Origin of the sequence: Pseudomonas borbori (genome assembly GCF_900115555.1) — a bacterium.
Lineage (GTDB): Bacteria > Pseudomonadota > Gammaproteobacteria > Pseudomonadales > Pseudomonadaceae > Aquipseudomonas > Aquipseudomonas borbori.
In genome coordinates, this window is the sequence record NZ_FOWX01000032.1 from 1 (window position 1) to 57055 (window position 57055).

Here is a 57055-nt window from a genome sequence, read left to right on the forward strand (position 1 = left end):
CGCGCCATCGCCGACAAGGTCGGTGCCCTGCTGTTCGTCGACATGGCCCACGTCGCCGGCCTGGTCGCCGCCGGCCTGTACCCCAACCCGATTCCGTTCGCCGACGTGGTCACCACCACCACCCACAAGACCCTGCGCGGCCCGCGCGGCGGCCTGATCCTGGCCAAGGCCAACCCGGAGATCGAGAAGAAGCTCAATGCCGCGGTGTTCCCCGGTGCCCAGGGCGGTCCGCTGATGCACGTGATCGCGGCCAAGGCGGTGTGCTTCAAGGAAGCGCTGGAGCCTGGCTTCAAGGAGTATCAAGCGCAGGTGATCAAGAACGCCCAGGCCATGGCCAAGGTGTTTATCGAGCGCGGTTTCGACGTGGTTTCCGGTGGCACCGATAACCACCTGTTCCTGGTCAGCCTGATCCGTCAGGGCCTGACCGGCAAGGACGCCGACGCCGCCCTCGGGCGTGCCGGCATCACGGTGAACAAGAACTCCGTGCCCAACGACCCGCAGTCGCCGTTCGTCACCTCGGGCCTGCGCATCGGCACCCCGGCGATCACCACTCGCGGCTTCAAGGAGCAACAGAGCATCGAGTTGGCCGGCTGGATCTGCGACATCCTCGATCACCTCGGCGATGCCGATGTCGAGGCCCGGGTGGCCGAGTTGGCCGCCGGGCTGTGTGCCGATTATCCGGTGTATCGCTGAACTCAGGCGCCATACCCGCGCCCCGTAGGGTGGGCCTTGGCTCACCGCAGCCGGTAACGCCGATGGTGGGTCAAGGCCCACCCTACAAAGGCCGAACAGGCAATCCACGGTTAAGTTTTTACGTATCAGGAGTACCCACTGATGCAACGTTATTCCGGCTTCGGCCTGTTCAAACACTCGTTCAGCCACCATGAGAACTGGCAGCGCATGTGGCGCAACCCGACGCCCAAGCCGGTGTACGACGTGATCATCGTCGGCGGCGGCGGCCACGGCCTGGCCACCGCCTATTACCTGGCGAAAGAGTTCGGCGTGAAGAACGTCGCGGTGATCGAGAAGGGCTGGCTGGGCGGTGGCAACACCGCGCGCAACACCACCATCGTGCGTTCCAACTACCTGTGGGACGAGTCGGCGCAGCTCTACGAGCACGCCATGAAGCTGTGGGAAGGCCTGTCCCAGGACCTCAACTACAACGTCATGTTCTCCCAGCGCGGGGTGTTCAACCTCGGCCACACCCTGCAGGACATGCGCGACATCGAGCGCCGGGTCAGCGCCAACCGGCTCAACGGCATCGATGGCGAAGTGCTGAATGCCAAGCAGGTCGAGGAGCTGATTCCCTACCTCGACTGCAGCAAGAACACCCGCTACCCGGTGATGGGCGCGTCCCTGCAGCGGCGCGGCGGCGTGGCCCGTCACGATGCCGTGGCCTGGGGCTATGCACGCGCCGCCGATGCCCTCGGCGTGGACCTGATCCAGCAGACCGAAGTGATCGGTTTCCGCAAGGAAAACGGCGTGTGCATCGGCGTGGAAACCAACAAGGGCTTTATCGGCGGCAAGCGCGTCGGCGTGGTCACCGCCGGTAACTCCGGGCACATGGCCAAGCTCGCCGGTTTCCGCCTGCCGCTGGAATCGCACCCGCTGCAGGCGCTGGTGTCCGAGCCGATCAAGCCGATCATCGACAGCGTGATCATGTCCAACCAGGTGCATGGCTACATCAGCCAGTCGGACAAGGGTGACCTGGTCATCGGTGCCGGCATCGACGGCTACAACGGTTATGGCCAACGTGGCTCCTACCCGACCATCGAGCACACCCTGCAGGCCATCGTCGAGATGTTCCCGGTGCTCTCGCGGGTACGCATGAACCGCCAGTGGGGCGGCATCGTCGACACCACGCCGGACGCCTGCCCAATCATCGCCAAGACCCCGGTGCCGAACCTGTTCTTCAACTGCGGCTGGGGCACCGGCGGCTTCAAGGCCACCCCGGGTTCCGGCCATGTGTTCGCCGCCAGCCTGGCCAAGGGCGAGATGCACCCGCTGGCCAAGGCGTTCTCGATCGAGCGCTTCCACAACGGCGCGCTGATCGACGAACACGGCGCGGCCGGGGTCGCACACTGATTTTGGCCCCCTCTCCCGGCGGGAGAGGGAGGATGGTTTTCTGGAGGTTCCGACCATGCTGCATATTTTCTGCCCTCACTGCGGTGAGCTGCGCTCCGAAGAGGAATTCCACGCCGCCGGTCAGGCTCATATCCCGCGCCCGCTGGATCCGAACGCCTGCACCGACGAGGAGTGGGGCGAGTACATCTTCTTCCGCGACAACCCACGCGGTATCCACCATGAGCTGTGGATTCACGCCGCGGGCTGCCGCCAGTACTTCAACGTCACCCGCCACACGGTGACCTACGAAATTCTCGAAACCTACAAGATCGGCGAAAAACCCGGCGTGACTGAAGCCAGCCTCGCCGCGAAGAAGGCCGTCGCCCAAGGAGTAACGGCATGAGCCAGATCAATCGCCTTTCCCAGGGCGGCCGCATCGACCGCAGCCAGCCGCTGAGCTTCAGCTTCAACGGCCAAAATTATCAGGGCTATGCCGGCGACACCCTGGCCGCCGCCCTGCTGGCCAACGGCGTCGACGTGGTCGGCCGCAGCTTCAAGTACTCGCGCCCGCGCGGCATCGTCGCCGCCGGTGCCGAAGAGCCGAATGCCGTGCTGCAGATCGGCAGCACCGAAGCGGCGCAGATCCCCAACGTGCGTGCCACCCAGCAGGCGCTGTACGCCGGCCTGGTGGCCAGCAGCGTGAACGGCTGGCCGAGCGTCAACACCGACCTGATGGGCATCCTCGGCAAGGTCGGCGGCGGCATGATGCCGCCCGGGTTCTACTACAAGACCTTCATGTACCCGCAGAACCTCTGGCTGACCTACGAGAAGTACATCCGCAAGGCCGCAGGGTTGGGTCGCGCGCCCAAGGAAAACGATCCGGACAGCTACGACTACATGAACCAGCACTGCGACGTGCTGGTGGTCGGCGGCGGCGCCGCCGGTCTGGCCGCGGCACTGGCCGCCGGGCGTAGCGGTGCGCGGGTGATCCTCGCCGACGAGCAGGAAGAGTTCGGCGGCAGCCTGCTCAGCACCCGCGAGACCCTCGACGGCAAGCCGGCCAGCGACTGGGCCGCCAAGGCTATCGCCGAACTGGAGAAGATGACGGAAGTCACCCTGCTGCCGCGCGCCACGGTGAACGGCTACCACGACCACAACTTCCTGACCATCCACCAGCGCCTCACCGATCACCTCGGCGAAGTCGCGCCCATGGGTCAGGTGCGCCAGCGCATGCACCGTGTGCGCGCCAAGCGTGTGGTGCTGGCCACCGGCGCCCACGAGCGGCCGCTGGTGTATGCCAACAACGACGTGCCGGGCAACATGCTGGCCGATGCCGTGTCCACCTACGTACGTCGTTACGGCGTGGCGCCGGGCCGCCAGCTGGTGCTGTCGACCACCAACGACTATGCCTACCGCGTGGTCCTCGACTGGCTCGATGCCGGCCAGCAGGTGGTCGCGGTCGCCGATGCGCGGAGCAATCCGCGTGGCGCCTGGGTCGAGGAAGCACGCAAGCGTGGCGTGCGCATCCTCACCGGCAGTGCGGTGGTCGAGGCGCGTGGCAGCAAGCGGGTCAACGCGGCGCGGATCTGCGCCATCGACCTGAAAAACCATACGGTCGCCAGCCCCGGCGAAGTGCTCGACTGCGACCTGATCGTCAGCTCCGGCGGCTACAGCCCGGTGGTGCACCTGGCCTCGCACCTCGGCGGCAAGCCGACCTGGCAGGAAGACATCCTCGCCTTCGTCCCCGGTGAAGGCCTGCAGAAGCGCCTGTGCGCCGGTGCGGTAAACGGCATCTTCGCCCTCGGCGCCAGCCTCGCCGACGGTTTCGAGGCCGGCGCGACAGCCGCCGCCGAAGCCGGCTTCAAGCAGGTCGCCGGCAGCCTGCCGAAGGTCGAGAAGCGCCACGAGGAGCCGGCCGTCGCGCTGTTCCAGGTGCCCCACGACAAATCCACGGCGCGTGCGCCCAAGCAGTTCGTCGACCTGCAGAACGACGTCACCGCCGCCGGTATCGAGCTGGCCACCCGCGAGGGCTTCGAGTCGGTCGAGCACGTCAAACGTTACACCGCCCTGGGCTTCGGTACCGACCAGGGCAAGCTGGGCAACATCAACGGCCTGGCCATCGCCGCCCGTTCGCTGGGCATCAGCATCCCCGAGATGGGCACCACCATGTTCCGCCCGAACTACACCCCGGTGACCTTCGGCGCCCTCGCCGGGCGCAACTGCGGGCCGCTGTTCGAGGCCAAGCGCTACACCGCCATGCAAGCCTGGCACCTGCAGAACGGCGCCGAGTTCGAGGACGTCGGCCAGTGGAAGCGCCCCTGGTACTTCCCGAAAGCCGGTGAAGACCTGCACGCCGCCGTGGCTCGCGAGTGCCTGGCGGTGCGCAACGCGGTGGGCATCCTCGACGCCTCGACCCTGGGCAAGATCGACATCCAGGGCCCGGACGCGCGCGAGTTCCTCAACCGCGTCTACACCAACGCCTGGACCAAGCTGGACGTGGGCAAGGCGCGCTACGGCCTGATGTGCAAGGAAGACGGCATGGTCTTCGACGACGGCGTGACCGCCTGTCTGGCCGACAACCACTTCCTCATGACCACCACCACCGGCGGCGCCGCGCGGGTGCTGGAATGGCTGGAAATCTACCACCAGACCGAATGGCCGGAGCTCAAGGTGTACTTCACCTCGGTCACCGACCACTGGGCGACCATGACCCTGTCCGGCCCCAACAGCCGCAAGCTGCTGGCCGAGGTCACCGACATCGACCTGGACAAGGACGCCTTCCCCTTCATGACCTGGAAGGAAGGCAAGGTCGGCGGCGTGCCGGCGCGGGTGTTCCGCATCTCCTTCACCGGCGAGCTGAGCTATGAAGTCAACATCCAGGCCGACTACGCCCTGGCGGTGTGGGAAAAGATCATCGCCGCCGGCAAGAAGCACGGCCTGACCCCCTACGGCACCGAGACCATGCACGTGCTGCGCGCCGAGAAGGGTTTCATCATCGTCGGCCAGGATACCGACGGTTCGGTGACCCCGGACGACCTCGGCATGGGCTGGTGCGTCGGTCGCAGCAAACCCTTCTCCTGGATCGGCTGGCGCGGCATGAACCGTGAGGACTGCCTCAAGGAAAACCGCAAGCAGCTGGTCGGCCTCAAGCCCGTGGACCCGAACAAGGTACTGCCGGAAGGCGCGCAACTGGTGTTCGACCCGAAACAGTCGATTCCGATGACCATGGTCGGCCACGTCACCTCCAGCTACATGAGTTCGGCGCTGAACTATTCGCTCGCCATGGCCCTGGTCAAGGGCGGTCTCAAGCGCATCGGCGAGCGGGTGTTCGCCCCGCTGGTGGATGGCAGCGTGATCGAAGCCGAAATCGTCAGTCCCGTGTTCTATGACCCGAAAGGGGATCGCCAGAATGTCTAACGTCAACGTTTACCAGCAACGCCCCGACGCCGGCCATGCCGAGTCGCCACTGTTTCACGCCGGCCTCGACGAGCTGGCGCGCAAGGGCAAGAGCAGCGCCGGGGTGCGCCTGCGCGAGAAAAAACTGCTCGGCCACCTGACCCTGCGTGGCGACGCCAGCGACCCGGATTTCGCCGGTGGCGTGCACAAGGCCCTGGGCCTTGAGCTGCCGGTGGCCCTGACCCTGGTGGCCAATGGCGCCACCTCGCTGCAGTGGCTGGGCCCGGACGAGTGGCTGCTGATCGTGCCCGGCGGCAGCGAGTTCGCCGTCGAGCAGAAACTGCGCGCCGCCCTGGACGGTCAGCACATCGCGGTGGTGAATGTCAGCGGCGGCCAGACCCTGGTCGAACTGAAGGGGCCGAAAGTCCGCGAGATGCTGATGAAATCGAGCATCTACGACGTCCACCCGAGCAACTTCCCGGTGGGCAAGGCGGTCGGCACCATGTTCGCCAAGTCGCAACTGGTGATCCGCCACACCGGCGAAGACACCTGGGAACTGGTGGTTCGCCGCAGCTTCGCCGACTACATCTGGCTGTGGCTGCAGGATGCCAGCGCCGAGTATGGCCTGGCGATCGAGGCGTAGGTTGGGTGGAGGAGCGCAGCGACGATACCCAACGCTGCGTTCCCGGAATCCGCTGAAAGGGCTGTTGGGTATCGCTTCGCTCAACACCAACCTACGGTCACTCCGCATTGGAGATCGATATGAGCCGCACCCCCGACACCTGGATTCTCACCGCCCACTGCCCGAGCGTGCTCGGCACCGTGGACGCGGTGACGCGCTTCCTGTTCGAGCAACGCTGCTATGTCACCGAGCACCATTCGTTCGATGACCGGCTGTCCTCGCGCTTCTTCATCCGCGTCGAGTTCCGTCAGCCCGACGGCTTCGACGAGCAGGCCTTCCGCACCGGCCTGGACGAGCGCCTGACGCCCTTCCAGATGCACACCGAACTGACCCCGCCGGGCTACCGGGCCAAGGTGGTGCTGATGGTGAGCAAGGCCGATCATTGCCTGAATGACCTGCTCTACCGCCAGCGCATCGGTCACCTGGCCATGGATGTGGTGGCGGTGGTGTCCAATCACCCGGATCTGGAACCGCTGGCGCGCTGGCACGATATTCCCTACCACCACTTCCCCCTCGACCCCAACGACAAGCCGGCGCAGGAGCGCCAGGTGCTGCAGGTGATCGAGGACACAGGCGCCGAACTGGTGGTGCTCGCCCGCTACATGCAGGTGCTGTCGCCGGAGCTGTGCCGCAAGCTGGATGGCTGGGCGATCAATATCCACCACTCGCTGCTGCCCGGTTTCAAGGGCGCCAAGCCCTACCACCAGGCGTACCAGAAGGGCGTCAAGCTGGTCGGTGCCACCGCCCACTACATCAACAACGACCTCGACGAGGGGCCGATCATCGCCCAGGGCGTGGAGGCGGTGGATCACGCCCACTACCCCGAAGACCTGGTCGACAAGGGGCGCGACATCGAGTGCCAGACCCTGGCCAAGGCCATTGCCTACCACCTCGAGCGGCGGGTGTTCCTCAACGCCAACCGCACCGTGGTGCTGCACGCGTAGTTCGGCGGATGGGTTAGCCGCTCAGCGCGCCTAATCCATCGCCAACACAAAGCCGGAGAGGTTTTACCGCACTCACTGCCTTGCTGCGGTCTCTCCAGCAACAGATCCAAGCTCCAGTGCAAGGCCGCGTGGCCGCAGGTCGCGCCTTTGTATCCACAACAACAAAGGAGACATCCAATGTCAGGTAATCGTGGCGTCGTCTATCTCGGCGCAGGCAAGGTCGAAGTCCAGAAAATCGACTATCCGAAAATGCAGGATCCGCGCGGCAAGAAGATCGAGCACGGGGTGATCCTGCGCGTGGTTTCCACCAACATCTGCGGCTCCGACCAGCACATGGTGCGCGGCCGCACCACCGCGCAAACCGGCCTGGTACTGGGCCATGAAATCACCGGCGAAGTGATCGAAAAGGGTCGCGACGTCGAGAACCTGCAGATCGGCGACCTGGTCTCGGTGCCGTTCAACGTCGCCTGCGGCCGCTGCCGCTCGTGCAAGGAACAACACACCGGGGTCTGCCTGTCGGTTAACCCGGCCCGTCCCGGCGGCGCCTACGGCTACGTCGACATGGGCGACTGGACCGGCGGCCAGGCCGAATACGCCATGGTGCCCTACGCCGACTTCAACCTGCTCAAGCTGCCGGACCGCGACCGGGCGATGGAGAAGATCCGTGACCTGACCTGCCTGTCCGACATCCTGCCGACCGGCTACCACGGCGCGGTCACCGCCGGCGTCGGCCCGGGCAGCAGCGTGTACATCGCCGGTGCCGGTCCAGTCGGTCTGGCGGCAGCCGCCTCGGCGCGCCTGCTCGGCGCGGCGGTGGTGATCGTCGGCGACGTCAACCCGGTGCGTCTGGTGCATGCCAAGGCCCAGGGCTTCGAAATCGCCGACCTGTCGCTGGACATCCCGCTGCACGAACAGATCGCCGCCCTGCTCGGCGAGCCGGAAGTCGACTGCGCCATCGACGCGGTGGGCTTCGAGGCCCGCGGTCACGGTCATGACGGTGTGCAGCACGAGGCTCCGGCCACCGTGCTCAACTCGCTGATGGGTGTGGTCCGGGTCGCCGGCAAGATCGGCATCCCCGGCCTGTACGTCACCGACGATCCAGGCGCGGTCGATGCCGCCGCCAAGAAGGGCGCCCTGAGCATCCGCTTCGGCCTCGGCTGGGCCAAGTCGCACAGCTTCCACACCGGCCAGACCCCGGTGATGAAGTACAACCGCCAGCTGATGCAGGCGATCATGTGGGATCGGATCAACATCGCCGAAGTGGTGGGCGTACAGGTGATCAGCCTGGACGACGCACCCAATGGCTACCACGAGTTCGACGCCGGCGTGCCGAAGAAATTCGTCATCGACCCGCACAAGCTGTTCAGCGCCGCCTGAAACCAATGCCTAACCTGGGCCGCCCCCGCGTGTGGGCGGCGCCAGTCTTTCGGGAGCCTTGCGGCTCCCTTTTTTATGCGCGCGATTTAACGGTCGTGGCGGGCAGGCCAATGATCCGGCCGACATGGACGGGCCGCGGCAGATCGCGGTGCGCCTCGTAGAGTGCCTGCACGGCTGCCAGCACCGCGTCGTCGAACGGCGCCGAGCGCGCGCCCAGGCTGTCGACGTTCATCAGCATCTGCTCGCTGGCCGCCAGCAGCTGCCCGCCGCCCGGATAATAGAGGCCGTGATGGATATGCAGACGCTTGCGGTCATGCGCCAACAGCTGGGTACGCACCTCGACCTCGACGCCGAGCTTGACCTCGGCCAGGTAGTTGAGGTGGCACTCCAGGGTGTACAGGCTGTGACCCGTGCGTGCGCGCCCGGCCTCGTCGAGGCCGAGCCGGTCCATCAGCGCGTCGGTGGCATAGCTGAAGATCAGCAGGTAGAAGGCGTCGCGCAGGTGGCCGTTGTAGTCGACCCACTCGGGCAGGATGGCGGTGCGGTAGGGGGTGAGCATGGCGGTGATGATCCTCGACGTTGTACGAAACCCGTAGGGCGGACTCAGGAGCGTAGCGAACAGTCCGCCAGCGAGCGGCGTACTGTTGCGCGAGCGGACCGTCGTAGGAGCGGGCCATGCCCGCGATTGGATTTTTCGCGGGCATGGAACTAGGCGCTCCCCCCGCTCCTACGGGTTCTGCGCCGCGACAGGGTTATTCGGCGAAGGCGAAACCGTGCTGCGCCTTGGTCTGTTTGATCGCGCCGAGCACGGCGAGCAGGCAGTCGTCGCGGTAGCGCTCCAGCTCGGCGATGCTGCGCTCGCCCTGCTGGGCGCTGGTGCCTTCGACCACCTGGTCGATCAGCGTCGCGGTCAGCTCCGGCGCCTGCAGGTAGGTCCAGGGCAGTTGCAGCGCCGGGCCGAACTGGGCCATGAAGTGGCGCATGCCGGCATCGCCGCCGGCCAGAGTGTAGGTCAGGAAGCTGCCCATGAACGACCAGCGCAGGCCGGCGCCGAAGCGAATCGCGTCGTCGATCTCGCCGGTGCTCGCCACACCGTCGTTGACCAGGTGCAGCGCCTCGCGCCACAAGGCCTCGAGCAGGCGGTCGGCGATAAACCCCGGTACTTCCTTGCGCACATGCAGCGGGCGCATGCCCAGGCTGGTATAGACCTGAATGGCGGCCTGTACCGCCGCCGGCGCGGTCTTGGCGCCGCCGACCACTTCCACCAGCGGCAGCAGGTAGACCGGGTTGAACGGGTGGCCGACCAGGCAGCGTTCGGGGTGCACGGCGTCGGCATAGAACTCGCTGGGCAGCAGGCCCGAGGTGCTGGAACCGATCAGCACATCGGGACGCGCGGCGGCACTGATTCTGGCGTGCAGCTCACACTTGAGCTCGAGGCGCTCCGGCGCGCTTTCCTGGATGAAGTCGGCGTTGTTCACGCATTCCTCGATGCTGGCGACGAAGCGCAGCCGCTCGGGTGCGGCGCCGGGGGCCAGGCCTTGCCGCTGCAGAGCCGGCCAGGCATTGGCGATGCGCTGGCGCAGCGCCGCCTCGGCGCCGGGCGCCGGATCCCAGGCGATCACGTCGAGGCCGTGGGCCAGGGCGCGGGCGATCCAGCCGGCGCCGATCACGCCGGTGCCGAGGGCGGCGAAGGTTTTGATGTCGGTGACAAAGGGCATGGTGGCTCCTGGCAATGGAATGAGGTGAATGCTGTACGTAGGAGCGGGCCATGCCCGCGAACCGTTGTGGACCGCGGGCATGGGCTAGGCGCCCCACCGCTCTTACAAGGGCAAAGGGTTCAACCGCGGCGCTTGAGCTTCATCTTTTCGCGGCCCTCGGCCGGGGTCAGGACGCGGCCGCCGAGGCGCTGGATGATCTCCACCGCGCGCTCGACCAGTTGCGCGTTAGTGGCATACAGGCCGCGATCCAGCCAGATGTTGTCTTCCAGGCCGACCCGCACGTTGCCGCCGAGGAGCATGGCCTGGGCGACCATCGGCATCTGCATGCGGCCGATGCCGAAGCCGGCCCAGGTGGCGCCGGCCGGCAGGTTGTCGGCCATGGCCTTCATGCTGGTGGTGTCGGCTGGCGCGCCCCAGGGGATGCCCAGGCAGATCTGGAACAGCGGATCCTCGAGCAGGCCTTCCTTGAGCAGCTGCTTGGCGAACCACAGATGACCGGTGTCGAATATCTCCAGCTCGGCCTTGACCCCCAGCTCGGTGATGCGCCTGGCGCCGGCACGCAGTTGCGCCGGGGTGGAGACGTAGATGAAGTCGCCGTCGCCGAAGTTCAGGGTGCCGCAGTCCAGGGTGCAGATTTCCGGCAGCAGCTCTTCGACATGCGCCAGCCGCTCCAGCGGGCCGACCAGGTCGGTGCCGGCGCCGAACTCCAGGGGTTGCTCGCCGCGGCCGATCTCCAGGTCGCCGCCCATGCCGGCGGTGAGGTTGATGATCACGTCGGTGTCGCTCTCGCGGATCCGCTCGACCAGCTCGCGGTACAGCGCCACGTCGCGGCTCGGCTTGCCGGTGTGCGGGTCGCGCACATGGCAGTGGGCCACGGTGGCGCCGGCCTTGGCCGCCTCGATGGCGGCGGCGGCGATCTGTTTCGGGGTGACCGGGATGGCCGGGTGCTTGCCGACGGTATCGCCGGCGCCGGTGACGGCACAGGTGACTATGACTTCGTAATTCACGGTTGTTTCATCCTTCTACGAGGCGATCAGAGACCGTGCGCGGCGTAGCGCGCACGGGATGGGTCGCTTAATTACTTACCGACGGTGGCGCTTACTTGAGCGAGGCAAAGACGCTGTCGGCGCCACTCTTGCCGTCGAAGCTGGTGACCCCGGCCAGCCAGCGCTGAACCACCTCGGGGTTGGCCTTGAGCCAGGCGCGGGCGACCTGGTCCGGCGCCTCGCGGGCCATGATCGGCTGCATCAGCTCGGCTTCCTGGGCGCTGGTGAAGCGCAGACCGCTGAGCAGGCGCTCGGCGTTCGGGCAGCGCTGGGCATAATCCGGCGCGGTGACGGTGGACACGGTGGCGGCGCCGTCGTTGGGACCGAACACATCCTCGCTGCCGGTCAGGTAAGTGATCGGCATCTGGATATTCATCGGGTGCGGCTTCCAGCCGAAGAACAGCACCGGCTTGTTGTTCTTCACCGCACGGCTGACCGCGGTGAGCATGGCCGCCTCGCTGGACTCGATCAGCTTGAAGCCGCCGAGGCCGAACTGATTGCTGTCGATCATCTTCTGGATCGCGGTATTGGCCCCGGAGCCGGCTTCGATGCCGTAGATCTTGCCGTCCAGCTGCTCCTTGAAGCGGGCGATGTCGGCGAATGTCTTCAGCCCCGCTTCGGCGCTGTAGCTCGGCACCGCGAGCACCGCGATGGCATCGTTCAGCGAGGGCTCTGGCGCCACCCGCACCGCGCCCCTGGCCAGGAAAGGCTTGATGTTGTCGTCCATGATCGGCTTCCAGTAGCCGAGGAACACATCGATCTGCTGCTTCTGGATACCGGCGAAGATGATCTGCTGCGACGCCTGAGTCTGGCTGGTCGAATAGCCCAGGCCTTCGAGCAGCTCGGCGGCGACCGCGGTGGTGGCGACCACGTCGGTCCAGCCGACCACGCCGATACGGACCTTCTGGCAACTGGCGTCTTCGCCGGCCAGCAGGGTGGAACTGCACAGGGTGAGTAAACAGCCAGCGGCGAGTGCGTTGAGACGGTTCATGGATGCTCCCGGCCTTACGGTTGATTTGCTTATTCTGACGGAGCCTGGCGGCTCCCTCCGTATTCGGGCTTCACAGCGCCCGATGTGGCCAGATTACGCAGCGCTGTTGGGCAAAAAACGAACTATAACGACTAGCTGTTGAACAGAAGCGACCAGTTGGCTTGCACCGGCGCCCGTCCTGCCTTGTAGTAAGGCGCTGCAGCACCGTAGTCCGGATGCAATCCGGGAACCCACCGCCCCGGATTGCATCCGGGCTACCGGCCACCACTGCACCGGCGGAATGACCTGCATGCCCCAGATTTTGTGCTTTCTCCTGCTGCCCGGCTTCTCCATGATGGGCCTGATGGCGGCCATCGAGCCGTTGCGCGTGGCCAACCGCTTTCGCGCCGAGCTGTACCGCTGGCGTTTGCTCAGCCTGGATGGCGCCGCAGTGGCGGCGAGCAACGGCATGTCGCTGAACGTCGACGCCGCACTGGAGTCGCCGGGCGCCGGCAGCAGCCTGTTCGTGGTCGCCGGCTTCGAGCCGCTGGCCCTCTTCGATCACCGCCTGGGGCACTGCCTGCACCAGGCCGAACGTGAAGGCGCGACCCTCGGCGGCATCGACACCGGCAGCTTCGTCCTCGCCGAAGCGGGGCTGTTCGGCCAGCAGCGCCTGACCCTGCACTGGGAAGCCATCGAGGCCTTCCGGGAGCGCTACCCGCGTCTGGCGGTGACCCAGGAACTGTTCGAGATCGACGGCAAGCGCATCACCAGCGCCGGCGGCACCGCCAGTCTCGACCTGATGCTGACCCTGATCGGCCGCGATCACGGCGAGGAACTGGCGCTGGCGGTGTCCGAGCAGTTCGTCCTCGGCCGCATCCGCTCGCGCCAGGACCATCAGCGCATGCAGATCGCCAGCCGCTACGACGTGCACAACAAGAAGCTGGTGCAGGTGATCGGCGAGATGCAGCGCCACAGCGAGCAGCCGCTCGGCTCCCGGCGACTGGCCGAGCTGATCAGCGTCACCCCGCGCCAGCTGGAACGCCTGTTCCGCCAGCACCTGGGCGAGACCCCGTCGAACTTCTACCTGGGCCTGCGCCTGGACAAGGCGCGCCAGCTGCTGCGCCAGACCGACATGAGCGTGCTGGAAGTCGGCCTGGCCTGCGGCTTCGAGTCCTCCTCGTATTTCTCGCGCTGCTACCGCGCCCGCTTCGCCAGCTGCCCCAGCCAGGACCGCCACGAGCATCCGGCCGCCACAGCCTGAGTGGGAGGGGCTTCAGCCGCGGCTGAAGGCTAGGCGCCCCCGCTCTCCCACAAAAGCCCTCACCTGCGGCGCCTGGCTAGCCTCGCCCAGCCGACGGCTTATCCGTTCGCGACCTGCTCTTGACGCTTTCGGCAATACCCCGGTCGTTTTTGCACCGGGGTGTCCTGCCCCCCAGGGATATGCTCCCCACAAAGCGCCAGCATCGGGATTGGCGACAGCAGACAAAGGGGACAGCCTGATGAGCCCAGCAGAAGTACACGCCGACAGCATCGTCATCGACGGCCTGATCATCGCCAAGTGGAACCGCGAACTGTTCGAGGACATGCGCAAGGGCGGCCTGACCGCGGCCAACTGCACCGTCTCGGTGTGGGAAGGCTTCCAGGCCACGGTTAACAACATCGCCGCCAGCCAGAAGCTGATCCGCGACAACAGCGACCTGGTAATGCCGGTGCGCACCACCGCCGACATCCGCAAGGCCAAGGAGCTGGGCAAGACCGGCATCCTCTTCGGCTTCCAGAACGCCCACGCGTTCGAGGACCAGATCGGCTACGTCGAGGTGTTCAAGCAGCTCGGCGTAGGCATCGTGCAGATGTGCTACAACACCCAGAACTTGGTCGGCACCGGCTGCTACGAGCGCGATGGCGGCCTGTCCGGCTTCGGCCGCGAGATCGTCGCCGAGATGAACCGGGTCGGCATCATGTGCGACCTGTCCCACGTCGGCAGCAAGACCAGCGAGGAAGTCATCCTCGAATCGCAGAAGCCGGTGTGCTACTCGCACTGCCTGCCGTCGGGCCTCAAGGAGCACCCGCGCAACAAGTCCGACGAGGAACTGAAGTTCATCGCCGACCACGGCGGCTTCGTCGGCGTGACCATGTTCGCGCCCTTCCTGGCCAAGGGCATAGACTCGACCATCGACGACTACGCCGAGGCCATCGAGTACGTGATGAACCTGGTCGGTGAAGACGCCATCGGCATCGGCACCGACTTCACCCAGGGCCACGGCCAGGACTTCTTCGAATACCTGACCCACGACAAGGGCTACGCCCGCCGCCTGACCAGCTTCGGCAAGATCGTCAACCCGCTGGGCATCCGCACCGTCGGCGAATTCCCCAACCTGACCGAGACCCTGCTCAAGCGCGGCATGCCCGAGCGCGTGGTGCGCAAGGTGATGGGCGAGAACTGGGTAAGGGTCCTGAAGGACGTCTGGGGCGAATGATGAATACCTGCGGAGCCTACTGCGCACACCGATAGCCGCGTCGCGTCCTCGCGACAAGCTCGCCGTACATGCGTACTGCTCTCGCTTGTCGTTGCGGGTCTCCTTGCTCTCGGCGCGCTCGCTACGGCTCCACAGGCATTCATGGCAACTTTTTCATCCAGCCGGGCGCCGCCCGGCCAAACGCAAAACACGAATTCCGGAGTACCGAACAGATGACCACCCACGCCCCCGAAATGCCCATCCAGGTCGACGACGAAACCGGCGTCTGGACCACCGACGCCCTGCCGATGCTCTACGTACCGCGGCATTTCTTCGTCAACAACCATATCGGCATCGAGGAAGTGCTGGGCGCCGACGCCTATGCCGAGATCCTCTACAAGGCCGGTTACAAGTCCGCCTGGCACTGGTGCGAGAAGGAAGCCGAATGCCACGGCCTGTCCGGCGTGGCGGTGTTCGAGCACTACATGAAGCGCCTGTCGCAACGCGGCTGGGGCCTGTTCAAGACGCTGTCGATCGACCTCGACAAGGGCACCTGCGAGGTACGCCTGGAGCATTCCGCCTTCGTCTACGTCTACGGCAAGTGCGGGCGTGCGGTGGACTACATGTTCACCGGCTGGTTCGCCGGCGCCATGGACCAGATCCTCCAGGCCCAGGGCAGCAGCATCCGCACCCGTGCCGAACAGGTCTATGGCGCTTCGCAAGAAGGCCACGACCATGGTCTTTTCGTCGTCAAGCCGCTCTAAGTCGAGGAACGAGTCATGGCCTTTGAAGCAATGTTCCAGCCGATCCAGATCGGCAAACTGACCATCCGTAACCGTATCGTGTCCACCGCGCACGCCGAGGTCATGGCTACCGACGGCGGCATGACCACCGAGCGTTACGTCAAGTACTACGAAGAGAAGGCCAAGGGCGGCGTCGGCCTGGCCATCTGCGGCGGCTCCTCGGTGGTCTCCATCGACAGCCCGCATGGCTGGTGGAGCTCGGTGAACCTGTCCACCGACCGCATCATCCCGCACTTCCAGAACCTGGCCGATGCCATGCACAAGCATGGCGCCAAGATCATGATCCAGATTACCCACATGGGTCGTCGCTCGCGCTGGGATGGCTTCGACTGGCCGACCCTGATGTCGCCGTCCGGCATCCGCGAACCGGTACACCGCGCCACCTGCAAGACCATCGAGCCGGAAGAAATGTGGCGCATCATCGGCGACTTCGCCAAGGCGGCGGCCCGGGCCAAAGCCGGTGGTCTGGACGGCGTCGAGCTGTCGGCCGTGCACCAGCACATGATCGACCAGTTCTGGTCGCCACGGGTCAACAAGCGTACCGACGAATGGGGCGGCACCTTCGAGGGTCGCATGAAGTTCGGCCTGGAAGTGCTCAAGGCCGTGCGCAAGGAGGTCGGTGACGACTTCTGCGTGGGCCTGCGTATCTCCGGCGACGAGTTCCACCCGGACGGCTTGTCCCACGAGGACATGAAGCAGATCGCCAAGTACTACGACGACACCGGCCTGCTCGATTTCATCGGCGTGGTCGGTTCTGGCGCCGATACCCACAACACCCTGGCCAACGTCATCCCCAACATGAGCTTCCCGCCTGAGCCCTTCCTGCATCTGGCGGCCGGCATCAAGGAAGTGGTCAAGGTACCGGTGCTGCACGCGCAGAACATCAAGGACCCGAACCAGGCCACGCGTATTCTCGAGGGCGGCTACGTCGACATGGTCGGCATGACCCGCGCCTTCATCGCCGACCCGCACCTGATCGCCAAGGTCAAGATGGGCCAGGTCGACCAGATCAAGCAGTGCGTCGGTGCCAACTACTGCATCGACCGCCAGTACCAGGGCCTGGACGTGCTGTGCATCCAGAACGCCGCAACCTCGCGTGAATACATGGGCTTGCCGCACATCATCGAGAAGACCACCGGCGTCAAGCGCAAGGTAGTGGTGGTTGGCGGCGGACCGGCCGGCATGGAGGCGGCGCGCGTCGCCGCCGAACGTGGCCACGACGTCACCCTGTTCGAGAAGAAGGACCAGCTTGGCGGGCAGATCACCACCGCCGCCAAGGCGCCACAACGTGACCAGATCGCCGGCATCACCCGCTGGTACCAGCTGGAACTGGCGCGACTGAAAATCGACCTGCGTCTGGGCACCGGTGCAGATCCCGCGAGCATCATGGACCTGCGTCCGGATATCGTGGTGCTGGCCAACGGCGGTCATCCGTTCCTCGAGCAGAACGAGCACTGGGGCGCGGCCGAAGGCCTGGTGGTGAGCAGCTGGGATGTGCTCGACGGCAAGGTCGCACCGGGCAAGAACGTGCTGGTGTACGACACCATCTGCGAATTCACCGGCATGTCGGTCGCCGACTTCATCGCCGACAAGGGCAGTCAGGTCGAGATCGTCACCGACGACATCAAGCCGGGTGTCGGCATGGGCGGCACCTCGTTCCCCACGGCCTACCGCAGCATGTACCCGAAGGGCGTGATCATGACCAGCGACATGATGCTGGAAAAGGTCTATCGCGAGGGCGACAAGCTGGTGGCGGTGCTGGAGAACGAATACACCGGCGCCCTGGAAGAGCGGGTGGTCGACCAGGTGGTGGTGGAGAACGGCGTACGCCCGGACGAAACGCTGTACTACGCACTCAAGGAAGGTTCGCGCAACAAGGGCCAGGTCGACGTCGAAGCGCTGTTCGCGATCAAGCCGCAGCCTTGCCTCAGTGAAGCCGGCGACGGCTACCTGCTGTTCCGCATCGGCGACTGCGTGGCCCAGCGCAACACCCATGCCGCGATCTACGACGCCCTGCGTCTGTGCAAGGACTTTTAAGCTTGCCTCCCCTCTCCCTGCGGGAGAGGGGCCGGGGGTGAGGGATGGTTGGCGCAACTGGATTGCCAGTCGCCGGACATTCCCCTCACCCCAGCCCTCTCCCGGAGGGAGAGGGAGCTGACCGTACCGCCTTTAGGTCCCCCTAAGGAGACCAACGAATGTTAAACACCCTACTCCCCATCCTGCTGTTCGCCGCACTTGGCCTGGCCGTGCTCGGCGCGGGCAAGCGTTTCCTGATGTGGCGCCGCGGACGACCGGCCAAGGTCGATTGGCTCGGTGGCCTGCTGGCCATGCCGCGCCGTTACCTGGTCGATCTGCACCATGTGGTCGAGCGCGACAAGTACATGTCCAGGACCCACGTGGCCACTGCCGGCGGCTTCGTCCTGGCTGCATTGCTGGCGATAGTCGTGCACGGCTTCGGCCTGCACAACCGGATCCTCGGCTTCGCCCTGCTGGGCGCCTGTGTGCTGATGTTCGTCGGTGCGCTGTTCGTCGCCAAGCGCCGGCGCAACCCGCCGGCGCGGCTGTCGAAAGGCCCGTGGAATCGCCTGCCGAAGAGCCTGCTGATGTTCTCGGTAAGCTTCTTTATTGCCACCCTGCCGGTGGCCGGCGTCCTGCCGGCCGACTTCGGCGGCTGGATGCTTGCCGCGGTGCTCGCCGTCGGCGTGGCCTGGGGCGTGTCCGAGCTGTTCTTCGGCATGACCTGGGGCGGGCCGATGAAGCACGCCTTCGCCGGCGCCCTGCACCTGGCCTGGCACCGCCGCAGCGAGCGCTTCGGTGGCGGTCGCTCGACCGGTCTCAAGGCGCTCGACCTGGACGACCGTCAGGCGCCGCTGGGTGTGGAGAAGCCCACGGATTTCACCTGGAACCAGTTGCTCGGCTTCGACGCCTGCGTGCAGTGCGGCAAGTGCGAGGCGGCCTGCCCGGCCTTCGCCGCCGGCCAGCCGCTGAATCCGAAGAAGCTGATCCAGGACATGGTGGTCGGCCTGGCCGGCGGTAGCGATGCCAAGTTCGCCGGCAGTCCCTACCCTGGCAAAGCCATCGGCGAACACAGCGGCGGTCCGCATCTGCCGATCGTCAACCTGGGCGGCAAGGCCCTGGTCGATGCCGAGACCCTGTGGTCCTGCACCACCTGCCGCGCCTGCGTCGAGGAATGCCCGATGATGATCGAGCACGTCGACGCCATCGTCGACATGCGCCGTCACCTGACCCTGGAAAAAGGCGCCACACCGAACAAGGGCGCCGAAGTGCTGGACAACCTGATCGCCACCGACAACCCTGGCGGGTTTGCTCCCGGCGGCCGTTTGAACTGGGCGGCGGATCTCGACCTGCCATTGATGAGCGAGAAGAAGTCGGTCGACGTGTTGTTCTGGGTTGGCGACGGCGCCTTCGACATGCGCAACCAGCGCACCCTGCGCGCCTTCGTCAAGGTGCTGAAAGCGGCCAATGTCGACTTTGCCGTACTCGGCCTGGAAGAACGTGACAGCGGCGACGTGGCCCGACGCCTGGGCGACGAGGCGACCTTCCAGGCCCTGGCCAAGCGCAACATCGCCAGCATGAGCCAGTACCGCTTCAACAAGATCGTCAGCTGCGACCCGCACAGCTTCCACGTACTCAAGAACGAGTACGGCGAACTGGGCGGCCACTATCAGGTGCTGCACCACAGCACCTATATGGACGAGCTGATCGGCGCCGAGAAACTCAATCTCGGTCAACACAAGGGCGGCAGCGTCACCTACCACGACCCCTGCTACCTGGGCCGCTACAACGGTGAATATGAAGCCCCGCGCGCGGTGCTCAAGGCCATTGGCATCGAGGTCAAGGAGATGGAGCGTTCCGGCTTCCGTTCGCGCTGCTGCGGCGGTGGTGGCGGCGCGCCGATCACCGACATTCCCGGCAAGCAGCGAATTCCCGACATGCGCATGGTCGACATCCAGCAGACCGGTGCCGAACTGGTCGCCGTGGGCTGCCCGCAGTGCACCGCGATGCTCGAAGGTGTGGTCGAACCACGGCCACAGATCAAGGACATCGCCGAACTGGTGGCAGACGTATTGCTCGAGGCGCCCGCACCGGCAAAAAAGCCCGTGCCGGCCAAGCCTGAAGCCCTGGAGGTGCACTGATGAGCGACATCATCCGCCGTGACCCGCGGGCCGAATGGATCGCCCGCAACCGCCTGCACCCGCTGCACGCGGCCATGCAGAAGGCTGAGACCAGCTGGATGGGGCCTAACGGCATCGTCCGCAAGAACCCCCACGCGGTCGGCTTCATCGGCCCCAACGGGATCAAGCGCATCGACCGCAGCGGCGCCCAGCAGGGCGGCAGCGGCAAGCGCACAACCGCCAGTGCCGTGGTGCAACTGCCGCTGCATGTGATCGAGCAACCGGCCTTTTATATCGCCGTGGTGCCGGACATGATCGGCGGCCGCCTGAGCGCCCACGACAAGGACCTGCTCGGCCTGGCCAACAAGCTGGCCGGCAGCGACGGCGCGGTGGTCGCGGTGGTGTTCGGCGAGTACAAGGAAAACGCCTTCGACACGGCCGGCGTCGACCGCTTGCTGCACCTCGACGGCGAGCTGTTCGATGGCTACGCCCCCGAACAGCGGATACTGGCCCTCGGCGCCGTGGAAAGCCAACTGGCACCGCGCCACTGGCTGCTGCCGGACAGCCGCACCGGCGGCGGCGAACTCGGTCGCCGACTGGCCGCCAAACTCGGCGAGCGCCCGGCCACGCGGGTCTGGCAGGTCGCCGAGGGCCAGTGCATCGGCCGCGCCGGGGCCGGCCGCGAAGACCTGGTGCGCCGCGCACCACGGCTGATCCTGGCCGCCGTCGAGTGCGCCGAGCCGGTTAGCGACAGCCGCCATGAAGTGCGTCCGCTGGAACTGCAGGGCAAGATCGCGCGCAACCTGCCGCGCATCGAGGACCTCGGCGCCGTGGCCGTCGACCCGGCGCTGATCCCCATGGCCGAGGCCGAATTCATCCTCTCCGGCGGCAACGGGGTCAAGGACTGGACCCTGTTCCATCGCGCCGCCGTCGCCCTCGGCGCCACCGAAGGCGCATCGCGGGTGGCGGTGGACGACGGCTTCATGCCGCGCAACCGTCAGGTCGGCGCCACCGGCACCTGGGTCACCGCGCGGGTCTATATGGCGGTCGGCATCTCCGGGGCGATCCAGCACCTGCAGGGCATCGGTGCCTGCGACAAGGTGGTGGCGGTGAACATGGATCCCGGCTGCGACATGATCAAACGCGCCGATCTCTCGGTGATCGGCGATTCGGCGGCGATCCTCGCCGCGCTGATCGAGCGGGTCGCAGCCTACCGCCAGGCGGGAGAACGCGATGCGGCTTGAGACTCCTGTACCCCGGATGCACTCCGGGCTCCTCAACACCGATTCCCGGATTAGATCCGGGCTACGGGTGAACCATGACTGATCTGAACATCATCACCCTGGTCTCGGTCGGCGCTCATCCGACCTCCGGCCGCGCGCGGCGCGCCGAGCAGGACGCGCGTGCGGTCGAACTGGGCCTGCGCCTGGCCGGCGAGCGGCTACAACTGCTGCACGCCGGCGACCCGCGGGAAGAGACGCTGCGCGCCTACCTGGGCATGGGCCTGGGCGAGATGGCGGTGCTCGAACAGCCGCCTGGCGCCGATGCCCTGCCGGTACTCGCGGATTATCTGCGCCATGCCGGCGCCCAGCTGGTGCTCACCGGCAGCCAGGCGGAAACCGGCGAAGGCTCGGGCATGCTGCCTTTTCTCCTCGCCGAGCAGCTCGGCTGGCCCCTGGTGGTCGGTCTGGCTGAGGTGGAGAAGATCGAGAAAGGCCAGGCCCAGGTGCTGCAAGCCCTGCCCCGCGGCCAGCGGCGCCGGCTCAAGGTGCGCCTGCCGTTTATCGCCAGCGTCGACAACGCCGCACCGGCCGCCCGCCAGAGCGCGTTCGGCCCGGCCCGGCGTGGCCAGTTGCAGGCTAGCGAGGTGGCCATCGTCGACGACAGCCTGCTCGCCGAAGCCCAGTTGCAGGCGGCGCGGCCGCGACCGAAACGGCTCAAGGTGATCAAGGCCAAGACCGGTGCCGAACGCATGAAGGCGGCCACCGCCAAGGCGTCCGGCGGTGGCGGCCAGGTGCTCAAGGATGTCTCGGCGCAGGCTGGCGCCGAGGCCATCTTTAAGTTATTGGTCGAGGAAGGTGTGCTGCGCTAGTCGCGGCGCCATAAATAGAGGATACGACAATGATGCATGCCGATCTGATCGACCAGGAAGACTTCCGCGAGCGCCTGGTTGCCCTGGGTTTCCCCATCCCGCCCGGCGCCAGCGCCGAGCAGGCCTGCGAACAGGCGGTGAGCGGCCTCAGTCCGGAGCGGGCGCTGGCCCTGCGCCGATTGGTCGAGCAGCTGCTGGGCGGCAGCGCCACCCTGCTGCCGACCGTGCGTGAGGCGATTTCGCGCACCCTGCTGCCGGCGCTGGTGCCGCGCTGACAAGGATCGCGCCGCGCTGACGCGGCGCACGCCTCACAGCGCCAACCCGACCAGCACCACGCACTCCACCAGTTCCTGCAGGGCGCCCGCGGTATCGCCGGTGGTGCCCTGCAGCCGGCGCATCAGCGCATGGCGCACGCCGAACAGGGTCACCCCGGCCAGCAGCAACGCCAGCAGGCCGGTGCTGCCGAACAACAGCAGGCAACCGGCCGCCACCGCCAACAGCACCGCCTTGGCCGCCGGCCGCGGCAGGTGCGTGGCCAGTAGCTGGGCGATGCCCCCCGGACGCACGTAGGGCGTGCCGATGAACAGCGCCAGCACGGCGCTGCGCCCCAGCAGGGGCGCCAGCAACAGCGGCGCCAGCGCTCCATCCTCGAGCAGCGCCAGCAGCGCCGTGCACTTGAGCAGCAGCACCAGCAGCAGCGCCACCACCCCCATCGGCCCGCAGCAGGGGTCCTTCATCAGCGCCAGGGTGCGCTCGCGGTCGCCCATCCCGCCGACCCAGGCGTCGGCGCTGTCGGCCAGGCCGTCCAGGTGCAGCGCGCCGCTCAACGCCACCCAGGCGCTCAGCAGCAGCGCCGCCTGGAGCAGCGGCGCGGCACCGGCCAACCAGTGCTGCAACAGCCACAGCAGGCCGCCGAGCAGCAGGCCGACCAGCGGATAGTAGAGCAGCGAGCGGCCCTGCTGCTCGGCCGTCGGCACGCCCGCCAGGCGGATCGGGATGCGGGTGAGAAACTGCAGGGCGATCCACAGCGGTTGCAGGGCGGACATGGCTCAGTTTTTCCCGTTCAGGGCGCGCTCGTGCAGCGCGGCGGGTACGGCGCCGAGGTTGAGGCCGTGCAGCGAGGCATGCGCGACCTCCACCGCCAGCAGTTGGTTGCGCTGCAAGCCGCGGGCGCGCGCCAGCAGCAGGCGGATCACTCCGCCGTGGCCGATCAGCAGTACGCGGCGGCCGTCATGGTTCTGTCGCAGGCGCTGCAGGGCGGCATCGATGCGCGCCTCGAAACACTGCATCGGCTCGCCGTCCGGCGGGGTGAAGGCATAGGGATCGGCCCAGAAGCGGCCCAGCTCGGCGGCCTGGTCATGCATCAGCTCGGCCGTGCTGCGGCCCTCCCAGGTGCCGAAATGCAACTCGCGCAGATCCGCCTCCAGCTGCAGCGGCAGACCCAGGCGGGCCGCCAGTTCTTCGGCGAAGGCGGCGCAGCGGCGCAGCGGCGAACTGACCAGCGCCTGCCAGGGTCCGCCCAGCGCCACCGCGGCGCGCATCTGCGCCCAGCCCTCGGCCGTCAGCTCGTCGTCCAGGCTGCCGCGCAGGCCGCCGCCGCGTTCGGTCATGCCATGGCGCAGCAGGTCCAGTTGCACGCTCATCCGCGGCCTTCCTCGACCTGCGCCTCGGCGAAGGTCGCCATGCCGCCGTGCAGCTCGCAGGCCAGGCGCACCAGCGGCAGCGCCAGCGCCGCGCCACTGCCCTCGCCCAGGCGCAGGCCCAGGCCGATCAGCGGCGTGGCCTGCAACAGCTCGAGCAAGGCGGCATGGCCGCTCTCGGCGCTGGCATGGGCGAACAGCAACCAGGGCCGGCAGGCGGGGTTCAGGTGCACCGCACAGAGCGCCGCGGCGCTGCAGATGAAGCCATCGACCAGCGCCGGAATGCCCAACTGGGCGCAGGCCAGGTAGCTGCCGGTGAGTGCCGCCAGCTCCAGCCCGCCGACCCGGCGCAACGCCTCGAAGGGATCGTCCAGCGCCGCGCCATGCAGCGCCAGGCTGCGCTCCAGCACGGCCTGCTTGCGCGCCACCCCGGCGTGATCCAGGCCGGTGCCGCGGCCGACCAGGCGGGCCGGCGGCAGGCCGCTCAAGGCGCAGGCCAGGGCGCTGGCGGCGGTGGTGTTGCCGATGCCCATCTCGCCGGCGAGAAACAGGTCGCAGCCGCGCCGGCTGGCACGCTGCAGCACCTCGCGACCGGCCTGCAGGGCGGCCTGGCATTGCTCGGCGGTCATCGCCGCGGTGCGGCTGAAATTGGCGGTGCCGGGGGCAATGCGCAGGTGGCGCACCCCCGGCAGATTGAGGCTGAGGTCGACCGTGCCCAGGTCGACCAGCTCGAACGGCAGGCCCTGCACCCTGGCCAGCACGCTGATGGCCGCGCCGCCGGCGACGAAGGTGTGCAGCATCTGCGCGGTGACCGACTGCGGGAACAGCGAGATGTTTTCCTCGACCACGCCGTGGTCGCCGGCGAACAGGCACAGGCGCGGGCGGTCGATCCACGGGCATTCGCGGCCCTGCAGGCTGGCCAGGCGGATCGCCAGTTCCTCCAGCTGGCCGAGTGCGCCGGCCGGTTTGGTCAGCTGCGCCTGGCGGGCGCGGGCGGCGGCCTCGCTGGCCGCGTCGGGTTGACGGCAGGGTTCCTGCCACCAGCGTGCATCGCTCATAAGGGTGCTCCCTTCAACAGCATGGGTAAGCCAGCCAGGGTGAAGATCACCCGCTGGCAGCGTTCGGCCAGGGCCTGGTGCAGCCAGCCGGCCTGGTCGACGTAACGTCGGCTCAGCTCGCCCAGCGGCACCACGCCCAGGCCGGTCTCGTTGCTGACCAGGATGATCCGTCCCGGCAGCCCGGCCAGACAGGCCAGCAGCGCAGCGCACTCGCGCTCCAGGCGCGCCTGGTCGTCCTGCAGCAGCAGGTTGCTCAGCCACAGGGTCAGGCAGTCGACCAGCAGGCACCTGTCCGGCGCCGCCTGTTCGCGCAGCACCCGGGCCAGTTCCAGCGGCTCTTCCAGCAGCGCCCAATGCGCCGGGCGGCGCTGGCGGTGCTGCTCGATGCGCGCGCTCATCTCGTCGTCCAGCGCCTGGCTGGTGGCGATGTAGCTGACCGCCAGGCCGGACTCAAGCGCCAGCTTTTCGGCCAGGCGGCTCTTGCCGGAACGGGCGCCGCCGAGGATCAGTTCAAGCATTGTTTCTCCCGTAGGGTGCGCCGTGCGCACCATTCGCATGTCCATTGGTGCGCGCGGCCTACGCCAGCCCGCATAGCTGGCGCAGCCGCGCGGTATCCAGATGCGCCTCGACCAGGTCGGCCAGGCGCTCGATGTCGCGTTCGCGCAGGGCCTGGTAGTCCACCGTCTGCACCTCGCGCAGCCCGGCCCAGCGCAGCAACGCGCTGCAGGCTTGGCTGGACTCGAACAGGCCATGCAGGTAGGTGCCGAGCACCTGGCCGTCGGCGCTGAGGGCGCCGTCGCAGCGGCCGTCATCCAGCTGCACGGCGGCGGCCTCCAGACCCGCACCGCCGCTGACCCCGGCGTGGATCTCGTAACCGGACACCGGCGCGTTCTCCAGACACAGACGGCCGCTGACGTTGCGCAGTTGCTTCTGCGGCTCCAGCACTGTGACGAAATCGAGCAGACCCAGGCCTTCGCTGCTACCGGCCGGGCCTTCCAGACCATGGGGGTCGTCGATCCGCTGGCCGAGCATCTGCAAGCCGCCGCAGATACCCAGCAGCTTGCCGCCATAGCGCAGGTGCTTGTGCAGCGCCGCCTCCCAACCCTGCTCGCGGAGAAATTCAAGATCGGCGCACACGCTCTTCGAGCCGGGCAGGATGATCAGGTCGGCGGCCGGAAGCGGCTGCCCGGGGCCGACGAAAATCAGCTCGACCTGCGGGTGCAGGCGCAGCGGATCGAAGTCGGTGTGGTTGCTGATGCGCGGCAGCACCGGCACCACTACCCTGAGCGTCTCGGCCGCCTTGGCGGTCTGCCGGGTGTCGATGGCGTCCTCGGCCTCCAGGTGGAAGTCCATCAGGTACGGCAATACGCCGAGCACCGGCTTGCCGGTGCGCTCTTCCAGCCAGTCCAGGCCCGGTTGCAACAGGCCGATGTCGCCGCGAAAGCGGTTGATCACGAAACCCTGGATGCGCGCCTGCTCGCTCGCGGAGAGCAGCGCCAGGGTGCCAACCAGGTGGGCGAATACGCCGCCCTTGTCGATGTCGGCGATCAGGATCACCGGGCAGTCGACCGCCTCGGCGAAGCCCATGTTGGCGATATCGCCGGCGCGCAGGTTGATCTCCGCCGGCGAGCCGGCGCCCTCGACCATCACCACCGGATAGGCCGCCGACAGACGCTGGTGCGACTGCAGCACCGCATCCAGCGCCACCTTCTTGTAGTCGTGGTAGGCCGCCGCATCCATGTTGCTCAGGGCGCGGCCGTGGATGATCACCTGGGCACCGATGTCGCTGTTGGGCTTGAGCAGCACCGGGTTCATGTCCGTGTGCGGCGCCAGCCCGGCGGCCTGGGCCTGCACCGCCTGGGCCCGGCCGATCTCGCCACCATCCAGGGTCACGGCGCTGTTGAGCGCCATGTTCTGCGGCTTGAACGGCACCACACCGATGCCCTGGCGCCTGAGCCAGCGGCACAGCGCAGTCACCAGGGTACTCTTGCCGGCGTCGGAGGTGGTGCCTTGCACCATCAAAGTGGTCATGCGGGCTCCTTGTTGAATAGTTGTAGGGCCTGGCGCAGGCGCAACCAGCCCGGCTCGTCGGCGGGCAGACCGAAACGCAGGCTGGGCAGGCTGGCGAACAGGCGGGTGAGAATGCCGTGGCCGGCGAGAAAGTCATGCAACCCGGCCGCCCGCTCGCAGGCGATCCAGTGGAACAGGGCGCAGCCGCCGCTCGGCGGCAGACCGTGCTGGCGCAACAGTTCGCCGAGACGCTCGCCGTCGGCCAGCAGGCGCTGGCGCTGCGCCTGCTGGCCGAGCCGGTCGCGCAGCAGCGCCGTGGCCACCACCCGGCTCGGCCCGCTGACCGTCCAGGGTCCGAGCAGCTCGGCCAACTGCTCGAGCAGCTCCGGCTGGGCCAGGGCGAAGCCCAGACGGATGCCGGCCAGACCGAAGAACTTGCCGAACGAACGCAACACGATCAGCCCCGGCCGCTCGCTGTAGGCCGCCAGGCTGTACTGCGGGGTGCAGTCGATGAAGGCCTCGTCGACCACCAGCCAGCCGCCGCGCGCGGCCAGTCGCGCGTGCCAGGCGAGCAGTTGCTCGGGGGCGAAACAGCGGCCGGTCGGGTTGTTCGGGTTGACCAGCAGCAACACGTCGAGGCGCTCCAGCTCGCGCTCGATGTCCGCCTCGCCGATCGTCAGCAGATGGTGGCCCTCGCGCGCCCAGGCCGCGGCGTGCTCGGCATAGGCCGGCGTGAGCAGGCCGACCCGGGCGTTGCGGCGCAGCCGCGGCAGGGCCTGGATCGCCGCCTGGGAGCCGGCCAGCGGCAGCAGGCCGGTGACCCCGTAGTAGTCGCGGGCGGCGCTCTCCAGACCGTCGTCCTGCTCGGGCAAACGCGCCCAGGCCGCCGGCGGAATATCCGGCAACGGCCAGCCGTAGGGTGCCAGGCCGGTGGACAGGTCCAGCCAGTCGGCCAGAGGGATACCGAAGCGCAACGCCGCCGCGCGCAGGCGGCCGCCATGTTCAAGCACGATAAAGCTCCCATGACAGCAGCAGCGCCAGCCACAACAGCGCCCCGGCGTAGACCAGATTGAGCGCCCGCTCGATGTCGCGCGCCCGGGGCGGCGGGCCTTCGCCCAGTTGCGGGCGCTGATGCAGTTCGCCGTGGTACTCGGCCGCCCCGCCCAGGCTGACGCCCAGGGCGCCGGCGCCGGCGGCCATCACCGGGCCGGCGTTGGGGCTGTCCCACTGCGGCGCCTGTTGCCGCCAGCAACGCAGGGCCAGGGCCGTCTTGCCGAGCAGCGCATAGCTCAGCGCGACCAGGCGGGCTGGCAGGTAGTTGAGCCCATCGTCGATCTTCGCCGCGGCCCAGCCGAAGCGCTCGAAGCGCTCGTTGCGGTAGCCCCACATGGCATCCAGGGTATTGCTCAGGCGATACAGCACCACCCCCGGCGCGCCGGCGACGAGGAACCAGAACAGCGCGGCGAAGACCGCATCCGAGCCGTTTTCCAGCACCGATTCGGTACCGGCGCGGGCGACGCCGGTGGCATCCAGCGCGGCGCTGTTGCGGCTGACCAGATAGCCGACCCGCGCGCGCGCCAGCGGCAGATCGCCCAGGCGCAGGGCCTGGGCCACCGGCAGGGCGTGCTGGCCGAGGCTCTTGAGGCCGAGGGCGACATACAGGGCGAGGATCTCCACCGCCCAACCGATCAGCGGTAGCTGCGCCAGCACGCCAACCAACAGGGTCAGCGGCAGCACCGCCAGGCACCAGGCGCTGAGGCCATGGCTGCGCCAGGCGCGGCCGCCGGCGTTGCTACGCCGCTCGATGCGCTCGGCCAGGCGACCGAAGGCCACCAGCGGATGCCAGCGTTTGGGCTCGCCGAGCAGCCCGTCCAGGACCACGCCGGCCACTGCACTGAAAACCAGACTCATGGCCGAACCTCGCCGAATTCACTGCGCATGGGTGCCCCACTGATCCTGAAACAGCAGTTCGCTCAATGGCCGTGGTTCGATCCAGCCCTGCTGCACCAGCATCGGCGCCGGGTAGAACTCGGTCACCGGCCCCAGGCAGAGCACCGCCAGCGGCTTGCTGCCGGTTGGCATGGAGAGCAGTTCGGCCAACGCCTGCGGCTCGAACAGCGACACCCAGCCGAGCCCCAGGCCTTCGGCGCGGGCGGCCAGCCAGAGGTTCTGGATCGCGCAGGCCATGGACGCCAGGTCCATCTCCGGCAGGGTGCGCCGGCCGAACACATGGGCCTCGCGGCCGTCCATCAGGGCCACCACCAGCAGCTCGGCGCAGTCGCGGATGCCCTCGACCTTGAGCCGCATGAATTCGCTGGAGCGCTCGCCCAGGGCCGCGGCGGTGCGCAGCCGCTCCTCTTCCACCAGGCCATGGATCGCCTCGCGCAGTGCCGGGCGACTGATGCGGATAAAGCGCCAGGGCTGCATCAAACCGACGCTGGGCGCCTGATGCGCCGCCTCGAGCAGGCGCAGCAGCAGCTCGGGGGCCACCTCGCCGCCACAGAAGTGGCGCATGTCGCGGCGCTCGGCAATGGCGCGATAGACCGCCGCACGTTCCTCGGGGCTGAAGGCGTGCGGGTTCATGGGCGCTCACCCGGGAGAAACAACTGCGCCGCCGCCAGCGGGTCGGAGGCCAGATAGAAGTGGATATAGGACGCGGTCAGCCGGCCGATGCGATAGACCGCCTCGGCGCTGCGCTGGTAGTTCGGGCACTCGCCACGGGCGATGGGTTCCAGCGCGCTGGTCAACGCCGAATGGTGGAAGGTGTGGCCGCGCAGGCGCCCCTCCGGCAGCTCGACCTCCTGCAGGGCCAGGGCGGTGAGGCGTGGCTGCAGGGTCGCCTCGCCCGGCAACAGGCCGAGCATCTGGCCGCTGACGCCGGCCTGGTCGGTCAGCCGCTCGAGCAGGTAGAGCATGCCGCCACACTCGGCATGGATCGGCTTGCCGGCGGCGTGATGCGCGCGGATCGCCTGGGCCATGGCCTGATTGGCCTCGAGCCGGGCCAGGTGCAGCTCGGGGTAGCCGCCGGGCAGGTAGAGGCTGTCGACCTCGGGCAACTGGCTGTCGGCCAGCGGCGAGAAGAAGCGCAGCTCGGCGCCCAGTTCGCGCAGCAGGTCGAGGTTGGCCTGATAGAGGAAGGCGAAGGCGCTGTCATGGGCCACGCCGATATGCACGCCGGCCAGCCACGGTTCGAGCGGGCGCGGCGCCGGCGCGGCGAAGGCCACCGGCGGCGGCAGGCTGACATCGGCGCTGGCGGCCAGGGCATCGGCGGCGGCCTCCAGACGCGCGTCCAGGTCGGCCAACTCCTCGGCCTGGACCAGGCCCAGGTGGCGGCTGGGCAGCTCCACCGCGGCGCTGCGCGGCAAGGCGCCGTACCAGCGCATCGATGCGGGCAAGGCGTCGCGCAGAATCTCGCCATGCCGGGCGCTGCCGACCCGGTTGCCGAGCACCCCGGAAAACGGCAGGTCGGGCTGGAAGGTCGCCAGGCCATGGGCCAGGGCGGCGAAGGTCTGGGCCATGGCCGCGGCATCGATCACCGCCAGCACCGGCACACCGAAATGGCGCGCCAGGTCGGCAGCCGAGGGCGTGCCATCGAACAGCCCCATCACCCCTTCGATCAGAATCAGGTCGGCCTCGCCGGCCGCCTGCCACAACAGCCGGCGGCTTTCGGCCTCGCCGACCATCCACAGGTCCAGCTGGTACACAGGCGCGCCGCTGGCGCGGGCGAGGATCATCGGGTCGAGGAAGTCCGGCCCGCACTTGAACACCCGCACGCGCTTGCCCTGGCGCGCATGCAGGCGCGCCAGGGCGGCGGTGACCGTGGTCTTGCCCTGGCCCGAGGCCGGCGCGGCGATCAGCAGCGCCGGGCAGTGGCGGGTGGCGTTCATGCCGGCACCACGCCGTCTGTGGGAGCGGGCTTGCCCGCGAAAAGCGATTCGCGGACAAGTCCGCTCCCACATAAAAACAAGGCACCGCCCATCAGAACTCCACCCCTTGCTGCGCCTTTACCCCGGCCTTGAACGCATGCTTGACCAGGTTCATCTCGGTGACGGTATCCGCCGCCTCGATCAGCCCCGGCAAGGCGCCGCGGCCGGTCACTACCACATGTTGCAGCAGCGGCCGCGCCTCGATGTCGGCGAGCACCGCGTCCAGCTCCAGATAGCCCAATTTCAGGGCGATATTCAGCTCATCCAGCACCACCAGGCCGATGCCCGGGTCATTCAGCAACTGGCGCGCCACCACCCAGGCCTGCTGGGCTTTTTCGATGTCGCGCTGGCGATCCTGGGTTTCCCAGGTGAAGCCCTCACCCATCACGTGGTAGCTGACCTCCTCGGGGAAACGGCGGAAAAAGTTCTCCTCGCCGGTGCTGGCCGCACCCTTGATGAATTGCACCACGCCGACCTTCATGCCGTGGCCGAGGGCGCGGGCGACCATGCCGAAGGCGCTGCTGCTCTTGCCCTTGCCGTTGCCCGTGTGCACCAGCAGCAGGCCGTATTCGTCCTGAGCCTGGGCGATTTTCTCGTCGATCAGCGCCTTCTTGCGCGCCATGCGCGCCTTGTGCCGCGCGTCGCGTTCGCTCGATTCGGTCATCACTTCACCTCCAGTTGCCGTTGCGCGCCCGGCCGGGTGCCGGCGCCGCGGTAGAAAATGGCCGCCTGGCCGATGTCGGGCGCCAGGCTGCCAGAGTTATGCGGGTCGTATAACGCTCGACCAGGCGGTGACGGCTGCCGCCATCGGTCTCCAAGCTCAGAGCGCCTGGTAGCGCACGGTCAGGTAGGCCGCCTGGCCGGGCTGGTTGAAGCCCTGGGCGGTCTCGTAGTCGGCATCCAGCAGGTTGGCGACGCGGGCCTGCAGGCGCCACTCGGGGTCGATGCGGTATTCGCCGCGCAGGTCGAGGGTGGCGAAGCCGGACATCTCCTTCTGATTGGCCAGGTCGTCGAAACGTTGGCCTTCGGCGTGCAGGCTGGCGCCGAGGCTGAACGCGCCGAGGCGACGATCCAGATCCAGGTTGAACAACTGCTTGGCGCGGCGCGCCAGTTCGTTGCCGTCGTTGGCCCCGGAGGAGCGATTCTCCGGCTCCATCAGCGTGTAGTTGGCGTTCCAGTCCCAGCCGAGCACCTGGCTGGCGAGCAGCAGTTCCACGCCGCGAATGCGCGCCTGCTCGACGTTGGCCGGCGCCTGGATGCTGGCGTCGTAGGCGATCAGGTCGTCGACGCGGGTGCGGAAGACGTTGACCGACCAACGGCCCCAGGCATGCTGGCCGGCCAGGCCGGCTTCCAGGCTCTTTGAGGTTTCCGCATCCAGCTCCGGATTGCCGTAACCGGGGTAGTACAGCTCGTTGAAGGTGGGCGCCTTGAACGCGCTGCCGTAGCTGAGGGTCGCGCGCAGCCAGTCGGTGAGGGCATAGCCGTAGCCGATGTTGCCGGTGTCGTGGCGGCCGAACTGCTGATTGTCGTCGCGGCGCAGCGACAGCTGCCAGTCGTGGCGGCCCACTTCGCCGAGGTACTGGGCGAAGGCGCCGTTGTTGTCGCGCGAGTCCTCGGCGTAGGCGGTGCTGCCGTTGACCTCGTCGTGCTGGTGGTCGGCGCCCAGGCTCAGGGTGTGGCCGGGGGCCAGGGTCAGGTCGTTCTGCCAGCTGACGCTGTCGCGGCGGCTGTCGAAGCGCGAATAGAAGGCGCCGTCCTGATAGGCATCGGACTTGTCCTCGCTGCGCCCGACTTGCAGGGTCACCTGCCAGGGGTCGAGCGGAGCGAAGCGGGCGCGGCTGCCGAGCACCCGGGTTTCGCCATCGGCGTTGGCACGAAAGCCCGCGCTGCGCTTGCGGTTGACCTGGTCAAAGTCGTTGTGCGACTTGGCCTGCAGCAGGTTGGCGTCCAGCTCCAGACCGTTGTCGAAGCGATAGCCGGCGCTGAGCGCGGCGGACAGGTTGCGGTAGCCGTCGGCGTCGTCCTCGTAGCCGCTGCTGGCCGCCGACTTCACGTTGATGCCGTCGCTGTCGAGGCCGCTCAGGCCCAGGCTGTACCAGCCCTGGCCGTCGCCGCCGGCGACCCCGGCGCTACCGCTGTAGCTGTCGTGGGTGCCGTAGCCGGCGGAGAAGAACGACTTGCTGCCTGCGCCTGCGCCCTTGCGGGTGAAGATCTGGATCACCCCGCCGATGGCTTCCGAGCCGTACAGGCTGGAGCGCGGCCCGCGTACCACCTCGATCCGCTCGATCAGCTCCAGCGGCAGATCCTGCAAGGCCGCGCCGCCCGAGGTCACCGAGCCGGCCTTGATCCCGTCGATCAGCACCAGCACGTGGTCGGACTCGCTGCCGCGCATGAACAGCGAGGTGTTCTTGCCCGGGCCGCCGTTATTGGCCAGGGACACCCCCGGCACCTTCTTCAGCAGCTCGGGCACTGAGCTGGCCTGGCTCTGCTCGATCTGCGCGCGGTCGAACACCGTCACCGCGGCCAGGCTCTGCTGCGCGGTCTGCGCGGTACGGGTGGCGGTCACCAGCTGGTCGTCGAGCCGGGTGTGTTCGGCCGCCTGGCTCAGAGGAATACAGGGAATAGCGAACAGCAGCAGGGCTGCCGGCTTGTACAGGGAGTTGCTCATCGCGTCGTAGCTCCGCCGCCCCACCCGGGCGATCCTGGCTGAAAAAGACACGCGGAGAACCAGCGACGGATGCACTGCACAACGGCGCAGCCACACGCCAGACAACGCCCTCCGCGATGCCGTGGACTGCGACAGGCCGGTCTCCGGACTCACGAGCGGCGTTCCGAATACAGGGAACACCACCAAACGCACCTTCCCATGCAGCAACACAGTGGTTAAAAAAGCGCTGGCTTGACTCGTCTACCGTTGCGGGGGCAGCGTCGGAATGGTTGGCGTAAACACGCGCAACGCACCGACTTCCCAGTTTCACCGCCGGCCATGGCCGGCGGTCACCTGAAGCAAGAGGCGCGAGTCTAGAGATTCGCGCCGGCAACGTCTATGCGCCGAGCGACGCCAAGCGTTCAGGCCGCGACTGCTGCGGCAATCGGTCGCTCACTGACCGATCAGGATCAGCTTGCCGGTCTGCGGGTCGCGGTAGACCTGGCCGACGCTCTCCAGTCCGCTGCCGTCCCGGCCCTGGAGGCTGTCCGGCAGGCTCGGCAGTTCCCGCCCGCGCTCCACCTGCTGCGGCTGGCGCTGCGCCTCGAGCCGCTGCAGCAGATCGGTCTGGGCCACCAGGGCGGCGATCAGGCCGCAGGCGAACACCAGCACCACGTCGACCAGGTTGGCCAGCGGCCCGAGCGGATCGTCGTCGCCCTCGGCGAAACGACTAGAGCGCCAGCGCTGGCTCATCGGCCTGCTCCCCGGCCGTTGCGGCCTCGCGTCGGTCCAGCAGTTCGTCGTACCAGCGCCGGCGCAGGCGGCCGAGGCCGAAGCCGAGCACCCCGGCGAGCAGGCCGAACACCGTGGTGTCGAAGGCCACCCGCATGGCCACGCTGAGAATCTGCACATTGCCCTCGCCGAGGGCCGCCAGCCCTGGGCCGAGCGGGATCAGCGTGCCCATCAGGCCTAGCATCGGGCCGATCCGGGCGATCAGGTCGGCGCGCTCCAGGCGCTTGCGCGCGCGCCGCTCGATTTCCGCCAGCGGCAAGCGCTGCCAGCGCGTCAGGCCGCCAAAACGCTCGCCCACCGCCACCCCGCAATCCCATACCGCCAGCGTCAGCAGGCCGAACAGGCCGAGGGTCACCGGCTGCAGCAACCAGCCGACCAACAGGTGCAGCCAGGTGAATAATTGACTGTCGAACATGCTCAATGCCCTCCACGGGGATGATGACCACGGCCGCGGCCGCGGCGAATGCCCAGGCCCAGCAGGCCGGCCAGCAGCAGGATGCCCAGCCAGAGTTGCCAATCCGGCGCCTGTCCGGCGCCCTCTGCGCTGTCTGCCGCAGCCGGTTCGGCGGCCGCCGATGCTGCCTGGATTTCACTGACGCTGCTCGGCGCCTGCTGCTCACGGGTCTGGACCTGCGCCGCCTGCAGGCGTTGCTGCAGGGCCGCGCGCAACTCGTCCGGCAGTTGCGGCAGCAGCCACTGCAACATCGGGTGGTCCGGACGGGTGTGGCCGCTGCCCGGCAGGCCGTGCTCGACCACCAGGCGGGCGAACTGCTCGCCGAGCTGCTGCACGGTGGCCTGGTCGGCCTGCCAGAACTCCTTGTGGATGGCCACCAGCATGATCGCCAGCATGTTGCTCTTCACATGGACGTTGTGCCCCTGCTCGAGGAAGCGGTCGAGGCCGAGCTGGTGGCGGTCGTCGACATACACCGCCTTGACCTCCTCCCAGGCGCTGTCCTTGATGATCTCCGGGTTGGTCACCTGCCAGCCCCAGAAGTATTCGAGGAACTCGCTGCCCATGGTCCGCGCGCCGGCGTAGTCGTGCTGCATCAGCGCGCCGATCCAGGCCGGGTTGAGGAAGCGCCCGCGCAGTTCGCCGAGCAGCGCCTGCTGCAAGGGCTCCAGGCGCACGCGGGCGGGGTCGTTGTGCCAGCTCACGTAGTTTTCCGGAACCGCGCCGGCGACCTGTTCCACCGCCAGGCTCAGGCCGCCCAGGTAATCGAAGGCGTCGTTGTTGTCCAGCAGGCCGTAGAGGTTGCTGGAGCGTCCGAGGTAAGTGCGGCGGACCTGCTTGAGGTTGTCGCGGAACACCTCCTGCACCGGCTCGCCCTGGTGACCCAGGCCGTAGGCGTGGCCCATGCGCGCGACATAGGCCTGGGCCAGCTCGCCGCGCTGCTGCCAGCTGCCGGAGCGCTCCACCAGGTTGTTGATGCCGGCGCCGTAGGCCCCCGGGGCCACGCCGAACAGGCGCAGGGCCGCCAGCCTGCCGGCCTGCTCGGCGCCCAGGCCGGCATCCAGCCGGCGCGCCGCATCTTCCACCCAGTGCGCGGCGACCCGGTTGTCCGCCAGGCTCTCCAGGCCACCCGTGGCCTGACCGTCGAGCGGCGCCAGGGCCGCGGCCAGGGCCGGGCGCAGCGCCGGGTAGTCGCGGCGGATGGTGTCGCCGGCGCCGTCCAGGGCCAGCAGCACGGCGCGTTCGAGCAGCGCCAGCTGGTCGGCGTACAGATCGCGGAACAGCCCGGAGGTGGTGAACAGCAGGTCGCGGCGCTGCTCGCCCGCCGCCAGCGCCCGGCGCTGCAGGCCCTGGACGATGCCGCGAGCGTTCCAGTGCGGCTCGACGCCGAGCAGTTCGAGGCCGAAGGCGATCATCGCGCCCTCGTCGCGCACCGTGTCCGAGGCCCAGAGGATCACCGCCTCGCGGCCGTCCGCAGCGATTGGCCGCTGGCGCGCCTGCAGCGCCATCTCGCGGCCGATACCCCAGCCGATGCGGCTGGGCAACAGGCTGCTGTCGAGGGCGTGGAAGTTGCGCCCGGTGGGCAGCGCTTCCGGGGTGCGGATCGGGTCGTTGCCCTTGCCGGGAGCGACGAAGCCGCCGTCCAGGGCATGCAGCAGCGCGTTCATCTCGGCGTCCGGCGAGTCGATCAGCGCCTGGCGGTGCTGCGCCTGGCCGGTGCCCATGGAGGTCAGCAGGGTGTCCACCGCCTCTGGCTGCCAGGGCTTGCCGAACACGTGCAGGCCCATGGGCATGAAGCGTTCCTGGATATTGGTCAGGTAGTGGCCGACCTCGTGCACCAGCAGCTCGTCGTCGACCTGCTCGAAGCCGATGCCGCGCAGCGCCAGGACCTCGGCCATCGACTCGCGCAGCTCCGCCTCCAGCCCGGCGCTGCCGACCAGGCGCTTGATCTCGGCGATGGTCGCGCGGCGCGCCGGCCCTTCGCCCTGGCCGGCGCCGGCCTCGAAGCTCTCGATCAGCTGACGCAGCTTGAGCAGGTCGTCGTACAGCGGCGTGGCCACCAGCGGCGGGGTCAGGTGATCGATCATCACCGCCAGGCCGCGGCGCTTGGCCTGGATGCCCTCGCCGACCCCGTCGACGATGTACGGGTAGATGCTCGGCAGGTCGCCGAGAATCTGGGTCGGGTAGTCCTCGTCGCTCAAGCCGACCCGCCGCCGCGGCAGGAACTCGTAGGTGGAATGGCGGCCCAGGTGGATCAGCGCGTCGGCCTTGAAGCGGTCGCGCAGCCAGTGATAGAAGGCTAAATACTGGTGCGGCGGCGGGAACACCAGGTTGGCGTGCAGCAGTTCCTCGTCCACTTCCCAGCCGCGCGGCGGCTGCGGGCCGACGAACACCTTGCCGAACTGCAGCCCCGGCAGCAGCAGGCGGCCGTCGTGCACCATCACATAGCCGGGGCCCTCGCCCCAGCCGCGCAAGCCTTCGATGCCGCTGGCCGCCAGGGCCTCGACCAGCGCCTGCGCCTGCTCCCAGTCGGCCTCGGCCGGTTGCGCCAGTGCGGCTCGGTAGAGGCTCTCCAGCTGCGCCAGCAGGTCCAGGGCGCGCGCCCGTGCCGGGTGCTCGACGCCGTCCAGCACGTGGTGCAGCTCGCTGGAGCCGCTGTTCAGGATGTCCGCGGCGATCTCCAGCTGCGAGGCCTGCAGGGCCCGGCGCAGCTGGGCATTCCAGTAGCCCAGCGGGCCCTGGCGCATCTCCGCCTGCAGGGCGGCCGGCAGGGTGGCGAACCAGTCGCGATAGTCCTGGCCGCCCAGGCTCTGCACCTTGTCAGCCATCTCGGCCAGGGCATCGCCCTGCTCCGGCAGGTTGACCCCGCGCTCCTGCAGCAGGTCGAGCAGCGCCGCCGGGCTTTCCGGCAGCGGGCCGGTGTCGTAGCCCTCGGCCTGCAAGCGCTTGAGGATCTGCAGCAGCGACTGCGGCACGTCGAGGTTGTCGGCGCCTATGTTGTGGCGGCCCGGCGGGTGGTTGTAGTAGACGATCGCCAGGCGCTTGTCGGCATTGGCCGTGCGCTGCAGGTGCCACCAGCGCTGGATGCGCGCGCTGAAGGCGGCGACCTGCTGCGGCAGCGGTTCGCCGATGCCGAAGCGGATGCCCGACAGCGGATCGAGCTGCTGCTCGCGCCAGGCGGCCAGGACCATGGCCTGGCTGGTGCCCTGCAGTTCCGGCATGGCGATCTGGTAGTGCAGCTTGTCGCGCGCCAGGCCGTCGCTGGACAGTTGCCAGGCCGCCTCGTCGCGCCCTTCCAGGCGCAAGCCCTTGAGTACCGGCACGTCCAGCCGGGCGAACAGCTCGCTGACCTGTTCACGGTGCTCGCCGCCGCCGATGACGAAATCCTGCAGGGCGACGATCGCCGCCAGCGGCGGGTGCTCGGCCTCCTGCAGCCAGCGCACCGCCTGCAAGGAACCCGGCCCCCAGTTGGCGAACAGGCTGACGCAGGCCAGCCCGGCCTCGCCCAGCGCCTGGCACAGGGCGTCGTTGAGCGCCCGGTCGCCGGCGCGGTCGGCGCGGCCGTGGTCGACGATGGCCACCAGTGCCCGGCCCTGCCAGTGCAGCTGTTCGGCCGTGCGGATCTGCCCGTCCTGGTAGAAGCGCAGCGGCGGCCGCGCCTTGGCCGGCTCCGCCGTTACCGTCGCATCCACCCGCGCCGCCAGCCAGGCGAGTAGCGCGGCCATGTTCTCGCTGCCGCCGGCCAGCCAGTAGCTGCGCGCGCTGAGCCAGTCGGCCTGCTGCGGATGGGCGCGCTGTTGCTGCGCCAGCCACTGCGCCAGGTCGTCCGCCGGCTTGGCCGCACCCAGGCGCTCGGCCTGCTCGCGCGAGGCGAACAGCGCCTGACCGCGGCTGCGGCTGAGCTGCACCAGGCCCTGCTCGCTGTGCAGGATGAACAGCTCGGCCGGCGCCGCCGCGGCCAGCATGGGCCGCAGGCGCTCGACCTCGCTACCGAACAGGCCGGCGCCGAACAGCACCTGGCCGGCGTCCAGCCATTCGGCCAGCGCGGCATCGTCCAGCTCGCCGAGCTGCTCGGGGGTGCGCGCGCTGACCCGCTGACCGGGGTGCTGGCGCTGGAACTGGGCGACCGCCGCGGCGAACTCGGCGGCGCTGTAGGGCGAGACGATGGCGTTGATCTGCGCCGCGCCGACCAGCGGCGCGGTCAGCGCCAGCAGGGCGGTCAGCACCAGCCGGCGGATCAGGGAAACACCGCGCAGCGCTCGCGCTGCCGGCATCGAAAGGGACTTGCTCATGTTGTCGTTGCTCCGCCGCGCTCACCCGTGCGACCCAGGCAGGGAAAGGCATGCGCAGAGGGGCAACGCACGAACCGCAGCAAGCCTGCAGCCCACACGCCAGACAGCGCCCTCCGCGATGCCATGGACTGCGACAGGCCGGTCTCCGGGCTCACGAGCGGCGTTCCGACACTGCGAAACGCCACCAGGCGCACCTTCCCATGCGAGGAGTCTGTCGGGCTTGACCGTTCGTGGCGGGGGAATGGCCGAATTCGGCTTTCCCGTGGCAGAACGGCGTTAACCCCGACAGACACCTGCAGCACAGTGGTTGAAAAAGCGCTGGCTTGACTCGTCTACCGTTGCGGGGGCAGCGTCGGAATGGTTGGCGTAGACACGCGCAACGCACCGACTTCCCAGTTTCACCGCCGGCCATGGCCGGCGGTCACCTGAAGCAAGAGGCGCGAGTCTAGAGATTCGCGCCGGCAACGTCTATGCGCCGAGCGACGCCGGCCAATCAGGCAACGACGCCGTCCGGCAATGGCCCGTTCACGCGCATGCCCCGGGGTTTTGCCGGGGCGCGGCGTCGCACCTGGTTGGCTGCAGGTCGCTTTCGCGCGCGCGCCTTTGAATAGTGGCGGCGGCCGGCAGATCGGCGTTGACCCTGTCCCGGCCGGTTGTTAGCGTGCGCTCACTCGCGGGCCCAGTGGTGGCATCGCGCGTCATCAGGGGAGAGCATGGATCTATCATTCGCCCGTCTACGCCGCCGCGTCGGCCTGGCGGCCGCACTGCTGGGGCTGGCGCCGGCGCTGCTGGCGGCGCCGATCTGCGTGATCGACGACGCGCAGCGCGAGGTCTGCCTGCAGGCGCCGGCGCAGCGCATCGCGAGCCTGTCGCCGGGGGCCACCGAGCTGGTCTTCGCGGCGGGCGGCGGCGAGCGCGTGGTCGCCGTGGTGGCCTTCAGCGACTATCCGCCCGCGGCGCGGGCGCTGCCGTCGGTGGGCAGCCACAGCCGCCTGGATCTGGAACGCTTGCTGAGCCTGCAACCGGATCTGGCGATCGTCTGGGGCAGCGGCAACTCCGCCGAGCAGATAGACGCCCTGGAAGATTTCGGCGTGCCGGTGTTCTACCTCGAACCGGAAAACCCCGAAGGCATCGCCCAGGCCATCGAGCGCCTGGCGCGGCTGAGCGACAGCCAGGCCGTGGGCCGACAGGCCGCCGAACACTTCCGCCGGGGCATGGCCGAACTGGCCGAGCAATACCGCGATGCCGAGCCGGTAACGGTGTTCTATCAGGTCTGGAACAAGCCGCTGATGACGGTCAACGACGCGCACCTGATCGGCCAGGTGATCCGCCTGTGTGGCGGGCGCAACGTGTTCGCCGAGCTGCCGCGGCAGATTCCGCGCATCGATATCGAGGCGGTGCTGGCCGCCAACCCGCAGGCCATCCTGGCCGGCGGCATGGGCGAGGAGAACCGCTACTGGCTGACCGAGTGGCGGGCCTATCCCGGCCTGCAGGCGGTGCAGCAGGACAATCTGTTCTTCATCCCGCCGTCGCTGGTGCAGCGCCCCACGCCGCGCCTGCTGGAAGGCAGCCGGTTGCTCTGCGAGAGCCTGGAGACGGCCCGTGCACGCCGCTGAAACCGCCACCGACAGGCGCCGCGCCGGCCCCCTGCGCTCGCTCGGCTGGCTGCTGGGCCTGCTCACGCTGGTCGCGCTGGGCGCCATGACCCTGTCGGTCAGCGTCGGCAGCAGCGCCCTGAGCCTGGTCGATGTGCTGGCGACGCTGAGCGGCCAGGGCAGCGAGCTGCAGCGCACCCTGATCTTCGAACTGCGCCTGCCGCGCACCCTCTCGGCCTTCGCCACCGGCGGCCTGCTGGCGGTGGCCGGGGCGCTGATGCAGGTGCTGCTGCGCAACCCGCTGGCCGACCCCTACGTGCTCGGCCTGTCCGGCGGCGCCGCAACGGGGGCACTGCTGGCCATGCTGGCCGGCCTGGGCGGCGTGCTGGTCTCCGGCTCGGCCTTCGCCGGGGCCTTCCTCGCCACCCTGCTGGTGTTCGGCCTGGCTCACGGCAGCGGTAGCTGGACGCCGTCGCGGCTGCTGCTGACCGGGGTGGTGGTGGCCTCCGGCTGGGGCGCGATCATCACCCTGATGCTGGCGGTCAGCCCGGCCGAGCGTCTGCCCGGCATGCTCTACTGGCTGATGGGCGACCTGTCCTATGCGCGCACGCCCTGGCCGGCGCTCGGTCTGCTGCTCGGCGTCAGCCTGTTGCTGCTGCCGCTGGGGCGCAGCCTCAACGTGCTGGCGCGCGGCCCCCTGCAGGCGGCGGCGCTGGGGGTGGCGGTGCGCCCGCTGGAATGGAGCATCTACCTGATCGCCAGCCTGCTGACCGCGCTGGCGGTCACCAGCGCCGGCAGCATCGGTTTCGTCGGCCTGGTGGTGCCGCACATGCTGCGCCTGCTGCTGGGCAACGACCAGCGCCTGATACTCCCCGCCTGCGCCCTGAGCGGCGGCATCCTGCTGGTGCTGGCCGATACCCTGGCGCGCACGCTGATCGCCCCGGAACAGTTGCCGGTGGGGGTGATCACCGCATTGCTCGGGGTGCCGACCTTCCTCTACCTGCTGCACCGGAGTCGCTGATGAGCCGCCTGGATGTGCGTGATTTGCTGATCGACGTGCCCGGGCGCAGCAGCGGCCGGGCACTGAACTTCAGCCTGCTGCCCGGTCAGGTGTGGGGCGTGCTGGGGCCCAACGGCGCCGGCAAGACCACCCTGCTGCACACCCTGGCCGGGCTGCGGGCGCCACGCGGTGGCGAGGTGCTGCTGGACGAGCAGCCGCTCGAGCGCCTCAACCGGCGGCAGATCGCCCAGCGCCTGGGCCTGGTGTTCCAGGAGCGCCAGGACGGCTTCCCGGCCACGGTGCTGGAGACCGCGCTGATCGGCCGCCACCCGTTTCTGCCGGCCTGGCAGATGGAAGGCGCCGCGGACCTGCTGGCCGCCGAGCAGGCGCTGGCGCGTCTGGATGTGGCGCACCTGAGCGCGCGCCTGGTCAGCACCCTGTCCGGCGGCGAACGCCAGCGCGTGGCCATCGCCACCGTGCTGACCCAGGCACCGGCACTGTGGCTGGCGGACGAGCCGACCAACCACCTGGACCTGCATCATCAGGTGGCCGTGCTCGAGCTGCTGGCCGCCCAGGCCAGCGCGGGGCGCGCGGTGTTCATGTGCCTGCATGACCTCAACCTGGCCGCGCGCTGGTGCGACCAGATCCTCCTGCTCTACCCCGACGGCGAGGCCTGCTGGGGGCCGGTCGCCAGCATGCTGCAGCCGGCGGCGCTGGAGCGCCTGTACGGCCAGCGCCTGCTGACCAGCGAAATCGACGGCAGCCCGGTGTTCATTCCGGCGCGCTGAGGCGCGGCGCCGCTTCCTGGCACTGGCGGCCCCCGGCCGCGAGCACGCCGGCGCTGCTGGCTCAGGCGAACTCGGCAAGCCGTAGCGCCGGCATCCCGGACGCCAGCGCGGTGACCCGAGCCTCGAAGAATATCTCGCCGTCGATGTCGTTGCGCACGCGATTTTCCTCCAGTTGATACTCGATGCGCGGGCTGTCGGCGCCGGCCTGCCGGGCCATCTGCTCGGCTTCCTCGGCGGCTAGCGCACGCGCCAGGGCGAGCGCCGCCTCGAGGCTGGCATGATCCACCGGCCCGTGGCGGGTAAACACGCGAAACACCCCGAACATCGGCTGCAGCACGGTGATATGCACGCGCTGCACCACCTCGCCAAACAGCGTGCCCACGGCGTTGGCGACCTCGCCGTGCGGCGGCAGGCACAGGCGCACGCCCAGGGCCTCGGCCGCCATCGGGTAGAAACTGGAGGCCGGGCCACCGACTGCCACTACCGGCAGGTCGTCGGCGAAATGCATGCTGAACACCGAGCGCGCATCGCGCCCGCCCTGAGGGGTCATGATCAACTCGCTGAGCAGCCGCGCCAGCCGGCCGACGTCGCCGTCCTGGCCGGCATCGTGCAGCCCGGCCTCGACCAGCTTGGCGCAGATGACCCGGATCACCCGCTGCAACACGTCCCGGGCGGGCGCCTCGGCATCGCCTTCCGGCCAGCTGCCGAAGCCGTACTGACGGCGCATCCGGCGTGCCCAGATGCGTGCCGCCAGGCTGGCCGCCTGGGTGTTCCAGTGCCGGGAAAGACCCAGCACGTGGGCGGCGTCCGTCGGGGTGAAGCCGCTGTAGATGACCAGCCCCTTGCGCTCCAGATGCGCCAGGGCGCGCGCCAGCCAGCGCTCGTCCATGGCCGCCTGTTCGATGTCCACGGGCCCGGCTTGCAGGCGCTCCCAGGCTGCCTGTTGGTCGGCGCTCAGGTGCCGCAACAAGACCTCATCGTGCTGCAGACGCAGGGCGAAACGGTTATGGCTGCTGCATGGACGCGACTGCAACTGACGCTCCAGCGCCGCGAGCACCGCCGGATACTGGCTGGCCAGCAGGCTCAGCGGCACCACCCGGCGCGGGCCGATGACGATGCCCAGGCCGTTGTCGAAGCTCACCTCGCTGTCGCCACCCAGACCTATGGAGTACAGGCGGATGGCTTCGACCATCGGCCGCCAGTCACCGACCCGGGCGCCATCGAAGGACAGCTCCGGGCGACCGTTGCGCACCACCGCGATGTCGGTGGTGGTACCGCCCATGTCGGCCACGATCAGGTCGCGATAGCCGCTCAGGGCGCAGGCTCCGTTGACGCTGGCGGCGGGCCCCGACAGCACGGTACTGATCGGGCGCAACATGGCGCTGCCGGCATTGACCAGCGAACCGTCGCCCTTGACGATCATCAGCGGCGCCTGGATATCCAGCCTCGCCAGCAGGCCCTGAACCGAGTCGATCAACTGGCTGACCTGGGCGATCATGCGCGCATTCAGCGCCGCGGTCAGCGCGCGCCGCGGCGCGCCCAGCGACGACGCCAGCTCATGGCCGCAGCTGACCGGCTTGCCGGCCAGGCTGTTGACCAGTTCCTGCACGCGCAGCTCGTGGCAAGGGTTGCGCACGCTGAAGCTGGCCGAGATGGCGAAGGCCGAAACCCGCTCGCGGTAGGCCAGGATCGCCTGACGTGCCGCGCCCTCGTCCAGCGCCGCCAGCTCCCGCCCGCCGGCATCGTGGCCGCCGGCCAGCATGACGATGCCTTCCGGCCCCAGCAACTCGGGCAAGCCGCTGGCCTTGAGCTGCTGGGCGTCGTAGCCGATCAGCAACACGCACACCGGCGAACCCTTGCCCTCCACGGCCGAGTTGGTGGTCAGGGTCGAAGACAGCGACACCATGGCGACCTCGGCCAGCAACTGCTGCGGCAGCGCCGCCAGCGACTGGCCGATGCCGACGCTCAAATCCAGGCGCGTGGTCAGCCGCTTGGCCGAGGCCACGACCTGGCGCCGCTCGTCCAACAACACGGCATCGGTGAAGGTGCCGCCGGTATCGATTCCGAGGAAGTAGGCCATGCCAGATCTCATTCTTGTGGGGGTAGATGGACCGCAGTCACAGCACCCGGCGAGGCTCGTCTCTGCTCCTGCCGGCCTGGCGGATGAACGGCGCCGCTGACCAGCCGGACGACGGCAGTCCGCGGTTGATTCCGGCGCACCGAATCAGCGCGAACGCGAGCGCCGTCCCGTGCCGCGGTTGAGGCTGTTCTGGCTCGGCGTAGGCGGCGGCAGCGTCACCTCTTCTAGCAAATGAGGGAAGCCATCGCGCTTGTGCGGGATGGCCATGGCCTCGATGAAGTGTTCCTGAAAGCGCGGTTCGACGGCGGTTTCCACCTTCTCGACGCGGCGCACCAATTCCTCGATTTGCCGCCGCGACTGGCGACTGAGCAGGGCGATGCGCGCCCCGCTGCCGGCGGCATTGCCGGCCAGGGTGACGTGGGCGAGGTCGCAGTCCGGGATCAGGCCGAGAATCATCGCGTACTTGACGTCGATATGCGCGCCGAAGGCGCCGGCCAGGCGGATGCGCTCGACGCGATCGGTGCCGAACTGCTCCATCAGCAGCTTGATCCCGGCATAGAGCGCGGCCTTGGCCAGCTGGATGGCGCGAATGTCGTTCTGGGTGATGCACAGGCTGCGGTTGTCGTCCTGGTACAGCAGGTAGGCGAAGGCTCGGCCATCGGCCAGCACCCATGGACAGCGCTCGGCCAGGGCGCCGTTGACCACGCCCTCGTGGTTGATGATGCCGGCCAGGAACAGCTCGGCGATCACCTCGATGATGCCCGAGCCACAGATGCCGGTGACGCCATGCGCGGCGATCGCCGCGGCGAAGCCGGGCTGGTTCGACCAGAGGTCGCAGCCGATCACCTTGAAGCGCGGCTCCAGGGTCTCGGGATCGATGCGCACGCGCTCGATGGCGCCCGGCGCGGCGCGTTGGCCGCAGCTGATCTGCGCGCCCTCGAAGGCCGGCCCGGTCGGGCTGGAAGCCGCCAGCAGGCGCTCGCGGTTGCCCAGGACGATCTCGGCGTTGGTGCCGACGTCGACCAGCAGCATCAGCTCCTCGCTCAGCTGCGGCGCCTCGGAGAGGATCATCGCGGCGGTGTCGGCACCGACATGCCCGGCGATGCACGGCAGGCCGTAGACCCGCGCGTTGGGATGGATGCGCAGGTCGATCTCGCTGGCCCAGAGGCCGTCGATGGCTTCGTCGGAGGCCAGGGCGAAGGGCGCGCCGCCCAGCTCGAGCGGATTGATGCCGAACACCAGGCTGTGCATGATCGGGTTGCCGACCAGGGTCGCCTCGAGGATGTCCTCCACGCCAATTGCCGCCTGCTGCACCAGCTCCTCGGCCAGCTGGTTGAGCGCCTCGCGCACCACGCGGGTCATTTCCAGTTCGCCGCCCGGGTTGAGCATGATGTAGGAGACGCGGCTCATCAGGTCCTCGCCGAAACGGATCTGCGGGTTCATCCGCCCGGCGCTGGCCACCACCTCGCCACTCTGCAGGTCGCACAGGTGGGCGGCAATGGTGGTCGAGCCGACGTCCACCGCCATGCCGTAGACCTTCTCCTGCAGGCCGGGCCAGACGGCGATGATCCGCTGGTCGTTGTACACCGCCACCGTGACCTGCCACTGGCCCTGACGCAGGGCCTGCTGCAGCTGCTGGACCACGCGGATGTCGTTTTCCAGCTGGGGCAGGTGCCATTGGTAGCTGAGGGCGTCCTTGAGGCGGCGCAGGTCGGAGGCCGGCACGTGCATGTCCGGTTGCTGCACCTCGACCAGGTACAGGCGGATGATCGGATCCAGCTCGATATTCAGCACCTCCGCGCGCTTGCGCACGACCTGGCGGTGTACCTGGCTGGACGGCGGCACATCGATCACCGCATCGCCCAGCAGCCGGCTCGCGCAGCTCAGCCGGCGACCCGGATCGAGCACGCCGCGACGCTGTTCCCAGGCCTGCTCGGTGGCGCTTTTGTCGCTCAGGTGGCTGGCGGCGGACGTCACCCCGTGCTTGGCGAAACTGCCTTCGCACAGGTCGACCTGGCAACGGCCGCAGAGGCCGCGACCGCCGCACACCGAGTCGATATCGACCCCCAGCGCCCGGGCGGCTTCCAGCACCGGGGTGCCCAGGGGAAAGCGGCCGCGGTGGCCGGACGGAGTGAAGACGACAAGTGCATCCTCGGGTATGGACACGGCGTGCTCCTCGATTGTTCGGGCGAAGACGAACGGGAGCCCCGTCTTGGGGCCCCTGGTTGATGCGGCGGAGTACCCCTCAGGAAGTGGTGCGCCGCCGGGTCTCGCGACGGCCGCGGGCGCCATCGGAGGATGCGGCCGGCGGTTCGCGGAACTTCTGGATCCAGCGCATGCAGTCCGGGTCATGGCCCATCATCACGTCGGCACCCAGGATCGCCGCCATGATCTCGCCGTGCAGGGGGTTGGTGATGGCCGAGGTCATGCCGGAGGCGATCGCCATGCTCATGAAGGCGGCATTCACGCCGTTGCGGTTGGGCAGGCCGAAGCTGACGTTGGAGGCGCCGCAGGTGGTGTTGACCTTCAGCTCGCGCTGCAGCCGATGGCACAGCGCGAACACCTGGCGGCCGGCGCTGCCGACCGCGCCGATCGGCATGACCAGCGGATCGACCACCACGTCGCAGGCGGGAATGCCATGATCGGCCGCCCGCTCGACGATCTTCTTGGCGATGGCGAAGCGCACGTCGGGGTCGTGGGAGATGCCGGTTTCGTCGTTGCTGATCGCCACCACCGCGGCGCCGTATTTCTTCACCAGCGGCAGCACCCGTTCCAGGCTTTCGTCCTCGCCGGTCACCGAGTTGACCAGGGCCTTGCCCTGGTACACCGCCAGGCCGGCTTCCAGGGCGGCGATGATCGAGGAGTCGATGCACAGCGGCACGTCGGTCAGCGACTGCACCAGCTGGATGGTCTTGGCCAGGATCGCCGGTTCGTCGGCCAGCGGAATGCCGGCGTTGACGTCGAGCATGTGCGCGCCCGCCGCCAGCTGCGCTTCGACGTCGAGGATCACTCGGGAGAAGTCGCCGGCGGCCATTTCCGCGGCGAGCAGCTTGCGCCCGGTAGGGTTGATGCGCTCGCCGATGACCACGAAGGGCCGCTCGAAGCCGAGCACCACTTCCTTCTTGTGTGAGCTGATGATGGTATCTGTCATGACACGTCCTCGATTATTGATGGGGGCCTGTGACCCGGGGTTATGTGCAGCGGATTACTTGCATACGGCTTGCGCCGGTTGGGCGCTCGCCTGCGGCGACTGCGGGTTGAGCTGGGCGGGGTTGTCGCGCCCCGGATACCAGGGCACACGGCCCTCGAGCACGCCGGTGGCCTGGATGATTTCCGCGACGGCTTCCTCCTGCCGGTAGGCCATGATGTGCGCGCCGCTGACGCCCTTGATCTCGCGGATCTGCTGCAGCAGGTCCATGCACAGGCGCTTGCCCTCCTCCTTCTGTTTGCTGGCGCCCTGCAGGCGCTTGATCACCGCGTCCGGAATATGCACGCCCGGGACGTTCTCGCGGATCCACAGGGCGCTCTTGGCCGAGGCCAACGGGCCAACGCCGACCAGGATATGCACCCGGTCCGGCCCTTCCAGCAGGCCGAGATCGCCGACTTTGCTCATGAACTGCTTGAGCAGGTCGATATCGAAGCAGTACTGGGTCTGGATGAACTGTGCGCCGGCCGCCACCTTCTTCGCCAGGCGGTGCGGGCGCCAGTCATAGGGCGGCACGAACGGGTTCTCGGCGGCGCCGAGGAACACCCGCGGCGGCGTGACTATCTTGCGCCCGCTCTGGAAGCGGCAGTCGTCGCGCATGCCGCGGGCGATTTCCAGCAGCGACATCGAGTCCAGGTCGAATACCGGCTTGGCCTGGGGATGATCGCCGGCCTGCACGCCGTCGCCGGTCAGGCAGAGGATGTTGGCGGCGCCCATTGCGGCGCCGCCGAGGATCTCGCCCTGGATGGCGATGCGGTTACGGTCGCGGCAGGAGATCTGCATGATGGTGGCGTAGCCGACGCGGGTCAGCAGCGAACAGACGCCGACGCTGGACATGTGGCAGTTGGCCCCCGAACCGTCGGTGGCATTGATGGCATCGACGTAGCCGTCGAAGATCGCCGCGCGCTTGAGCACCTCGCCCGGATCGGCGGAGTCCGGCGGATCGATTTCCGAGGTGATGGCGAATTTGCCGGCACGCAGCACCCGCTCCAGCCGGCCGGGCGAGACGTGGCCGGGCAGGATCGGCAGGGAATAGCCGGGAACCGGCTCGTCGTCGAATTTCATTGCACCCGCTCCTCGTTTCGTTGTGTCTGCTGACGGACCACGCTCAGCCAGGAGGACGTCCCCCTGAGCCGGAAGTCGACCGGTTGCTGCACCACCTGGATGCGCTCGCCCGCCTGCATGTTGCGGCTGCCGGCCCAGGCCTCGACCCAGACGCATTTCATTTCCGGCTTCACTTCGCAGTGGCCGTTGCTGCGCACCCCGCCGCAGGGACCGTTGCGCAGATTCTTCGGGCAGTTCATCGGGCACGACATGCCGGTCGAGCTCAACACGCACTGGCCGCACATCTGGCAGTCGAACAGCAGGCCCTTGACGCGCTTCTCGACGGCCCGCATGGGCGCCTCGACCCGGGCATAACCCAGGCGCCGCCACAGTGGATGCAGCTTCAGCAGGATCGGCTCGAAGCTGCGGTAGAGGGTTTCAAACATTCTGGAGTGGCGAACCACCCAACGACGAACCTTGTACATGGCATCTATCCTGGCCCGTGGCCGGGCAATGAGTTGTGCGTGGTGGTGAGGCTTCAGTCAGCCGCCTGGGCGCTCAGGCCCTTGTTTCTGATCAGCCGCTCCAGGTCGTCATCGCTATGGCGCGCATCTATGCGTGCCGCCGCGGCCTCGGCTTCGGCCTGCAGGTCGTCACCGCAGGCAATCGGTTCGCAGCGCCGCCAGTCGGCCAGGTAGGCCGCCGAACCGCCCTTGCCGGCGCGCATGGCCGCGCGGTCGATGGCCTCCTGAAAACGCTGGGACAGCTGCAGGCGGGCACTGTCGCGACCCTGCTTGACGATCACCTGCGCCGGAATATCGCGCCAGTAAACGATGATCAGTTTGGCCATGGCCGTTCCTCCTCGATGAAGCGAACCAATGAGCTGTGCAGGCCGCCATAACCGCAAAGGCGCTGCTCGAAGGCCAGGCCCAGGCGTGCCGCAGCCTGCCGGGCACGCTCCAGCAGCAGCGGGTCTTCGCGCTGGGCCAGATAGACCAGGCGCCGGTAGTTGCCGAAGTACAGCGCCGCCAGTTGCGGGTGCCGGTCGAGGCCCAGTTCGGCCACGACCAGCCGATCGAAATGCCGCGCCAGGAAATCGGTCAGGTAGAAAGTGCCGGGTTCGGCCTCGGCCAGTTCGGCGAAAATCTGCGGTCCGGCATAGAACTCGTAGCAATGCGCGCCGGCCAGCCGCTGCACGCCATGCGCCTCGAGCACCAGGTCGAGCAGCCCGCCGGTGCCGCAGTCGGCATAGGCGACGAACACCCGTTCGCGCGTCCGGTCGACCTGTTCCAGCTTGCACCGCACCGCCTCGGGGATGCGCTCGGGATGGTTGTGCAGTTCCGCGGGCAGACACTCCACCCGCACCTGCGTCCAGGCATTGGCCCTGATCACTGCGGTGATCTCCCGGGCCAGGGCGCCGCAGGCGATGATCAGCAAGGGCTGCATGGCCGCCGCTCCCGATCAGGCCGCGCGCCGACGGGCGATCAGTTCCTTGGCCATGTCCACGGCGACCCCGGCATCGCGGCAATAGACATCGGCGCCGACCGCCTTGCCGAACTCTTCATTGAGCGGCGCGCCGCCGACCATCACGATGTAGTCGTCGCGTATGCCTTTTTCCACCAGGGTGTCGATCACCACCTTCATGTAGGACATGGTGGTGGTCAGCAGCGCCGACAGGCCGAGGATGTCCGGCTTATGTTTTTCCAGCGCCGCAATATATTCCTCGACCGGGATGTTGATGCCGATGTCGATCACCTCGAAGCCGGCACCCTCCATCATCATGCACACCAGGTTCTTGCCGATGTCGTGGATGTCGCCTTTGACCGTGCCGATCACGATCTTGCCGACCGATTCGGCACCGGCCTGGCTGAGCAGCGGACGCAGCACTTCCATGCCGCCCTTCATGGCGTTGGCCGCCATCAGCACTTCCGGGACGAACAGGATGCCGTCGCGGAAGTCGACGCCGACGATGCCCATGCCGCCGACCAGGGCCTCGTCCAGCACCTTGCTGGCGCTCCAGCCACGCGCCAGGAGAATCTCGGTGCTTTCCACCACCTCCTCACGCAGGCCGTTATAGAGGTCGTCATGTACTTGCTCGACGAGCTCGTCGTCAGGCAGATCGTTGAGATCGAAATCTTCTTCGTTGAACTGTTCGGTCATGGCAATTGACTCCCCGAAAACAAGACATCTGAGTTGCGCCGGACGGCGCTATTGAGTTCGCAGAGTAGGGTCAGAAAGTCACGCCAGTAACCACATGGACGACGCGGACATATCGATAAGCGACCAATTCAAAGACGCGCCTGAGGAAAAATTTTACGTTTCGTAAAACCTTGATCTAGATCAATTTTTTCGAAAAACACGGATTCTTCACGGCGTCGTCCGAGCGACGCTGGACGTCGCCCAAAGATAAGTGATCGCAAGTCACGCGAGTACATTTCGAGCAGTCCGAATCTTGCGCCGCCCCGGTCATCCAGCGCGTCGCCACGTCCGAACGTCTAACAAGAACGTCCCGCTGTCTGGAGGATCGAAATGTCCGCAATGTCTGCAATGACCGAAGGAAAGAACATCTATGTGCTGAAGGCCAGCTGTCCGGGCGCCATCGGCACAGTCTCCAGAATCTCCACCTTTCTGGCGCAAAACCGCTGCTACATCATGGAGATGGCCCAGTTCGACCAGATCTCCAGCGGCAACTTCTATGTCCGTGCGGTGTTCTCCACGACCCCCGGCGAAACCCCGCCTTTCCAGGTGTTGCAGGAAACCTTTGCCGCGGTGGCCGAGGTCGACGGTCTGGATTGGCAGATGCATGACACCCTGACCCCGCCCAAGGTGCTGATCGCGGTTTCCAAGTTCGACCACTGCCTGGACGACCTGCTGTATCGCCAGCGCACCGGCGAGATCAAGATGACGGTTGCGGCCATCGTCTCCAACCATTCTGATCTCAAGCCCCTGGCCGACTGGCACGGGATTCCCTTCTACCACCTGCCGGTGACCCCGGAGAACAAGTCCACCCAGGAAGCGCGGTTGCTGGAGATCGTCGCCGAGACCGGCGCCGAGCTGGTGGTGCTGGCGCGCTACATGCAGATCCTGTCGGAGGATCTGTGCGCGCAGCTGGCCGGGCGTGCGATCAATATCCACCACTCCTTCCTGCCGGGCTTCAAGGGTGCCAAGCCTTATCACCAGGCCTATGCCCGCGGGGTCAAGCTGATCGGTGCGACGGCCCACTACGTGACCTCCGACCTCGACGAGGGGCCGATCATCGAGCAGATCGTCGAGCGTGTGGATCACACCTTCAGCCCCGAGCAACTCGCCGCCGTGGGCCGCGACGCGGAAAACATGGCGTTGTCGCGGGCGGTGCGCTTCCATCTGGAGCACCGGGTTTTCACCAACGGCAATACCACCGTGGTGTTCCGCTAAACCGTCGCCCCATGCCCGGCCGCCGGCCGGGCGCATGCCGACCGACAGAGGTTTTTCCCCATGGCACACATCATCGATGGCAAGGCTTATGCGACCCGCCTGCGCGAGGAAATCGGCCGTCAGGTGCGCAAGCTGCGCGAGCATGACCTGGTCACCCCCGGCCTGGCCGTGATCCTGGTCGGCGAAGACCCGGCCAGCCAGATCTATGTGCGCAACAAGGCCAACCAGGCCCGCGAAGCCGAGATGGCGTCCTTCGAGTACCGACTGGCGTACGGCGTGCCGCAGGCCCAGTTGCTCGAGCTGATCGAGCGCCTGAACCAGGACCCGGCCGTGCATGGCATTCTGGTGCAGTTGCCCCTGCCGCCCCAGGTGGACGCCGAACGGGTGATCAACGCGATCCGCCCGGACAAGGACATCGATGGCTTCCACCCGATCAACGTGGGCAAGCTGGGCACCGGCGGCCAGGGCATAGTGCCCTGCACGCCGCTGGGCTGCCTGATGCTGCTCAAGCACCACCTCGGCGACATGAGCGGCCTGCATGCCCTGGTGCTGGGGCGCTCGAACATCGTCGGCAAACCCATGGCCAACCTGCTGCTCAATGAGCATTGCACGGTGACCATCGCCCACTCGCGCAGCCGCGATCTGCAGGCCGAGTGCCGGCGCGCGGACATCCTGGTGGCCGCGGTCGGGCGAGCGCGGCTGGTGCCCGGGCACTGGCTGAAACCCGGGGCGACCGTCATCGACGTCGGCATCAATCGCATCGAGGAGGACGACCAGGCACGCCTGGTCGGCGACGTGGATTTTGCCAGCGCCAGCACGGTTGCCGGTGCCATCACCCCGGTTCCCGGCGGTGTGGGCCCGATGACCATCGCCTGCCTGCTGCTCAACACCCTGGAGGCGACCTGCCGCCAACACGGGATTGCCTTTCCCGCCGGCATCATGCAGTCCGCCTGGGGCAACGACGCATGCCTCGACTAACCCAACCGATGCACCCCACCACCACAGCGCGGCGTCCTGCTGACGCCACCCTGATCGACAACCACCGAGGGAGTACCCCAGCATGAGCTCAACCACCACACGCCGACGCTCAGGTGGCAGTGATGCGCGCCGCGCCAGCCGCGCGGACGCCCAGTCCTCGCAGCCGGCCTACATCACGCGCAACATTCCGTATTACGAGGTGCTCGGCGATGAAGGCCTGGCCATCATCGAGGCCAACGCCGACACCATCCTCGAGGAGATCGGCATCGATTTTCGCGATGACCCCGAGGCGCTGCAGATCTGGCGCGACGCCGGCGCCGACGTTCAGGGCGAACGGGTACGCATGCCGCGCGGCATGTGCCGCAAGCTGATTCAGGACAATGCCCCGCGCGAGTTCACCCAGCATGCGCGCAACCCGGCGCGCAGCGTGCGCATCGGCGGCACCAACACGGTATTCGTGCCCGCCTATGGCTGCCCCTTCGTCCACGACATCGACCGGGGACGGCGCTACGGCACCCTCGAGGACTTCCGCAACTTCGTCAAACTGGCCTACCTGTCGCCGAGCATTCACCACTCCGGCGGCACCATCTGCGAGCCGGTCGATCTGCCGGTGAACAAGCGCCACCTGGATATGATCTACAGCCACATGAAGTACTCCGACAAGTGCTTCATGGGCTCGGTCACCCATCCGGAGCGGGCTCAGGATACGGTCGAGATGGCCAAGATCCTGTTCGGCGACGACTGGCTCGACCCGGACACCGGCAAGCCGAAAACCTGCGTGGTCAGCCTGATCAACGCCAACTCGCCGATGACCTTCGACGACACCATGCTCGGCGCCGCCAAGGTCTATGCCCGCGCCAACCAGGCCTGTGTCGTCACCCCGTTCATCCTGGCCGGCGCCATGTCGCCGGTGACCATCGCCGGCACCGCCGCCCAGACCCTGGCCGAGGGCCTGGCCGGCCTGGCGTTCGTGCAACTGGTCAGCCCGGGCGCGCCTGTGGTGCTCGGCAGCTTCGCCAGCTCCATGTCGATGCAGTCCGGCGCCCCCACCTTCGGTACCCCGGAGCCGGCGCTGGTGCTCTACGTGATGGCCAACCTGGCCCGGCGCCTGGGCGTGCCGTTCCGTTCCGGCGGTTCCTTTACCGCGTCGAAGATTCCCGATGCCCAGGCGGCCAGCGAAAGCGCCAACACCCTGCTGCCGACCTCGCTGGCCGGGGTCAACTTCGCCCTGCACACCGCCGGCTGGCTGGAGGGCGGGCTGGCCATGGGTTACGAGAAGTTCATCATGGATGCCGACCAGGCCGGCATGATGCAGACCCTGCTCAAGGGCGTCGACCTGTCGGAGAACGGCCAGGCCATGGAGGCGATTCGCGAAGTCGGCCCCGGCAAGCACTTCCTCGGCTGCAGCCACACCCAGGCGAACTTCAAGACCGCCTTCTACCTGTCGCCGATCACCGACAACAACAGCTTCGAGCAATGGGATGCCGACGGCCGGCTGGACATGGCCCAGCGCGCCAATGCGCGCTGGAAGAAGCTGCTCGCCGAGTACCAGGCGCCGCCGCTGGATCCGGCGATCGACGCGGCGCTGCTGGCCTACATCGAGCAGCGCAAGGCGAGCATGCCCGACTCGAGCGTTTGATCGCCGCGGGTAACCGCATCGAGCGGCGCCACAGACCAGCGCAAGACGGTCCCGCGGCGCCGCTCGGCATGTTCACAAGCCCTGGAGGTTATCCATGAACGACAGGCATAGCGGTGGCTGCCTCTGTGGCGGCGTGCGCTATGTGGTGGTCGGTGCGCTGAGGGACATAGTCGCCTGCCATTGCGAGCAATGCCGGCGCAGCAGCGGCGACCGCGTGCCGGAAAGTCAACTTCACCCTGATCAACCACGCCTCACTCAAATGGTTTTCCTGCATCGCCGGCTTCCGCCGTGGCTTCTGCCAGGAATGCGGCTCCAGCCTGTTCTTCGAGGAGCAAGGCGGCGAGCGCATGTCGATTGCCGCGGGCAGCCTGGATCGGCCGCAGGGCCTCAGGATTGCCGCGCACATCTATGCGGCCGAGGCCGGCGATTACTACAGCCTCGACGAGCGCGTGCCCGTTCTGCCCGGTGGCGGACACCGCATCCCATTGCCCTGAAACATCTGTGAAGATACGCATGCTCACAACCGCCGGGAGCCGACTCCGACGGCCCGCATCTGCAAGGAATAGCCATGCACGCCAGCTACGATGATATTTCGCTCGCCTACAAAATCGTCCACGGCGAACTGACTGTGAAGAAACACGCCGAGGAGTTCACCTACCTCAACCTGCTCGGCGATGTGCAGGGCAAAGCGGTGCTCGACCTGGCCTGCGGCGAAGGGCGCTTCAGCAGAACGATAAAACAGCAGGGCGCACGCCAGGTCGTCGGCGTGGACATATCGGCGGGCATGATCGAACTGGCGCAACAGGCGGAAAACCAACAGCCGCTGGGCACCACCTATATCCACGGCGATGTGGCCGCCCTCGGCACCATCGGCAGCTTCGACCTGATCAGTGCGGCGTTCCTGTTCAACTACGCGGCGTCCAGAGAGGCTCTGCTGGCGCTCAGCCGCACGGCTTACAACAACCTCAAACCCGGCGGGAAACTGGTCGCCAGCGTCAATGCAACGCCCCTGTTCGCCCCCCTGAATAACCAGGCCACGCGCAAGTATGGCTACCTGGTGCACAGCCCCTCGCCCCTGCGCGAAGGCGACGCCGTAGACTACGCATTCTTCACCGGCAGCCATGCGATCCGCCTGCGCAACTACCACTGGAGCACAGCCACCTACGAGTGGGCCTTTCGCGAGGCCGGCTTCACCACCTGCAACTGGCAAGCGCCAACCGTCTCGCAACAAGGCATGGACGAACATGGCAGCGATTTCTGGCACGACTTCCTGCGCGAACCGAATTTCATCTGCCTGGAATGTAGCTGAGCCTTTTCGGCAAACCAGGGGCCAGCCACTGTCCGAGACGGGCTGCCCACTATAAACAAACCGCACCGCGCAATGATCACTGCTCGCGCGGTTGCGGCTGGCCTGTGCACACGGGGCCGGCGGGTGCCGGGTGCGCACGGCGCACCCTACGCGCCGGTGTCAGCGCAACAATAAATTAGACCCGCACGCTGGCGAAGGTCGATTCGCCCTGAGCGCGGGTCAGCGCAGCCAGGGCCGAGGTCGAGGACGGCCGCAGCAGGTCTTCCGGTAGCGGAACCAAAGCCCTCACGCTCCCCAGGTTCTGCCCGGAACGCTCGTCGCGCGGCGGGATGCCGAAGTATTCGCGGTAACACTTGGAGAAGTGCGGAGTGGAGACGAAACCGCACACCGAGGCCACTTCGATGATCGACATGCTGGTCTGCTTGAGCAGCTGACGGGCGCGGATCAGACGCAGCTTGAGGTAATAGCGCGACGGCGAGCAGTGCAGGTATTTCTGGAACAGGCGCTCGAGCTGGCGACGCGATACATCAACGTAGTTGGCTAGGCCATCGAGATCGATCGGTTCCTCCAGGTTGGCCTCCATCAATACGACTATTTCCTGCAGCTTCGGCTGGTTGGTGCCGAGCATGTGCTTGAGCGGCACACGCTGGTGATCCTGCTCGTTGCGGATGCGCTCGTAGATGAACATGTCGGAGATCGCCGCCGCCAATTCGCGGCCATGCTCACGGCTGATCATGTGCAGCATCATGTCCATCGGCGAGGTGCCGCCCGACGAGGTGTAGCGGGTGCGGTCGATGGAGAACAGACGAGTGGTGACGGTTACCCGGGGGCAGGCTTCCTGCATCGCCGCGAGGACTTCCCAGTGCACACTGCATTCGTAACCGTCGAGCAGGCCAGCCTTGGCCAGCGCCCAGCTGCCGGTGCATACCGCGCCCAGCTGGCGGCCATGGCGGGCCTGGACCTGCAGCCAGTGCAGGTGCTCGCGACTGACGCTGTGCTGGATATCCACGCCGCCACAGACGATCACCGCATCCAGCGCCGGCGCATTGCTCAGGCCGGCGTCCGGGGTGATCTGCAGGCCGTCGCTGGCGCACACCGGCAGGCCGCTCTGGGTCAGGGTATGCCAGCGGTACAACTCCTTGCCGGAAAGCTGGTTGGCCATGCGCAGGGGCTCCACCGCCGAGGCCAGGGAGATCAGGGTGAAATTGTCCAGCAGCAGGAAGCCTATGGACTGGGGAGCACGGTTCTGGGGCTGCGCCCCTTGGCTGAACTGTGACATGGATGAAACCCTCGCGCTGAGCTGAACACGGTATTGAGCCCGCATCACGGCATGGCTCTATTTATTGTGATTCTGGTAAGCAACACCCCCAGATGGGCGTGGATAACAACGCAAAGGCCATGCCTAAATTGATTGTCCGTTCAATAAAAATATCGAAATGTATCCAGCCCGCTCACGCTGGGCTTTGGCAGGAGCGACAAAACATTCCGTTTGCGACCACC

Annotated in this window: 50 protein-coding genes, 1 pseudogene and 2 riboswitches; of the genes and pseudogenes, 24 read left to right on the forward strand and 27 right to left on the reverse strand. The window is 67.8% G+C overall.

Going from position 1 to position 57055, the window contains the following annotated elements:
• The 7 genes from BM315_RS19460 to fdhA form a co-directional block, all read left to right on the forward strand.
• Window positions 1–693, forward strand: a 693-nt coding sequence (locus BM315_RS19460; protein ID WP_141123983.1) for a serine hydroxymethyltransferase, incomplete at its 5' end; no start/stop codon positions are given.
• Window positions 694–834: 141 nt separating this feature from the next.
• Window positions 835–2085: a sarcosine oxidase subunit beta family protein gene (locus BM315_RS19465; protein ID WP_090504418.1), complete on the forward strand. Its 1251-nt coding sequence runs from the start codon at window positions 835–837 to the stop codon at window positions 2083–2085.
• A gap of 55 nt (window positions 2086–2140) precedes the next feature.
• The gene (locus BM315_RS19470; protein ID WP_090504421.1) at window positions 2141–2467 is read left to right on the forward strand and encodes a sarcosine oxidase subunit delta; all 327 of its coding nucleotides are present in this window, start codon (window positions 2141–2143) and stop codon (window positions 2465–2467) included.
• The gene (locus BM315_RS19475) at window positions 2464–5481 is read left to right on the forward strand and encodes a sarcosine oxidase subunit alpha (RefSeq protein ID WP_090504424.1); all 3018 of its coding nucleotides are present in this window, start codon (window positions 2464–2466) and stop codon (window positions 5479–5481) included. The genes BM315_RS19470 and BM315_RS19475 overlap by 4 nt, the downstream gene beginning before the upstream one ends.
• Window positions 5474–6103 (forward strand): sarcosine oxidase subunit gamma, encoded by a 630-nt coding sequence (locus BM315_RS19480; RefSeq protein WP_090504427.1) that lies wholly within the window; start codon window positions 5474–5476, stop codon window positions 6101–6103. Before BM315_RS19475 ends, BM315_RS19480 begins: the two co-directional genes overlap by 8 nt.
• A 119-nt stretch (window positions 6104–6222) precedes the next feature.
• Window positions 6223–7086 carry a formyltetrahydrofolate deformylase gene (purU, locus tag BM315_RS19485; protein WP_090504430.1) on the forward strand — a complete coding sequence of 288 codons (864 nt, stop codon included), beginning with the start codon at window positions 6223–6225 and terminating at the stop codon, window positions 7084–7086.
• A 177-nt stretch (window positions 7087–7263) separates the two neighbouring features.
• On the forward strand, window positions 7264–8463 hold the full coding sequence (fdhA, locus tag BM315_RS19490; RefSeq protein ID WP_090504433.1) for a formaldehyde dehydrogenase, glutathione-independent: 1200 nt from the start codon (window positions 7264–7266) through the stop codon (window positions 8461–8463).
• A gap of 73 nt (window positions 8464–8536) precedes the next feature.
• Here fdhA and BM315_RS19495 read toward each other — a convergent pair whose 3' ends face one another.
• The 4 genes from BM315_RS19495 to choX all read right to left on the reverse strand — a co-directional run bounded on the left by BM315_RS19495 (window position 8537) and on the right by choX (window position 12218).
• Window positions 8537–9022 (reverse strand): thioesterase family protein, encoded by a 486-nt coding sequence (locus tag BM315_RS19495; protein ID WP_090504435.1) that lies wholly within the window; start codon window positions 9020–9022, stop codon window positions 8537–8539.
• A 193-nt stretch (window positions 9023–9215) separates the two neighbouring features.
• Complete coding sequence (locus tag BM315_RS19500; RefSeq protein ID WP_090504438.1) at window positions 9216–10181, reverse strand: L-carnitine dehydrogenase; 966 nt, start codon at window positions 10179–10181, stop codon at window positions 9216–9218.
• Window positions 10182–10300: 119 nt separating this feature from the next.
• Window positions 10301–11188 carry a 3-dehydrocarnitine:acetyl-CoA trimethylamine transferase CdhC gene (cdhC, locus tag BM315_RS19505; protein WP_090504441.1) on the reverse strand — a complete coding sequence of 296 codons (888 nt, stop codon included), beginning with the start codon at window positions 11186–11188 and terminating at the stop codon, window positions 10301–10303.
• Between the two features lie 91 nt (window positions 11189–11279).
• Window positions 11280–12218, reverse strand: a complete 939-nt coding sequence (gene choX / locus BM315_RS19510; protein ID WP_090504442.1) for a choline ABC transporter substrate-binding protein — start codon at window positions 12216–12218, stop codon at window positions 11280–11282.
• A 289-nt stretch (window positions 12219–12507) separates the two neighbouring features.
• Here choX and BM315_RS19515 point away from each other — a divergent pair, with 289 nt between their 5' ends.
• The 8 genes from BM315_RS19515 (at window position 12508) to BM315_RS19550 (ending at window position 21962) form a co-directional block, all read left to right on the forward strand.
• Window positions 12508–13461 (forward strand): GlxA family transcriptional regulator, encoded by a 954-nt coding sequence (locus tag BM315_RS19515; protein ID WP_090504444.1) that lies wholly within the window; start codon window positions 12508–12510, stop codon window positions 13459–13461.
• 238 nt (window positions 13462–13699) lie between these two features.
• Window positions 13700–14677: a dipeptidase gene (locus BM315_RS19520; protein WP_090504447.1), complete on the forward strand. Its 978-nt coding sequence runs from the start codon at window positions 13700–13702 to the stop codon at window positions 14675–14677.
• 212 nt (window positions 14678–14889) lie between these two features.
• Window positions 14890–15420, forward strand: coding sequence for a 4-vinyl reductase (locus BM315_RS19525; RefSeq protein WP_090504450.1), 531 nt, complete (start codon window positions 14890–14892; stop codon window positions 15418–15420).
• Window positions 15421–15435: 15 nt separating this feature from the next.
• Window positions 15436–17496: a dimethylglycine demethylation protein DgcA gene (dgcA, locus tag BM315_RS19530; RefSeq protein ID WP_090504453.1), complete on the forward strand. Its 2061-nt coding sequence runs from the start codon at window positions 15436–15438 to the stop codon at window positions 17494–17496.
• Between the two features lie 158 nt (window positions 17497–17654).
• On the forward strand, window positions 17655–19616 hold the full coding sequence (gene dgcB / locus BM315_RS19535; protein WP_090504456.1) for a dimethylglycine demethylation protein DgcB: 1962 nt from the start codon (window positions 17655–17657) through the stop codon (window positions 19614–19616).
• Window positions 19616–20839, forward strand: coding sequence for an electron transfer flavoprotein subunit alpha (gene etfA, locus BM315_RS19540; protein WP_090504459.1), 1224 nt, complete (start codon window positions 19616–19618; stop codon window positions 20837–20839). Before dgcB ends, etfA begins: the two co-directional genes overlap by 1 nt.
• Window positions 20840–20913: 74 nt before the next feature.
• The gene (gene etfB / locus BM315_RS19545) at window positions 20914–21687 is read left to right on the forward strand and encodes an electron transfer flavoprotein subunit beta (protein ID WP_090504462.1); all 774 of its coding nucleotides are present in this window, start codon (window positions 20914–20916) and stop codon (window positions 21685–21687) included.
• A gap of 29 nt (window positions 21688–21716) precedes the next feature.
• Window positions 21717–21962 (forward strand): hypothetical protein, encoded by a 246-nt coding sequence (locus tag BM315_RS19550; protein ID WP_090504465.1) that lies wholly within the window; start codon window positions 21717–21719, stop codon window positions 21960–21962.
• 33 nt (window positions 21963–21995) lie between these two features.
• On the opposite strand, the gene BM315_RS19555 is transcribed toward BM315_RS19550, so the two are convergent.
• From BM315_RS19555 to BM315_RS19620, 14 genes are all read right to left on the reverse strand, one after another.
• On the reverse strand, window positions 21996–22724 hold the full coding sequence (locus BM315_RS19555; protein WP_170862264.1) for an adenosylcobinamide-GDP ribazoletransferase: 729 nt from the start codon (window positions 22722–22724) through the stop codon (window positions 21996–21998).
• Between the two features lie 12 nt (window positions 22725–22736).
• Complete coding sequence (gene cobC, locus BM315_RS19560) at window positions 22737–23330, reverse strand: alpha-ribazole phosphatase family protein (protein ID WP_090504473.1); 594 nt, start codon at window positions 23328–23330, stop codon at window positions 22737–22739.
• Window positions 23327–24385 (reverse strand): nicotinate-nucleotide--dimethylbenzimidazole phosphoribosyltransferase, encoded by a 1059-nt coding sequence (cobT, locus tag BM315_RS19565; RefSeq protein ID WP_090504476.1) that lies wholly within the window; start codon window positions 24383–24385, stop codon window positions 23327–23329. The genes cobC and cobT overlap by 4 nt, the downstream gene beginning before the upstream one ends.
• The gene (cobU, locus tag BM315_RS19570) at window positions 24382–24903 is read right to left on the reverse strand and encodes a bifunctional adenosylcobinamide kinase/adenosylcobinamide-phosphate guanylyltransferase (protein ID WP_090504479.1); all 522 of its coding nucleotides are present in this window, start codon (window positions 24901–24903) and stop codon (window positions 24382–24384) included. The genes cobT and cobU overlap by 4 nt, the downstream gene beginning before the upstream one ends.
• A 58-nt stretch (window positions 24904–24961) precedes the next feature.
• Entirely contained in the window at window positions 24962–26416 is a 1455-nt protein-coding gene (locus BM315_RS19575) for a cobyric acid synthase (protein WP_090504482.1), read from the reverse strand.
• Complete coding sequence (cobD, locus tag BM315_RS19580) at window positions 26413–27405, reverse strand: threonine-phosphate decarboxylase CobD (protein ID WP_090504485.1); 993 nt, start codon at window positions 27403–27405, stop codon at window positions 26413–26415. Before cobD ends, BM315_RS19575 begins: the two co-directional genes overlap by 4 nt.
• Entirely contained in the window at window positions 27398–28306 is a 909-nt protein-coding gene (gene cbiB, locus BM315_RS19585; RefSeq protein ID WP_090504488.1) for an adenosylcobinamide-phosphate synthase CbiB, read from the reverse strand. The genes cobD and cbiB overlap by 8 nt, the downstream gene beginning before the upstream one ends.
• Before the next feature lie 18 nt (window positions 28307–28324).
• Window positions 28325–28978, reverse strand: coding sequence for a 5,6-dimethylbenzimidazole synthase (bluB, locus tag BM315_RS19590; RefSeq protein ID WP_090504491.1), 654 nt, complete (start codon window positions 28976–28978; stop codon window positions 28325–28327).
• The gene (locus tag BM315_RS19595; protein ID WP_090504494.1) at window positions 28975–30282 is read right to left on the reverse strand and encodes a cobyrinic acid a,c-diamide synthase CobB; all 1308 of its coding nucleotides are present in this window, start codon (window positions 30280–30282) and stop codon (window positions 28975–28977) included. The genes bluB and BM315_RS19595 overlap by 4 nt, the downstream gene beginning before the upstream one ends.
• Before the next feature lie 91 nt (window positions 30283–30373).
• Complete coding sequence (gene cobO / locus BM315_RS19600; RefSeq protein ID WP_090504497.1) at window positions 30374–30985, reverse strand: cob(I)yrinic acid a,c-diamide adenosyltransferase; 612 nt, start codon at window positions 30983–30985, stop codon at window positions 30374–30376.
• A gap of 156 nt (window positions 30986–31141) precedes the next feature.
• Window positions 31142–32989 (reverse strand): TonB-dependent vitamin B12 receptor, encoded by a 1848-nt coding sequence (btuB, locus tag BM315_RS19605; protein ID WP_090504500.1) that lies wholly within the window; start codon window positions 32987–32989, stop codon window positions 31142–31144.
• A gap of 117 nt (window positions 32990–33106) precedes the next feature.
• A riboswitch (cobalamin riboswitch) is annotated at window positions 33107–33341 on the reverse strand.
• Window positions 33342–33421: 80 nt separating this feature from the next.
• Entirely contained in the window at window positions 33422–33721 is a 300-nt protein-coding gene (locus BM315_RS19610; RefSeq protein WP_090504504.1) for a DUF2149 domain-containing protein, read from the reverse strand.
• Window positions 33699–34175, reverse strand: coding sequence for a MotA/TolQ/ExbB proton channel family protein (locus BM315_RS19615; protein ID WP_090504507.1), 477 nt, complete (start codon window positions 34173–34175; stop codon window positions 33699–33701). The genes BM315_RS19610 and BM315_RS19615 overlap by 23 nt, the downstream gene beginning before the upstream one ends.
• Window positions 34176–34177: 2 nt before the next feature.
• A complete protein-coding gene (locus BM315_RS19620) occupies window positions 34178–38503 on the reverse strand; it encodes a cobaltochelatase subunit CobN (protein ID WP_090504510.1) in 4326 nt (1441 codons plus the stop codon).
• Window positions 38504–38622: 119 nt separating this feature from the next.
• Window positions 38623–38947: riboswitch (cobalamin riboswitch) on the reverse strand.
• A gap of 269 nt (window positions 38948–39216) precedes the next feature.
• Here BM315_RS19620 and BM315_RS19625 point away from each other — a divergent pair.
• The 3 genes from BM315_RS19625 to BM315_RS19635 all read left to right on the forward strand — a co-directional run bounded on the left by BM315_RS19625 (window position 39217) and on the right by BM315_RS19635 (window position 41886).
• Window positions 39217–40119, forward strand: coding sequence for a cobalamin-binding protein (locus tag BM315_RS19625; RefSeq protein WP_090504513.1), 903 nt, complete (start codon window positions 39217–39219; stop codon window positions 40117–40119).
• A gap of 85 nt (window positions 40120–40204) precedes the next feature.
• Complete coding sequence (locus BM315_RS19630) at window positions 40205–41119, forward strand: iron chelate uptake ABC transporter family permease subunit (protein WP_090504556.1); 915 nt, start codon at window positions 40205–40207, stop codon at window positions 41117–41119.
• Window positions 41119–41886: an ABC transporter ATP-binding protein gene (locus BM315_RS19635; RefSeq protein ID WP_090504516.1), complete on the forward strand. Its 768-nt coding sequence runs from the start codon at window positions 41119–41121 to the stop codon at window positions 41884–41886. The genes BM315_RS19630 and BM315_RS19635 overlap by 1 nt, the downstream gene beginning before the upstream one ends.
• 61 nt (window positions 41887–41947) lie before the next feature.
• Here BM315_RS19635 and BM315_RS19640 read toward each other — a convergent pair whose 3' ends face one another.
• From BM315_RS19640 to BM315_RS19675, 8 genes are all read right to left on the reverse strand, one after another.
• The gene (locus BM315_RS19640) at window positions 41948–43966 is read right to left on the reverse strand and encodes a hydantoinase/oxoprolinase N-terminal domain-containing protein (RefSeq protein WP_090504519.1); all 2019 of its coding nucleotides are present in this window, start codon (window positions 43964–43966) and stop codon (window positions 41948–41950) included.
• Between the two features lie 144 nt (window positions 43967–44110).
• Complete coding sequence (locus BM315_RS19645) at window positions 44111–46132, reverse strand: ASKHA domain-containing protein (RefSeq protein ID WP_212632977.1); 2022 nt, start codon at window positions 46130–46132, stop codon at window positions 44111–44113.
• A 79-nt stretch (window positions 46133–46211) separates the two neighbouring features.
• Complete coding sequence (locus BM315_RS19650; RefSeq protein WP_090504525.1) at window positions 46212–47117, reverse strand: dihydropteroate synthase; 906 nt, start codon at window positions 47115–47117, stop codon at window positions 46212–46214.
• Window positions 47118–47171: 54 nt separating this feature from the next.
• Entirely contained in the window at window positions 47172–48236 is a 1065-nt protein-coding gene (locus BM315_RS19655; RefSeq protein ID WP_090504528.1) for a methylenetetrahydrofolate reductase, read from the reverse strand.
• Window positions 48233–48700: a methylenetetrahydrofolate reductase C-terminal domain-containing protein gene (locus BM315_RS19660; protein ID WP_090504531.1), complete on the reverse strand. Its 468-nt coding sequence runs from the start codon at window positions 48698–48700 to the stop codon at window positions 48233–48235. The genes BM315_RS19655 and BM315_RS19660 overlap by 4 nt, the downstream gene beginning before the upstream one ends.
• A 53-nt stretch (window positions 48701–48753) precedes the next feature.
• On the reverse strand, window positions 48754–49065 hold the full coding sequence (locus tag BM315_RS19665; protein ID WP_090504534.1) for a virulence factor: 312 nt from the start codon (window positions 49063–49065) through the stop codon (window positions 48754–48756).
• Entirely contained in the window at window positions 49053–49661 is a 609-nt protein-coding gene (locus BM315_RS19670; RefSeq protein ID WP_090504537.1) for a DUF1638 domain-containing protein, read from the reverse strand. The genes BM315_RS19665 and BM315_RS19670 overlap by 13 nt, the downstream gene beginning before the upstream one ends.
• A 15-nt stretch (window positions 49662–49676) precedes the next feature.
• On the reverse strand, window positions 49677–50375 hold the full coding sequence (locus tag BM315_RS19675) for a corrinoid protein (protein WP_090504540.1): 699 nt from the start codon (window positions 50373–50375) through the stop codon (window positions 49677–49679).
• 387 nt (window positions 50376–50762) lie between these two features.
• On the opposite strand from BM315_RS19675, the gene purU (BM315_RS19680) reads away from it, so the two are divergent.
• The 6 genes and pseudogenes from purU (BM315_RS19680) to BM315_RS19700 all read left to right on the forward strand — a co-directional run bounded on the left by purU (BM315_RS19680) (window position 50763) and on the right by BM315_RS19700 (window position 55555).
• Entirely contained in the window at window positions 50763–51629 is an 867-nt protein-coding gene (gene purU, locus BM315_RS19680; RefSeq protein ID WP_170862265.1) for a formyltetrahydrofolate deformylase, read from the forward strand.
• 60 nt (window positions 51630–51689) lie between these two features.
• Complete coding sequence (gene folD / locus BM315_RS19685) at window positions 51690–52607, forward strand: bifunctional methylenetetrahydrofolate dehydrogenase/methenyltetrahydrofolate cyclohydrolase FolD (protein WP_090504543.1); 918 nt, start codon at window positions 51690–51692, stop codon at window positions 52605–52607.
• An 82-nt stretch (window positions 52608–52689) separates the two neighbouring features.
• Window positions 52690–54246, forward strand: coding sequence for a trimethylamine methyltransferase family protein (locus BM315_RS19690; protein WP_090504545.1), 1557 nt, complete (start codon window positions 52690–52692; stop codon window positions 54244–54246).
• Window positions 54247–54340: 94 nt separating this feature from the next.
• Window positions 54341–54448: pseudogene (locus tag BM315_RS25645) on the forward strand (GFA family protein); the annotation flags it as partial.
• Between the two features lie 115 nt (window positions 54449–54563).
• Window positions 54564–54740 (forward strand): hypothetical protein, encoded by a 177-nt coding sequence (locus BM315_RS25570; protein ID WP_483153968.1) that lies wholly within the window; start codon window positions 54564–54566, stop codon window positions 54738–54740.
• A gap of 74 nt (window positions 54741–54814) precedes the next feature.
• Window positions 54815–55555, forward strand: coding sequence for a class I SAM-dependent methyltransferase (locus BM315_RS19700; RefSeq protein WP_090504547.1), 741 nt, complete (start codon window positions 54815–54817; stop codon window positions 55553–55555).
• A 175-nt stretch (window positions 55556–55730) separates the two neighbouring features.
• Here the strand turns inward: BM315_RS19700 and gbdR are convergent, their stop codons facing one another.
• On the reverse strand, window positions 55731–56834 hold the full coding sequence (gene gbdR, locus BM315_RS19705; protein WP_090504550.1) for a choline metabolism transcriptional regulator GbdR: 1104 nt from the start codon (window positions 56832–56834) through the stop codon (window positions 55731–55733).
• Window positions 56835–57055 lie beyond the last annotated feature (221 nt).

Coding starts and splice junctions, on each gene's coding strand:
- bluB (WP_090504491.1), bottom strand. CDS start 28,978: ATGAACCCGCACGCCTTCAGCCCCGAGGAACGTGCGGCGGTCTATCGC.
- BM315_RS19660 (WP_090504531.1), bottom strand. CDS start 48,700: ATGTACAAGGTTCGTCGTTGGGTGGTTCGCCACTCCAGAATGTTTGAA.
- BM315_RS19575 (WP_090504482.1), bottom strand. CDS start 26,416: ATGACCACTTTGATGGTGCAAGGCACCACCTCCGACGCCGGCAAGAGT.
- BM315_RS19625 (WP_090504513.1), top strand. CDS start 39,217: ATGGATCTATCATTCGCCCGTCTACGCCGCCGCGTCGGCCTGGCGGCC.
- etfA (WP_090504459.1), top strand. CDS start 19,616: ATGAGCGACATCATCCGCCGTGACCCGCGGGCCGAATGGATCGCCCGC.
- BM315_RS19665 (WP_090504534.1), bottom strand. CDS start 49,065: ATGGCCAAACTGATCATCGTTTACTGGCGCGATATTCCGGCGCAGGTG.
- BM315_RS19475 (WP_090504424.1), top strand. CDS start 2,464: ATGAGCCAGATCAATCGCCTTTCCCAGGGCGGCCGCATCGACCGCAGC.
- folD (WP_090504543.1), top strand. CDS start 51,690: ATGGCACACATCATCGATGGCAAGGCTTATGCGACCCGCCTGCGCGAG.
- fdhA (WP_090504433.1), top strand. CDS start 7,264: ATGTCAGGTAATCGTGGCGTCGTCTATCTCGGCGCAGGCAAGGTCGAA.
- BM315_RS19610 (WP_090504504.1), bottom strand. CDS start 33,721: ATGAGCCAGCGCTGGCGCTCTAGTCGTTTCGCCGAGGGCGACGACGAT.
- dgcA (WP_090504453.1), top strand. CDS start 15,436: ATGGCCTTTGAAGCAATGTTCCAGCCGATCCAGATCGGCAAACTGACC.
- BM315_RS19500 (WP_090504438.1), bottom strand. CDS start 10,181: ATGCCCTTTGTCACCGACATCAAAACCTTCGCCGCCCTCGGCACCGGC.
- BM315_RS19690 (WP_090504545.1), top strand. CDS start 52,690: ATGAGCTCAACCACCACACGCCGACGCTCAGGTGGCAGTGATGCGCGC.
- BM315_RS19650 (WP_090504525.1), bottom strand. CDS start 47,117: ATGACAGATACCATCATCAGCTCACACAAGAAGGAAGTGGTGCTCGGC.
- purU (WP_170862265.1), top strand. CDS start 50,763: ATGACCGAAGGAAAGAACATCTATGTGCTGAAGGCCAGCTGTCCGGGC.
- BM315_RS19670 (WP_090504537.1), bottom strand. CDS start 49,661: ATGCAGCCCTTGCTGATCATCGCCTGCGGCGCCCTGGCCCGGGAGATC.
- cobU (WP_090504479.1), bottom strand. CDS start 24,903: ATGCTTGAACTGATCCTCGGCGGCGCCCGTTCCGGCAAGAGCCGCCTG.
- BM315_RS19615 (WP_090504507.1), bottom strand. CDS start 34,175: ATGTTCGACAGTCAATTATTCACCTGGCTGCACCTGTTGGTCGGCTGG.
- cobT (WP_090504476.1), bottom strand. CDS start 24,385: ATGAGCGATGCACGCTGGTGGCAGGAACCCTGCCGTCAACCCGACGCG.
- cobC (WP_090504473.1), bottom strand. CDS start 23,330: ATGAGCGTGCAACTGGACCTGCTGCGCCATGGCATGACCGAACGCGGC.
- BM315_RS19525 (WP_090504450.1), top strand. CDS start 14,890: ATGACCACCCACGCCCCCGAAATGCCCATCCAGGTCGACGACGAAACC.
- BM315_RS19595 (WP_090504494.1), bottom strand. CDS start 30,282: ATGAACGCCACCCGCCACTGCCCGGCGCTGCTGATCGCCGCGCCGGCC.
- choX (WP_090504442.1), bottom strand. CDS start 12,218: ATGAACCGTCTCAACGCACTCGCCGCTGGCTGTTTACTCACCCTGTGC.
- BM315_RS19630 (WP_090504556.1), top strand. CDS start 40,205: ATGACCCTGTCGGTCAGCGTCGGCAGCAGCGCCCTGAGCCTGGTCGAT.
- BM315_RS19620 (WP_090504510.1), bottom strand. CDS start 38,503: ATGAGCAAGTCCCTTTCGATGCCGGCAGCGCGAGCGCTGCGCGGTGTT.
- BM315_RS19495 (WP_090504435.1), bottom strand. CDS start 9,022: ATGCTCACCCCCTACCGCACCGCCATCCTGCCCGAGTGGGTCGACTAC.
- BM315_RS19700 (WP_090504547.1), top strand. CDS start 54,815: ATGCACGCCAGCTACGATGATATTTCGCTCGCCTACAAAATCGTCCAC.
- BM315_RS19480 (WP_090504427.1), top strand. CDS start 5,474: ATGTCTAACGTCAACGTTTACCAGCAACGCCCCGACGCCGGCCATGCC.
- cobO (WP_090504497.1), bottom strand. CDS start 30,985: ATGACCGAATCGAGCGAACGCGACGCGCGGCACAAGGCGCGCATGGCG.
- BM315_RS19550 (WP_090504465.1), top strand. CDS start 21,717: ATGATGCATGCCGATCTGATCGACCAGGAAGACTTCCGCGAGCGCCTG.
- etfB (WP_090504462.1), top strand. CDS start 20,914: ATGACTGATCTGAACATCATCACCCTGGTCTCGGTCGGCGCTCATCCG.
- BM315_RS19640 (WP_090504519.1), bottom strand. CDS start 43,966: ATGGCCTACTTCCTCGGAATCGATACCGGCGGCACCTTCACCGATGCC.
- cbiB (WP_090504488.1), bottom strand. CDS start 28,306: ATGAGTCTGGTTTTCAGTGCAGTGGCCGGCGTGGTCCTGGACGGGCTG.
- btuB (WP_090504500.1), bottom strand. CDS start 32,989: ATGAGCAACTCCCTGTACAAGCCGGCAGCCCTGCTGCTGTTCGCTATT.
- BM315_RS19655 (WP_090504528.1), bottom strand. CDS start 48,236: ATGAAATTCGACGACGAGCCGGTTCCCGGCTATTCCCTGCCGATCCTG.
- gbdR (WP_090504550.1), bottom strand. CDS start 56,834: ATGTCACAGTTCAGCCAAGGGGCGCAGCCCCAGAACCGTGCTCCCCAG.
- BM315_RS19515 (WP_090504444.1), top strand. CDS start 12,508: ATGCCCCAGATTTTGTGCTTTCTCCTGCTGCCCGGCTTCTCCATGATG.
- BM315_RS19470 (WP_090504421.1), top strand. CDS start 2,141: ATGCTGCATATTTTCTGCCCTCACTGCGGTGAGCTGCGCTCCGAAGAG.
- BM315_RS19675 (WP_090504540.1), bottom strand. CDS start 50,375: ATGACCGAACAGTTCAACGAAGAAGATTTCGATCTCAACGATCTGCCT.
- BM315_RS19465 (WP_090504418.1), top strand. CDS start 835: ATGCAACGTTATTCCGGCTTCGGCCTGTTCAAACACTCGTTCAGCCAC.
- dgcB (WP_090504456.1), top strand. CDS start 17,655: ATGTTAAACACCCTACTCCCCATCCTGCTGTTCGCCGCACTTGGCCTG.
- BM315_RS19520 (WP_090504447.1), top strand. CDS start 13,700: ATGAGCCCAGCAGAAGTACACGCCGACAGCATCGTCATCGACGGCCTG.
- purU (WP_090504430.1), top strand. CDS start 6,223: ATGAGCCGCACCCCCGACACCTGGATTCTCACCGCCCACTGCCCGAGC.
- BM315_RS19635 (WP_090504516.1), top strand. CDS start 41,119: ATGAGCCGCCTGGATGTGCGTGATTTGCTGATCGACGTGCCCGGGCGC.